The sequence below is a fragment of the Fischerella thermalis PCC 7521 genome (genome assembly GCF_000317225.1).
Lineage (GTDB): Bacteria > Cyanobacteriota > Cyanobacteriia > Cyanobacteriales > Nostocaceae > Fischerella > Fischerella thermalis.
The window spans coordinates 115,343-173,013 of the sequence record NZ_AJLL01000061.1; the positions used below are offsets into that span (position 1 = coordinate 115,343).

The following is a 57,671-nucleotide window of genomic DNA, read 5'->3' on the forward strand; positions in this document are numbered from 1 at the left end:
GTTTTGTGGAAAGATGCGATGCGATCGCTTGTGTGAGTTGGTCTAATTAATATTGTTACAGGTGTTTTATACAATCAACTAACCTAGAAATATCGCTCTCAAGTGGTGGGTAAACTCATGGTTGAGCAACTTTTAATCAGTAATGATGATTACTACGTGCCAGATGCTAGCCAGCTAGTTACTGAAGATGATACGCCTGTGGATAATTTTGCTTCCGAAAAACAACAACGCTTGTTAGTTAGTACCCTTTATAGTTCACTACAAAACCAAACTTTCTTAGCCGCAGCCAATGTCGGCATCTATCATACTGACGGACAGCCGCCAATTGTACCTGATGTTTTCCTCAGCCTTGATGTGCAAGTGCCACAAAACTGGTGGGAAAAGCAAAACCGTTGCTACATGCTTTGGAAGTTTGGCAAACCCCCGGAAGTAGTGATTGAAATAGTCTCCAATAAAGAAGGTGATGAACTAGGCAGTAAACTCAAAACTTACGAACACATGCGGGTGAGTTACTATGTAGTATACGACCCCACCCAGCAATTATCAGAACAGGCGTTGCGTATTTATGAAATTCGCGGTAGACGCTATTTTGAAACTACAGAAACTTGGTTAGAACAAGTCGGTTTGGGTTTAACTCTCTGGCAAGGTGAATTTGAAGGTAGACAAGATGTGTGGTTACGCTGGTGCTACCAAGATGGTACGCTGCTAGCAACTGGAGATGAACGTGCAAAAGTTGCTGAACAACGCGCCTCTGTTGCCGAACAACGCGCTGCACAATTAGCAGAAAGACTGCGATCGCTCGGCATAGATCCAGATACTCTGTAGATCATCGAATAAATAAAATTTCATTCAACTATCTTGCCAAATGTTTCTTGTCGCTTTAATATATAACTAACGTTCGATATAAAATAATGTAAATGCCGAAGATAGTTGATCATGAACAATACCGCAAAGAGTTGTTGATGAAATCATTTGATTTATTTGCCCAAAAAGGTTACGCCGCAATTACCATGCGCGATATAGCCAAAGAATTAGGAGTTTCTACAGGAACTTTATATCATTACTTTTCTAATAAAAAAGCATTATTTTTACAGTTAGTAGAAGAGCAAACACGACAAGACATTCTAAACTTTTTGGCTGAGGCAGGAGATGCCAAAAATTTAGCAGAACGCATCAAATCTTTGATGAATTTTGTTGCAAAGAACGAAGATTATTTCTCGAAACAAGCCCTTTTAGGGTTTGATTTCTATCAGCAGCAAGGGCGAGATGAAATTTTAAATAACCCAACTATAAAAAAAGCTTGGGAAGATACTAAACAAGCACTTGCAGATTATCTAGAAATCAAAGACCAAGCAATAATCAACTTTATTTATTGCTTCTTGAACGGCTTAATTTCGTCACGAATGTTTGAGGGTGATACATTTGATTACACCGAACAAAGCGAACTACTCGCAAACATGTTGACTGCTTATTTGCAAGCCCAACCAACTCATTAAAACTCCGCGTTCCTTTGCGTTAAAAAAAGAAAACATGACTCAACAATTTCTCTCAAAACCTTCAACTCAAAAACTTATGGTATCTCCCAAGCTGGCTTACTCAGCAAATCCGAACCTCCACCCGTAGAAACCCCTCCTGCTGTCAAAAAAGTCACCGCCCTCGGACGCCTGCAACCAGAAGGAGAAGTAATTAGCTTATCTGCACCTTTAGCACTGGATGGCGATCGCCTTCTTTGACAAGCCATTTATCTAAGCGATCGCGTCACAACAGGACAAATTCTGGCAATTTTAGATTCTCAAAAACCCTTGCAAGATGCTGTCACACAAGCAAAAGAACAAGTGAAAATCGCTCAAGCTAAACTAGCACAGGTGAAAGCAGGGGCAAAAACTGGAGAAATTCAAGCACAGCAAGCAAACATCAGCCGACTTCAAGCAGAACAAGCTACAGAAATTCAGGCACAAACAGCAACCATAGCCCGTTTGAGGGCAGAACAACAGACAGAAACCCAAGCCCAGAAAGCCAATATCGGGCGTTTAACAGCAGAATTAGCGAATGCCCAAGCTGATGCTGGGATTGCAGAACTTGGACAAACTAACCAAATGCTGGTAAGCAATCACAAAAAGCGATCGCTCGGGCATTAGTCAGTCATCCTAGAATAGTTTTAGCAGACGAACCCACCCTTGATAAAAAATCCGGTCGAGATGTAGTAGAATTAATGCACAAATTAGCCAAAGAACAGGGTTGCACGATTTTACTTGTTACCCACGATAACCGGATTTTAGATATAGGCGATCGCATCATTTATATGGAAGATGGTTATCTCAAAAATGATGGTGCAGATACACTTGTTTTAAGTTAAGTCAAAAATGAGTAAATTTTTCTTGACTCTGGAGTTAAAGATATGTTTTAATCACTGATTTATAAACTAGATATGCTTCTCCATTCAAATGTAAACCATTTTTTGTATATCTACTATCCAATTGATTTTCTGAATCTAATAAATGAGAGAACAAATCTATAATATTGATAATGCGTTTTCAGCGGTTCAGAAAAAACATCATATTTACATTCAATTGCTTATTCAGAAGTACGTATAAAACTGTCGACTCGCCGCCAGACTTTTTCCAGCAAATCTGGACATTCAGCATCAAACCACTCAATTTGAGGAGAAGCACGAAACCAAGTGCGTTGACGTTTGGCGAATTGTCGAGTATGTAGAATAGTTAATTCTTTTGCCTTGTCTAAAGAAATATCCCCAGCCAAATATTGCTTGATTTCTTGATACCCCAGAGTATTTAATAAAGGCAAGTCCACACCGTATTTTTGACAAAGATACTCCACTTCTGCAACCAAACCATCCGCAATCATTTTCTCAGTACGTCGTGCAATCCGATCGCCCAAATGAGCAGCATCACAATCTAAACCGATTTGCAAAATTGGATAACTTGGGGGATTTTCTCCCTGTTGCTCAGAAATCGGACGACCAGTAACGTAAAATACCTCTAATCCTCTTAAAGTCCTTACAGAATCATTGGGATGAATCTTGGCTGCCGCAACTGGATCAACTTGTTGTAGCATAGCGTAGAGTTGCATTTGACCAAGAGATGCCAACTGCGATCGCAACTCCTGTTGTGGTGCTACCCTGGGAATCTTCATTCCTTGGGTAATCGAACGAATGTACAACCCAGTACCACCCACGAGGAGGGGATGGGGGGATCGGGTGATGGGGAGAAAAATTGCTTCCTTGTCTTCCTTGTCCCCCGTGTCCTCCGTGTCTCCTGCCAAGATTAAGGCTTGCGCTTGCACCTGGTAATCTGCTACATTCATTGTTTCTGTGGGATCACATATATCTATCAAATAGTGCGGTACTAATTTCTGTTCATCCACAGTTGGTTTTGCTGTACCAATATTAAATTCCCGGTATACTTGACGGGAGTCTGCACTCAGAATTACAGTATCTAATCGCATAGCTAAAGCTAATGCTAAACCTGACTTACCTGTTGCCGTCGCGCCACAAATCACAATTAATCTAGTCATTGGTCAATTGTCAATGGTCACTTGTCAAAAGTTAGTGGTTAGTGGTTAGTGGTTATTAGTTTACTACTCCCCCTTGTCTGGTTTGTCTCCCCTGTCCCCTTCCCCCACTCCCCCACTCCTCATACTCTCCTTCCCAGCATGGGGTTGGAACCCCTGCTTGAATTTCTCAGCAAATAGCTCTACAGTCGCCTATAAGGCTTTTGTGTTAGAATTTTGGAGTGTTTTTTAATTTTTCGCCTTTTGGCGATTTCACCCCCACATATCAGGAGAACTTTCATGACGAGCAGTTACAGTGCCGAACAGATTCAAGTTCTGGAAGGTCTGGAAGCCGTCCGCAAGCGACCGGGGATGTACATCGGTTCCACTGGTCCGCGAGGACTTCACCATTTAGTTTACGAGGTGGTGGACAACTCGATTGATGAGGCTTTAGCAGGCTACTGCACCCATGTGGAGGTGGATCTCAATGCCGATGGTTCCGTTACTGTCACAGATGATGGTCGCGGTATTCCTACTGGAATTGTTGCCAAAACAGGAAAATCGGGTTTGGAAACTGTGTTGACGGTACTGCACGCCGGGGGAAAATTTGGCGGCGGCGGTTACAAGGTTTCCGGAGGATTACACGGAGTAGGTATTTCTGTTGTTAATGCCTTATCTGAATGGGTAGAAGTGACGGTTTGGCGAGATAAAAAGGTTCATACCCAGCGTTATGAACGGGGTATTCCCGTCACTGAACTAATTGTCAAGCCTTACAAAGATCATCGCACCGGAACCTCCGTCAGCTTTTTGCCAGATTCGCAAATCTTCACTACAGGTACAGAGTTTGACTTCACCACTTTAGCAAGCCGCCTACGGGAGTTAGCGTATCTCAATGCGGGTGTCAAAATTACTTTTACCGACCACCGTCTGCAATTACTTAAAAGTGATCAGCCAAAGGTAGAAACTTATGAGTACAAGGGCGGTATTCGTGAATATATTACCTACATCAATGCTGATAAGCAGCCGCTACATGAAGAGGTGATCTACGTTCAGGGAGAACGAAATAATGTTCAAGTAGAGGTAGCCTTGCAATGGTGTACTGATGCTTATACGGATAATATCTTGGGCTTTGCCAACAATATTCGTACTGTTGACGGCGGTACACATTTAGAAGGCTTAAAGGCAGTTCTCACCAGGACACTAAATGCGATCGCCCGCAAGCGTAATAAACTCAAAGACAGTGAACCCAACCTCAGCGGCGAACATGTCCGTGAAGGTTTGACAGGCGTAATTTCTGTCAAAGTCCCAGATCCAGAATTTGAAGGACAAACAAAAACCAAACTTGGAAACACAGAAGTCCGGGGAATCGTTGATTCCTTGGTGGGTGAAACTCTCACCGAATACCTAGAATTCCATCCCAGCGTCGCTGATGCCATTTTAGATAAAGCCATCCAAGCTTTTAAAGCGGCTGAAGCAGCCCGTCACGCACGCGAGTTAGTACGCCGCAAGTCGGTGTTGGAATCTTCGCCTTTACCTGGTAAACTAGCAGACTGTTCTTCTCGTGATCCTAGAGAATCGGAAATCTACCTGGTAGAAGGAGACTCCGCAGGTGGTTCCGCTAAACAAGGACGCGATCGCCGCTTCCAAGCGATCCTACCGTTGCGTGGTAAAATCCTCAACATTGAAAAAACCGACGACGCTAAAATCTATAAAAATAATGAAATTCAATCGTTAATTACAGCCCTCGGTTTGGGTGTCAAAGGTGAAGAATTCGACGCTTCCCAGTTGCGGTATCATCGCATTGTGATTATGACCGACGCTGATGTCGATGGCGCACACATCCGGACACTGCTATTAACTTTCTTCTATCGTTATCAACGGGCATTAATTGAACAGGGTTATGTCTATATTGCTTGTCCTCCACTCTATAAAATAGAGCGGGGAAAAAATTACAAGTATTGCTACAGCGATCGCGAAAAAGACCAATACATCAGTCAACTTCCAGAAAACGCCAACTATACCATCCAACGCTTCAAAGGTTTGGGTGAAATGATGCCTGAACAACTCTGGTCAACCACCATGAACCCAGAAACTCGCACCCTCAAACAAGTGGAAATAGAAGATGCAGCTGAAGCCGATCGCATTTTCACAATTTTAATGGGCGATCGCGTCGCACCTCGTCGTGAATTTATTGAAACCTATGGTTCTAAGCTTAACCTCAAGGATTTAGATATCTGAACAAGCATGACAAAACCTCACCTCAGCCCCTCTCCGTGGGTTCGAAGAGGGGTGTCCGACAGGACGGGGTGAGGTTACTTTCAAGCCAGTCATTCACACCAGATTTTGGCACAAACCTTGCCATGAAAATTTAAGTCCCCGCGTCAATTGCGTCTATTTTCAAGTCAGAGGGCTTTTTCCCTTCTGCCCTCTGCCTACCCTATTTCCTTCAAAATTGCTATATATTAGGAAAATTCAACATTTTTTAACAATTGTGTCCAAAAAAAATAAACATTGTTTTTTGAAAAGTGGTTATAGTATCAAATTTTTAAATAATCCATGTCGTTATCTTGTTACAAATTTTTAGCTTGCTCACTAGTTGATTTACATTCACCCAGATTGTGAATACAAAAGTTATACAAGCTTTTAGTTCACCCCAGCTACGTAACTGTATGACAAATCATCAAGGCGATCGCACAAAATATGAAAAAGTTTTAAAATTTGCCAAAATTTGGATGGTCAAAAGTGACCTTCTAAGCCACAACTTTGGGTAGAGTAACAACGTAGGCGCTTATCAGAACGTGTCCTAGTAACTTAACACTGTTCAAGCTTTTGCAGTTTTGCGTAAGCTCAAGGATATAGAGTCCTAAGTGATTTCGATACCAGAACTCAAACAATTACGATTTTTGCTTTGAGCAACTAACTGAACTTTATTTTTCTGAAAGGTGATGTAACATCATGCTAACAGACAGTTAGTCCCTTAATACTCATAACCAGACAGTCTATAAGTGTATAATACGCATTCATACTATGCAATTTTGTTCTCAGTAAGCAAAAATCGATTGTCTTGGCTGTCAAATCTTTTCTGAATTGATTAAAATATCGGTGTGTACAATAAGAAGAGTTTGTCAAGTTGCAAAGGGTTGAATTTTTACTAATGCGCTAACCTGTGATTAAGATTGAATTAGTCATATCTAAAAATTTTCGGTCTTTTGGCTGATTCTGCCAAAGCCTCAACTCCTCAGTTAGGGTGATTGGCTCTTTTGTAGGTCGAGTGCTTTCATCAAAGAGTAACGACCCTAAATTGGGGAACTAAGTCTGTAGCCTCACACTGACTCTAACAAATATGAGAGTGGCTGTTACCAAAAGACAAATGTAAATCCTAAATCAGTAACTTATTAAGGAAGTGTAAAAATGAATGCGCTTTAGCGTTTCAATAGAGTTAAACTCAAAGCTACTGTTCCTGTTAATGTTGTCAATCACACATGGGATCTGCTACAAGTAGGTTTACCTAATTTTTAAGGTAATGATGATGCTACAAAAATTCCAAAAAGTTTTGGAGAAAATTCAAGTATATGGGTGTCATTTTCAACGTCTTTTTGGTAAAACAGGCTTTACATTACCTCCCTTTACCTTACTTAATTAGTTCATGGATGCCACACAAAGAGAGTGCAATTTCTGTGAAACAGGCTACAATCGGAACAGTCTTTACAAAAAAAATCTTCCAAGAGTCATAATTATTTTGTATGGAGTGGTAAATTTTTTTAGCAACATGAGTCTTTTTTAGACTAGTCAGTAAACACTTGTGTTGCCCGGCGACACATATCTAAAGTTTACTAAGAACAAGGAAATTTACCTTTGGGAGTACTGCTGTGGTAGAAACAAATACAGAGTTTAGAACTTCCAACTTGAGCTGGAGGTCTATAATAGTGTCCTCTCGACAGAAGGTAAAACTTCCGAAATTATCTTTCAGCCAAATTAGCTAACAACCCTCTTAATCACAAGGCAATATAGCTGATCAAATTTAAGAGTGGTAAAAAGATCTTGAGTAATTGATTCTGCAAGGAGCATGAGGAACGCGGCATGAACCAGGCTAACAACGTACTCGATACCATTGATTATCAGCCTGACCTAGAAATTGAGATCAATCAGCCTGAGCTGGAGTTAGAAGAACTCTTGTTGGAAGACGAAGAGGACTTGCTGATCGGTGAAGAAGGCGAACTCGATGAAGAATTTTTAGAACCTCAGTCTGATGAGGACGACGCAAAGTCTGGGAAAGCCGCAAAATCGCGTCGTCGGTCACAAAACAAGAAAAAGCACTACACCGAGGATTCAATTCGCCTTTACTTGCAAGAAATAGGTCGAATTCGTTTGCTTCGGGCTGACGAAGAAATTGAACTAGCACGTAAGATTGCAGATTTGCTGGAATTAGAGCGAGTGCGTGATAGACTGCAACAGCAGTTAGAACGCGAACCTCAATACAGTGAATGGGCAGAAGCAGTACAATTGCCCTTGCCACAATTTCGTCATCGCCTGCATGTTGGTCGTCGGGCGAAAGACAAAATGGTGCAATCTAACCTACGTCTTGTAGTTTCAATTGCCAAGAAGTACATGAATCGTGGTTTGTCTTTCCAAGATTTGATTCAAGAAGGCAGTCTTGGTTTGATTCGTGCTGCTGAAAAGTTTGACCACGAAAAAGGTTACAAGTTTTCTACTTACGCTACATGGTGGATTCGTCAGGCGATCACCAGAGCGATCGCTGATCAATCCCGGACAATTCGTTTACCTGTCCATCTCTACGAAACTATCTCTCGCATCAAGAAGACTACTAAGTTGCTTTCTCAAGAAATGGGCCGTAAACCTACAGAGGAAGAAATTGCCACAAGAATGGAGATGACTATTGAAAAGCTGAGGTTTATTGCCAAGTCTGCCCAGTTGCCAATCTCTTTAGAAACCCCCATCGGTAAAGAAGAAGATTCCCGACTAGGTGATTTTATTGAATCTGATGGCGAAACTCCAGAAGATCAAGTTTCTAAGAACCTCCTGCGTGAAGACTTAGAAAAAGTCCTCGATAGTCTCAGTCCTCGTGAACGCGATGTTCTGCGACTGCGCTATGGTTTAGACGACGGTCGGATGAAGACTTTGGAAGAAATTGGCCAAATTTTCAATGTCACTCGCGAACGTATTCGGCAAATAGAGGCGAAAGCACTTCGGAAGTTACGTCACCCCAACCGTAACAGCGTTCTCAAAGAATATATTCGGTAGTTGTCATATGCCTTAATTATTAGTCATTTGTGCAAAACCAATAACAAATGACAAAAAACCTGGGAGTGTTAATTCAGCCCAGGTTTTAATTTATCTATCTAGTGATGTCCGATAAAAGCTTCTGGTTTTAAATGTTACAGAATCCCCCAGAAGTGTAAAAAGCCTTGACCAGAAAATAATTCAATCAGAGCAGCAGCTAAAAATCCGATCATCGCCAAGCGACCGTTCCAAATTTCTGCTTGGGGAGTAAAGCCCCAACGCCAGGAGTTGCGGTCTTCCATTACAGGAGCAGTGATTTTTGTTGTATCTTGCATGATTGGCACTCCAAACTGAATTTGTTAATGTTTACTAGCCTTTGTTAACTAATATAACAACTATTTTAAGAAATGCAACGTTTATAAATGTTTCTCCTATTACATTGACTTATGGTAAACATAGTTGTAATAACTTATCTCAAACTTTTAATCTCTAGTAAGGCATTGTGGCAATATATGCCGACAGAAGATTAGTAATTTGATTTTTCGATTTTTCGGCATTTACCAACGGCAGATAGTAACTGACACAAAACCGTGTAGAACAAATCAAAGTTGGAAGGCCTATTACCAAAGGCTGCGATTTCAGCAAGCTTAAGAGATGTATTGTTGTAAAGCTAAATATGCTTCGGTTCCATTATATCTTGTTTTTGAGAATCATTAGCAATTACTTGAAGGAAGACAAGAGAAATATTTGTATCAAGAATTTTGTGAAATGATATTAGACAGTGCGATCGCTGATTTGATTTTTACAATAGCAACTACTAGACCCAAAAAATCTGAGTAAATCGAGGCGTAGTCGGACTAGCGCCTCTCAATCATATAGCGTAGCTAATCTGAAGTTTCAACATCAGCTGATTTCTGTTGCGACTTCGGCAACTGCGGTAATTTTTTCATCTCGGCTAAGTTGAACGATGCTCTCACCAGTAGTATCTTTAGCTGAATTTGTTACAGTATCTACTTGGAGACGCACCACTCGTTGATGATTAGTCACTAAAGCTACTTCAGATCCTGGCTTAGCCAATACCATTCCTGCTAAGTAATCAGTTTTACTAGCAAATTTGAAAGTTTGAGTACCAATATCACCCCGATTAGCCAGTCGCACAACACTAGTTGGCAGACGTTTGGCATATCCTAGTTGGGTTACTAGCAAAATGTTTTCTTCAGTATCAAAGGTTGCGCCACCAATCATAGTTTCTTGTTGACGCAGGCGCATAGCCTGTAGACCCATCGCAGTACGACCCATAATAGGAAGTTGTTCGTCGTTTACTTTAAACCGTAACAATCGCCCACCAGAACTAGCGAGAATGATTTGTTGATTGGTAGTGACGAACTGAGTTAATAATAATTCGTCATCGTCTTTGAGTTTCAAAATAGTAATGCCGCGACGCGTCAAATTAGTAAATTCTGTTAAAGATAGACGCTTGATCCTTCCCTGTTTAGTCAACAGAATCATCTCGCCATTTTCTGGCTTTTCTGGGAGCAAAAAGCGACTGACAACAGCTTCAGAAGTTTCTTGAGCAGTATTAGTCAACAAGGTGATTAATGGTGTCCCCCGTGGCGATCGCCCAGTAGTCGGAGGAATGTCGCCCACCTTCACCGGATAAACCTTACCACCGCTAGTCAGTACCAGCAAATCTTTATCTGTATCAGTCAAGGTTGTTTGCATGACAAAATCATTATCAGCCAAACCGTTATCAACCTTCGGCTTTTTGCCATTCACCTGAAGGCGACGCACATATCCCCGTTGTGTCAATTCTAAAGTAACTTCTTCTGGAGGGGACTTTGGTTTAAAACTTGTAGATAAAGATTTGGAATTGTCCTCTGTACCTCTTCGTGTCAGAGACTCTTTGCGCTGTTTTTCCTCACTCACAGTCACTATTTTGGTACGACGTTCATCACCATATTTGCGCTTAAGGGTACGTAGGTCTTTTTTCAGGCTTTTGAGTAATTCCCGGCGATCGCCCAGTAATTTTCGTAACGTTGTAATTTCCTCTTGTAACTGCTCGTATTCTTTCTGTAAATTCTGTTGTTCCAAACTTGTCAGGCGTCTGAGTGGCATTGCTAAAATTGCATCTGCCTGTACATCACTCAATTGCAAGCGACTTTGCAGGTTGATTTTTGCAGTACTACCATCAGCAGCCCGTCGCAAAATCTCAATCACCTCATCCAGATGAGACAGGGCTTTCAACAAGCCTGCTAGCAAATGCAAACGATTTTCCGCTTTACTTAACTCGTAGGCGTAGCGGCTGGAAAGGGTCTGTTCCCGGAAATGTAAAAACTCCTGCAATAATTGGCGTAAAGATAGCTGACGTGGTTGTCCATCTACCAAAGCTAATAAAATCGCCCCAAAATTAGTTTGCAAAGCGGTTTGGTGGTAGAGTTGCTGGAGAATATCTTGGGGGTTGGTATCGCGTTTGAGTTCTATGACTACACGCATTCCCTGGCGATCGCTTTCATCTCGGATATCAGCAATTCCCTGCAAGCGACCTTGATTTACTAGGTCTGCAACTTTTTCAATCCAACCTGCCTTATTGACCTGAAAAGGTAATTCTGTCACCACAATTGCTGTCCGCCGTTTGCTTGTGCGCCCACCGACCACTTCCTCGATCTGTGCAACACCCCGCAGCACAATACCACCTTTACCTGTGGTGTAAGCTTCCCGAATTCCTGCATCACCAACAATTTCCCCACCTGTAGGAAAATCCGGCCCAGGAATTAACTCAAATAACTTGTCATCCGGTAAATCAGGGTTATCAATTAAAGCAATTAACCCATCTACTACTTCCCCTAAATTGTGCGGTGGAATATTTGTTGCCATACCTACAGCAATGCCAGCACAACCATTGAGCAACAAAAATGGTAACTGTGCTGGTAATACAGTAGGCTCTTGCTGAGAATTATCGAAGTTACCGATAAATTCTACTGTTTCTTCGCCAATTTCAGCCAGCATTCCCTCGTGGCTAATCGGTGCGAGGCGCGTTTCTGTGTAGCGCATCGCTGCTGCTGGGTCATTATCTACACTGCCGAAGTTACCATGTCCTGCCAATAAGGGATAGCGGCTAGTAAATTCCTGTACTAACCTCACCAAAGCATCGTAAACAGCTTGGTCTCCGTGGGGGTGGTATTTACCCAATACGTCCCCAACAACACGGGCACACTTTCGATAAGGGCGGTCAGGTGTCAAACCAAGTTCATGCATCGCATATAAAATCCGTCGATGCACTGGCTTTAAACCATCACGCACATCTGGTAATGCCCGTCCGACTATCACACTCATGGCATATTCAAGGTAAGACCGTTGCATTTCGGTATGCAAGGCTGTGGTGATGACCTGTCCCGTAGAGAGAAGGTTTAACTGTTTTGCCATGAGTTTGTCCCTAAGTTTTCACTACACAAAATATGCCGTTACTGAACATTACAGCAACCACAGCATAGCGGATGTAATGCTCATCATTACAAAATCTTGATAGTTATACGATAAAAAGCAGTAGTATTATCCTTGATGTCGGGGATACACATTGATTACTCAGAAGGAGATACATACAATTTTGGATTACTGTTATCCCCTCACTCCTAAAAGTCAAATTCTCATGAAAACCGTTTTGATTGTCGAAGACGATCTGATTAATGCTCGCGTTTTTTCTAAAATTTTGACCAAACGCGGCGGACTGCAAGTAAAACATACTGAAAATGTAGAAGAGGTAATGAAAATTGCCCAAGCGGGAGAGGCAGACATTATTTTAATGGATGTTTCTCTCTCAAGAAGTGTTTACCAAGGTAAGTCCGTTGATGGTATCAAGATTACACAACTGCTCAAATCCGATCCGCAAACTGCTGCTTTACCAATTATTCTCGTGACAGCACATGCAATGGAAGGCGATCGCGAGAATTTTCTCAAGCAAAGTGGTGCTGATGGCTACATCTCTAAGCCTGTTGTTGATCATCAACTTTTCGTTGACCAGATCATGGCACTGCTGCCTAAAGATGATTAGTGATGATACACCCCCTCAACTAAGACGGTTGCCCATTCAGTCTATCGGGCTACCATTTTTTTGGCTGATTAATATATATGTACTATTAAATAGCACTGATAGTACTTTTGAGCAAGTAGTAACAGAAGTAGTTGGTTGTTGGTTGTTGGTTGGTGCTTGGTTTTTCCCAACAACAAACAACCATCAACTACCAACATTCATTTACTGCGTCGGCTGTGGTGTGGGAGCAGCTGTATTCTCCCCTCTCTGCTGTAAAGCTGCTTGAATGCGGGGCAATTCTAAGAATTTTTTGGTGTCCGCCAGTAAGCGATCGCCCCAGAGATTTTCTTTGAGAAAATCTATATCAGCATAACGGTCATCAATGCGGAGTGCTGTTTCACCCATCGCTAGACCTTTTTGCCGTTCGCCTTTATTGTATAGTGCCACAGCTAAAGCCAATAAAGGTTCTGCGGCTTGCTTTTCAATTGTGACAGCAGATTGCCATTGTTGGATAGCTCCTGCAACATCACCTTGTTCGTACTTAATTAAACCAATGTTGTTAATTGCGGGCCAGAATTTTTTATCTTGGGAGACTGCTTGATTGTACTGAGCGATCGCATCTGAGTATCGACGCTGCATATAGTAGGCATTGCCCAGATCAAATAACCCTTCTGGGTCATTGGGTTTTAACTTTAGACCTTGTTGGAAATAGTTAACAGCAACATCATACTTTTGTTGCTGAAAGCTGGCTGAACCCAAAGCGAAAAGAACATCACCATTTTTGGGATTCAGAGACTGGGCTTTTTTTAAAGCAGCGATCGCAGAATCTAATTCTTTGGTTTGCAAATACAAACCGCCTAAGAGAAACCAAACTTTATCACTTTTCGGAGCTAATTGAGATGCTAGCCTTGCTCTGGGCATAGCCATTTCATACTGTTGAAACTGTGCTAATTGTGCTGCTTCTTGTGCCAGACTCAACCCCTGCTGCTCTAACTTGGCAGCATCAAGTTGTAATGTATGGGGTATTAATGCCTGTGCATAAGCAGCTTTAGGCAGACTCCACAAACTACAGACAACAATCAGAGAAATTAAACCAATTCGTTTAGGCACACTACCGCCTCTCTGCCACTAATGAAGGAATCTTTCAGATAGCTTAAACGATCTCCGCTCCTGTGTGAAAGAAAAAACAGTAGTTAAGGGTTGGTTGTTGTTTGTTAGTGGTTGTTTAATACTTACTCCTCACACACCCCATCACCCCATCTCCCATCTCCCCCAATCAGCATCCATGACTTTAGTCATGTACTAGTTTGTGACCCATTACCAATTACCCCGACTTTAATTGACTGTGCAAATATTTACCCCATTCTGTTGCTAAAGGAACTTCTGTAAAGGGAACTCGCACAGATTTAGCAGCAGGAAATACAAATTCTAATTCTATTGTCCGACCTTTTTCTGGAGGCTTATTTGTATCTACTGCTTTTTCATCCACCAAAAGGCGTATTTCTTGAACATCATCCAAAGAAAATGTTTCTAGTTTAATCGGGCCTTGAGGTGTTGGTTTACCCCAAGTAATAGAGTTACCTTTTTTCCCTAGTACCGCATAAATATCATACTTCGCCTTATCAAATTGCTCTGCCCAAGTACGATAGGCTTCAATTTTTTGATATTCTTGAGAGCCTTGCCAAGCTAACCAGAAAAACGCTGCTAACAGAGGTAGCCACAATAGACCGTGTTCCATACAATTTTAAATTTTTGAACTAATTTGAAAATAATAGTTGAAAGAGAGTATGAGGAGTATGAGAAGTCTGGGAAAAAATATTTTTTTATTTTCCTCCACTTTTTATATTTCCCTATTTTCTAATGTGTAGCTATGATGCGAAATACAACCACTTGGGAACTATATAAGTTATGGTAATGAGCATACTGGCAAAAAGCGGTGATGACTTGATATGAGAAGGGTTTTATTTTTGTGCCTGTTTGTCATCGGGCTTAGTGCTGCGATATTTGGTTTCCTGAATTTTCAGGGACTAGCAGCAAAAGGCGAATTTGAGACGATTGTGCTGGATTTTCGAGAAAATATTCCCAAAGAAGAATTGCAAAGAGAATTGCAAGCGATCGCTCAACAGTACAATGTTACACCCCGATTAGATAATAAATTCTCCGCCAAGGATAATGTCTATATTATCGAAGGTGATAAAAAGCGACTCAAAGAACTGCGAAAGTCTAAAATCGCCTTAATGACGGAATTTATTGAGCCTAACTATATTTATAGAATTCCCGTATTGGATAAAGACACAGTTGCAGATGAGCGCTTCATACCCAGTGCTAACGATCCTAATGACCCGATGTATAGCAAGCAATGGCATTTGCACAACATTGGTGTTGTCGGTGCGTGGAAGGAAACTAAAGGTAGTGGAATTACAGTAGCAGTTATAGACACTGGTGTTACCCAGGTGCGTGACTTAGCAGAGACGAAGTTTGTCAAAGGCTACGACTTTGTCAATGACACAGAAGAAGTCAAAGACGATAACGGACACGGTACTCACGTTGCTGGTACGATCGCTCAAGCTACTAATAACAATTATGGTGTAGCGGGAGTAGCCTACGAGGCTAATATTATGCCTTTAAAAGTACTTAGTAGCTATGGCGGTGGTACAGTTGCTGACATTGCCGAAGCAATTAAGTTTGCTGCTGATAACGGTGCAAAGGTTATAAATATGAGCTTGGGTGGTGGTGGTGAAAGCCATCTGATGAAAGATGCAATCGAATACGCCCATAACAAAGGTGTAGTAATAGTGGCGGCGGCGGGGAACGAAAACCAAAATTCTGCCGCCTATCCAGCCCGTTATCCCCGCGTCATCGGCGTGTCAGCCCTAGGACCAGACGGTGAAAAAGCCCCCTATTCTAACTTTGGCGCTGGGGTGGATATTTCTGCTCCTGGTGGTAGTGATGCAGGTAAAGTTTTGCAACAAACTATTGACCCCGAAACTGGTGAAGGCGTGTTTCTCGGTTTACAGGGTACAAGTATGGCTTCTCCCCACGTTGCGGGTGTAGCTGCGCTCATCGAAGCTGCTGGTGTTCAAGAACCAGATGAAGTTTTGCAAGTCCTCAAAGAATCAGCCAGAGCTATAGAGGAAGATAGCTTAAACTACTACGGTGCTGGACAACTAAATGCCGAAGCAGCAGTACAACGTGCCGTACGCGGACAAATCAGTTTCCAAGACTTTTTCCGTTGGTTGCGGGATAATGGCTATCTCAACCCCGGTTTTTGGATTGATGGCGGTGCGGTAGCATTATTACCCAAAATTTTGATGGTACTGGGTTCTTATCTGTTAGCTTGGTTTTTACGGGTTTATTTCCCATTTTCCTGGAGTTGGAATTTACTGAGTGGTTTAGTGGCTGGTAGTTCTGGATTGTTTTTCCTCAAAACAATCTACATTTTTGACTTACCCCAGTGGCCTTTCCGCTTATTGGGTAGTTCCATACCAGAACTCGGTAATACACTGCAAGGAAGCAGCGCCTTAAACCCCTTATTTGCTAGCGTACTCATTCCCCTTGTATTAGTAGTACTACTGCTAGGACATCCACAATGGAAATGGTTTGCGATCGGTTCATCCTTGGGTGTCGCCGCCTGCTTAGGAGTCAGTGCAGTATTAGATCCTGCCGTTTGGGGTTTGGGAAGTGGAATGTTAGCTCGTAGCTTCCTAATAGTTAATGCCCTACTTTGTTTTGCTTTAGCTCGTTTAGCCGTGAAAAACGAGGAACAATCAGCATAGAATAGAAGGCTGGGGATTGGGAATTGGGTAATGGAAATTAGGGATTGGGGAAGAATTTTTCCCATTACCAATTACCAATTACCCATAACTTGCATAATTAGCCCCGCAGGACTTGTACTAAATTTTAGATATGCAAACTAGATGTTGAACAACTTAATAATATTCATATTATTCTCTCTAAATACCAAAACTGAAAGGAGACTTTTACCTAGGGAAAAAAATACCATTCGAAAGTCCACTATCTGGCATTAATATTTGTGGACCAGGAATATAATCACGTTCTCTACCTTGACCATGACTCCAGGAAGTACCACCATTTCCAACAACATTTAGAACAGAACTTTGACATGTATTAACACGAAATCCACCAAAACTTCCATTGATATATCTAAAACTTAGATTATAAATACACTGATTAGGATTTACTTTTATAGATGTGGATTCACCTGGCATAAGCATTGTTGCTATATCATCAAAAGCATATTCCCATTTATCAGAATTTTCTGATTTGATATACGCATCAACTATTATTTGTTTATTTTTATTTATAATTGTTAATTTACGTGAATTATTTGCTTTTGCTACACTGTTATTGATAAATGCTGATGCTACTACTAAAATAATTAATAATAATTTAATTTTTTTCATGACAAATCTTCAGAGTATATCAGGATGCTTCCAAAAGTTAATTGACTGGAAAGATTGGCACAGTATATAGATATAGATATAAAAATCTTTTGCCTGTAGAAATAACGTTTTATTGGTTTTGTAATAATCTCCGCAGTGCTGATACAAAATTTTAAGCGGATATTTAAAATTTAGTTACCCCTAAAACATTCTTTGATGGGATAGAGGACTTTACCATTTTAACCTCTGGCTGCAATTAATTGAGTACTGACTTACAACCTCAGCTTGTGACCAATGGATTTTTACAGATAGTATAAATTTTCAAGCGGAAATGATATAAGGAGTTTTACCAATGAGCATCACAGTCACAGGAACCGTAGAACACCGTGATATTGGCACTGGTGCTTGGGCATTAGTAAGTAATGATGGTACTACTTACGAAATTCTCAGAGGTGCTGATAAAAGCTTACTCAAAGCCGGACAAAAAGCTAAAGTCATAGGCGAAGTGCGAGAAGATGTCATGACGATCGCTATGATTGGTCCTGTCTTGGAAGTCAAATCTTTTGATTTGCTGAAGTAGAACCTAAAACTGCTTGCAAACGACTTCTAAATTCACCTTTGGGATGACCACCTTTTACCTCACCCACAATTTGAAATTCTCCTTCTGGAGAATCACAGATAATATAGGTAGGCCATCCCATCTGTGACTTATCTGGATACTGCGTCAATAAAATCTGACGATATTTACGGTAAGTAGCCGTATCCTGCATTTTGACATCAATAAATTCTAAACCTAGTTCCTCTGCCACTTTTTTGTCATAAAATGACATCTTGTGGCAAATACCGCAGTCTTCACTAGAAAATTTGATTACAGCTAGAGGCATGTGGCTGTGTAATTACTTGACTCAGATTAAAAATTATCACATCAATACAACAATTTACAGAAAAAGTAATAAATTGTGGCCAAAATAGTTGTTTTTAGAAATCGACCACCGATAAACACAGATGCACACCGATGGACACAGATAGATTATCCCTTGGCAACTGAGTAGTGGTTGTAGAAGAGGTGATTGATTAATTGCGATTTACCTCAGACCTTGTACCAGCTTTTTCGTTCTCTAGTCAATAAATTCTGATTATTATTATGCTTAGTAATTTAGACCGAAAGCACACAGATAACCCATCCGTGTTTATCTGTGTGCATCGGTGTTCGTTCTCACAATCAAATAAACGGCGTTACTGAATCAAAATATGAATTTACAAATTACAGGTGTGACTAGACGTTGCAATGCCACTACAAAATGTACACAAACACAATTTATGACCCAATTCAGCAACGCCAAATAAACTCTGGTAATAAAGTTTAGCATTGGTGTACAGTCACAAATTAAATATACCTTTCCACAAGTAGATTGTTGTTCGCAAAGCTGTATGTATTAAGTCGATGTGGAGCGTTAGTGGTTAATAGTTTAGTAGATAGTTGTTTCAAGCAACTAATGCTGATGACCAATAACTCTTGACTATGAAATTTGTATCGGAACCAGCGATCGCTGATAAAATTCGTAAGATGAACCAACGGGTAAAGTGGCAAGACCCATTGGTGGTGCAACGTGGCATAGATCAAACTCGGCTAATGCTAGATGATGGTCGAGACGAAGAATCGGAATTTTCATTTTTAGTGGTGGGTGACAGTGGGACGGGGTCACATTATACGTTACTGAAGCAACAAAATGGAATCAGGGACAAACTCTGGCTGTGCGCGATCGCCTGCGTGATGTCCTCGATGCAGTAGCAGCAGAGGTAGGTTCTCTGGCTGAGGGTCGTCCTTTGGTAGATTTGGTTTTGAATGGTCACGCTCACTGTTTAGAATACCTACAAACAATGGATACAGGTCACGCTGATAGTAATATTAACTGGATTGTTTGCGGTGGTAGTGGCTACAGTTTGCGGCGTCAACGGGCTGAGGGAACAGATTTATTAGAAGACCAAAAATTAGTAGCGCGATCGCATTTATTTGTAGGTCGCACAGGACAAGGTTCTCAAAAACGCCGACCCTATTCGTGTTTGCGTATCGATGTTAAAGACGGTTGTCCCCCCAAATTTATTATTCGTCCTTTGGTAGTCGAACGTTACCAGCGTCAGTGGCGCGATCGCGAAGTTCAAGCTTTTACTATTTGAATACAACAAAAAGCGATGATTGAGAAAATTCCCAGTCATCGCAACGTACCTTCTGAAAAATTGGCATTGCTGAATCAAAATATGAATTTACAATTTACGGGCGTGACCAGACGTAGTAGAGACGTAGCAATGCTACGTCTCTACTAAACCACACCAGGGCCTCTACCGCGTTCGTCGCCCTCCATTGTTAATTCGCCTTGCGATGTGCTGTATCTTCTTCTGCTTGTTGACGCGCATCTCCTGGTACTTCATAGTACATTTCTGGTTCAACGGCGTAGTTGTTTAACAAACCTTCTTTGTCTACAGTGTAGCCATCTGTAGTGCGTATGCTGTCACCAGGATGAGTTTGGTCATCAGTGGTAGCATTGGCTTCTCTCTCTTCTGTAGGTAGTGTTTTAAATAAATCTCCTTCTCTTTCTTTACGTGCTGCGGTTTCAGCAGGGACAATATGTGGATCGTATTTATTTTCACGAACGCGATCAGATGTATCTGCTCCTTTTTTATAAGCTTCATTATTAGCCATAATTTATGTTCCCCTTAAATTTATGTGTTTTAATCATTCAATCCAAGGACTATATTAGTTTTTTAGTAAAGCCAGCCTAACTATCTAAAGAAGTGTTTGAAATATACAAATTAAGTTTTTTATCTGTCTAAGGATATATATATTTAATTGGTTGCAATTTTTAGGAATTGGTAATTGGTAATTGGGATATTGCTTGATAGTTATAATCGCATTCGAGGTTCCAACAGCTATAGTAGAAGCGCGTCCGGTTTTGGGAGGAGTGAGGGAGTACGGAGACAGAATTAAATCTTCCCGTTGTGTATGGGGGATTTAGGGGGTTTTAGGATTCATACAATAAGTCTATTATTTAACTTAAAACATAAGCCAGGAAATAAATTCCCTGGCTTATCTTCACACAATGGAACATATTTTTTGGTAAGTATGCAGGCATAAATAAAACTTGTTTATAAACAAAATGAAGAATTTATTTATTGCCCACTATTAGCCATGATGCAAATTGAAATTAATTTGCATTGAACTCGTTAATTAACCCAAAATTTGCTTTCTAACAGAGTCAATTTCTGCTACTAATTCTTGCCGAGTGGAATCTTTAAGAAGATAGCGAAAAATGAACCAAGTAGTGTAACTAATTCCCACTAACTCCAATACTGGCTGTGCTAGTGGAATATCATTGATTGCATCTAGCACTGCTAGGATTACCCTAACTGCCACAACCGCTACAAACAGCCAAGCCAGGTTTATCAACAGTGGCTTGTACGCTTGAAAAAATTTATTGAAGTTTTGGGAAAATTCCTGCCAAAAGTTTGTTAGTTCTCTAGTAATGAGCTGCCATTGACTTTCAGGTTCTTGGGTTGGAGGTAACTTTGGTAAGTTTTCAGAATCTGAACCTTCAATTGCTGCCACAGCTTCTGCTGAGGAAAAATCATTATATTGTTCTTGTTGCACTTCGGTTTCCATAGTTTGGTGTAATGGTTTTGCCCAGGTGGATAATTATGAACGCAGTATTTCCTAATTTAATTTGTGCAGTTTCATCTTATTTTTTCATCAAACTTTTGACATAATTGTTTTTTCTTCCATGAGGAGTAAAAATTATACCATGTTCGCTTGAATACTAATACTATCCCTTGGGGTCGGTAATGGGTAATTGGTAATGGGAAAACCAATACCCAATGCCCAACTGCGTCAGAATCAGATTGTAAGCAATTAGCCCGACTTGATATCATTAATTACTAGTTAAGTGTCCAGAGTTTTTTGACCATTGACCACATTAAAAATCTACTCCCCGCTTCAGTTCCACGCCTTGATTAGCATAGTGTTTATGGCAGTAAACTTCAGAGTGAATACTAGCTAAGTCGAAATATGCTGGTTGGTTTTGGCAGCGTCCAGTGATGATAATTTCAGTATGACGAGGTTTGCGGAGTAAAGCTTGCACAATTGGTTCTACAGGCAGCAATTCTAAGTCAACAGTGGGGTTAAGCTCATCAAGAATGATGGTTTTATAAAGTCCAGAAGCGATCGCAGTCTTGGCAATTTCCCAACCTCGTTCTGCTTCCACATAGTCTAATTCCTGCCGAGAATTACGCCAAACGATCGCATCTCGCCCACAGCGTTGATGATCTATCACATGTGGATATGACTGTTGTAAAGCTGCCAATGCTGCGTCTTCAGTGTAGCCAGTACCACCTTTAAGCCACTGCATAATTAATACACGTGTAGATCCTGGATGATTAATACCTCGACCTATAGCTTGCAGTGCTTTGCCCAAAGCACTGGTGGATTTACCTTTGCCAGCACCTGTATAAATTTCAATACCTTCAATTAAGAGTGCAGTTGCGGTTGGGTGGTGATGAGGTTTCATTTCCGAGTGCAAATCCGCAATATCTAGCAACTTTTGGGGTGCAGCACGACCAGTCGCAATAATTTCTAACTCTTCCGGTTTAGATGTGAGTGTGCGTACCACTTCATCCACCGACAATAAACCCAAATCCAAGACAGGGTTAATTTCATCCAAGACAACAACCGAATACAAACCAGAAGCGATCGCGCCTTTTGCCACATCCCAACCCCGTGCAGCTTCAGACCTGTCAAAGGCTGTAATTTCATCTGGCCCAAAAAATTCTGCTCTACCAGTGCGAACTTGATCAATTAAATGAGGAAATCCTCGTTGCAAAGCTGCGATCGCGCCATCTTCATCATAGTCTCGTTCTGGCCCTTTTAAAAACCGCAGCAGCAAGACGCGGTTAGAATTACTTGGTGTATTGATCCCCAAGCCAATTGAGCGCAAAACGACTCCTAAAGCTGCTTGGGATTTACCTTTACCTGCACCATCATAAACGTGAATTTGCCCTATCACCCTTTGTTGACGCACTTGTGCTGTGCGAATTCCAATGCCGTTCCTTGTCATCTCACTCAAAGCTATAAGTGGCAGTCTTTTATCTTACCCAAGGTCTTGCGTAAGAAGGTAGGGGAAAATTTACTAGCTTGACTGTGATTGAGGATTCCTATTTAATTTTTGAAAAAACTCCGTACACTCCCCCCACCTCCCCACTTCCCAAAGTGTTACGCTAGACCGCAACTTACTATCATCATTTGACTAGGTTGCGGCTATACTTTCTTAAGTCATTCAACAAAGGGTATAAGAGAATGAGCAAATAAAGGAAAGAGGGAGAAAATGGGATGTCTAAAATTCTTCTTTTGCTTTTAATAAAAAATAAAGATATGAATCAACTACCAGCGGCGATTGCCACTAGCAACAGATGAAAGAAATACAATTTTTCTCCTACAACCTTACACTCCTATAGCCCCATACCTCTAAACCATAGTTAAATTTAGTAACGAACTGGTCTTATGCTTGATTTTCCTCTGCTTCCTAAAGTCTTACCTCTTGGTGCAATTTTGTTTAATTTTTTATTTTTATTGATATCTATTCCCTTAGAGGCCTATATTTTAAATTCAATTATCAAATTTGATAAAAAAACCTCTAGTTTTTATGCCATTTGTATGAATTTATTTTCCAGCGTTATTGGTTGGGCAATATTTTTTTTGATAGAACCATTGCTTCCTATTAGATTAAGATCTGGTTTGATAAATTTAATATTTTTTAATCAAATATCACCTACTTTATTCAACTTGATGATTCTAATTGCTTTTATTGTTTTTTTTGGAACTTTTTTAGTTAAATCTTTAGTCTTAAGAGTTGCATTAATTTCCTTGACTGATTTTTGGCAAAAACAACCTGATTCCGCTCCTCAAAAATTTTATTCTCGTCGTGATTTTAAGAGGAAATTACAAACAAAAAATATTTTTACTAGTGTACTAATAGCTAACGCACTCAGCTATACTGCTGTTGTAATAGTCCTATTTTTGATTCTCAGAATTGTATGAAGTTAGTAATTATTCTGTTAAATTTTGTACTGAAATAATGACCAAAACTAATAAAAAACTTACTAGGAATTTCAAGGTTGCAATATGGAGCTAATAAGAGATTTATTTGGTTTATTTGGGTTTATTGGAGAGATTTACGACAATATCAAGGATTTTTTTATTCCCAAAAGGGCTTTTGCGTGGCAAACATTAGTATATTTAAGTATTTTTTCTTGGTTAATGTCCTCTCTATCCACAGGAGTTGTGAAATCTGCGATCGCCTTTTGTGGCTGGGCATTCTTGATAGCAGGAACTGCCTGGTATACAACTGAAAATCCTGTACTTATTCCTGGTACAAATATGCCTGTTGGGGCACTAGTAACAGGATTTTTAGTGAGTGCTTTTGCTTTTAGGGAACCAGGGCAAGAAATTACCGCTAGAACAATTGTTTTCTGGCCAACAATTTCAGCACTCATCACAGCAATTCCAGAATTTTTTGAGGGAACAGGAACGGAGTTTAGCACTCAGGTTCCTAAGATAGAAGACCGCCAAAAAATTATTATTTTGGTTGGCAGTTCTATGGTGGTTAGTTGTTGGTTACAATTGGGATTTGTAGCAAATAAATGGCTACAAGAATTTCCTAGTTTACAGACAGACAACTTTAGGCGGACTTTTGTGGTGAGAACAGAACCACAAATTAGTCAAACTCCCAGAAATGGAGTTTTAATTTTGAATAAACTTGAGCCAATTGTGAAAGAGCAAATAGCTAACAGACCTTGGTCAGAAGTAGAACAGTGGTTAAAAACAGCCAATAGCAGAGTCAATAGTTTAGGTAGGGAAGTAATAGACACAAGCTTACGTGAGTTTGACGAAAAGTCTTTATGGCGAACAGAAGCGCGTGTATCTAGCCTTGATCAAAAAAATCCTGACATATATAAATTAGATTTACTGAGTATCTGGAGTGGGCCTAGTTCTACTGGAAGTGAGTATTACTTGAGAAAATCTTGTCGAGTAGAACCAATTAACGGTTCTAGGAGATCAGGGGAAGTATTGAGAGTTGCAGAGATTGAATGCGGTCGCAGTAGTAAGCGGATTATGGGTTCACCACCTGCACTCTGACAAGAGATGTAAGGGGTGATGGGGTGATGGGGAGTTTAGGGGTGTGGGGAGTGTGTAGACGCGCTTTGCGCGGCTTTCCGTAGGGTGGAGTAGTAAGCCATTAACCACTAACCATTGACTATTGACCATTAATCAATAACTAATTACAAATGACTAATGACGGGACTAATGACTAAACAAAAATGAATTTTGGCAGACTTTACGTAATAGCAACAAATGTGTTTCGAGAAGTGGTGCGCGATCGCATTTTATTCATGCTCGGCTTTTATATCATTATCCTTGCCACTGCTATCTACTTTCTCCCTGAATTTGCTGCTGCTACAGAAGACAAGATGTTTCTAGATTTTGCTCTGGCGGCGATGAATCTTCTTGGTTTGGTTGTAGCAGTATTTGTTGGTACAGGATTAATTAATAAAGAAATTGAGAAACGTACTGTTTTAGTATTAATTGCTAAACCTATCAGTCGGGCTGAGTTGCTAGTTGGAAAATATTTGGGCTTACTGTCACTTCTAGCAGTTCTGACTACTGCTATGACAGCGATTACTCTTGTATTTTTGCAAATAGGTCAAGTTCCTTATTCAATAGCTAGTATTTTAATTTCTGCATTTTTTTTATTTTTGCAGTTGTCTTTAATGACGGCTGTAGCTATTGCTTTAGGTGTGTTTACTAGTTCACTGTTAGCAACTGTTTTGACCTTTGCTGTGTATTTAATGGGTAATATAACTCAAGATATACTGCAACTTGGTCGTCTTGGTCGCAAACATGGGATTGAAACTTTGACTCAAGCTTTGTATCTTGTATTGCCCGATTTATCTAGATTAGATGTAAAAAATGATGCTATTTATGGCCTGGCTGCATTACCTAACCCTACTACACTCATTAGTAATGTTGGTTACGGCTTATTGTATACCTTGATGCTGTTAGCGATCGCCATTCTCATTTTTTCACAACGGGAGTTTTAGGTGGGGGACACAAAGGAGAAGGAAGCTCTTTTTCTCCTCCCTTTCCCTTGTCTCCCGATCCCTTATTCCCTATCTCTTAAGATCTACTCGAATTGTACCGTCAGGCATAATTGTTTCATAAAATTTTGCATTCTTAAAATTGGCATTTTCTAGATTAGCTTCACTGAAGTTTGCTGCCATGAGATTAGTCCATTTTAGGTCTGCATTTGTTAAGTTAGCTTGATTAAAATTAGCTTCTATTAAAACAGATCCACATAGCTTTGCTTTAGTGAGATTTGCTCTGACTAAATTAGCTTCTACTAGTGATGCTTCAATTAATTGGGCTGCACTTAAGTCCGCTTCCCTTAAATCAGCATTACATAGAGAAGCACCCCACAATTGACTATCACTTAATTGTACTCGCCACAAACAAGCTCCACACAAATTTGCTTGGGTTAAATCAGCTTGACTTAAATCAGCATCACAGAAATTGACTTGTTGTAAATTTGCTTCCCTGAGATTTGCACCAGTGAGTATCGCCCCACTCAAATTCGCACTACGTAAATCTGCTCCTTTGAAGTTTATTCTGCTTAAATCAATTCCTCTGAGATCAATTCCGCTTAAGTCACATCCACTAAAGTCTCTACCTTCTATATTTTTCTCTGTAATTTGGCTTAAAACTTTCTCTTGCTTGTCAGCATGGTTTTGCATCTGATTTACCTCTAAATGTGCCTAGATGTAGTAGTAGGGGCAAAGCATTTATTGATAAATTTTTTATAAAAAATTGTCATTTCAATGCTTCGCTCGCAAATTAGCTCTGAGTTTTTACTAGTAATTAATGGTCAAAGTAACTCCGTATTCCGAACTATGAATTCCCAATTCAGGTGGTTTCATACTCGTATTCGGAACAAGTGTTAAGTTTTGCCCTGATGATATATATGTATCTTGAGATTACACCCCAAAAGCTTACAAGCTGGGTAGCAAATCGAGAAAAAATAGAAAAAAATCTTTTAGCGATTGTGAAAGCCATAATAGTACGTTCTCAATGTAATTCTTTTGTCAAAATACCCTGATAAGCATCAGGAAACTTTTATAAAAGAGAACTTCTGCTACCAAGGCGATCGCTACTATTGCTACAGCCTTATGGGGTTCGCATTGGTAATGGCTGCCAGTTAGAATAGTCTGCTAGATGATTCCAGTATGGAAGATAACCAACAAAAGCAAAAACTAGAGCAGCAATTACTAGTAATATTGCACCAAATAACTGCCATTTACGATTTGTTTTCAGATACAGCGTTGGTGCAGCACAAACTCCACCTAACCCCGTTAAAATAAATCCAATGCCTGAGAGAAGTAGATTTCGCGTTAAGTTGAGATTAATGATACGTACCCCAATCACAATAGCAGCCAGTCCAGCAAAAAAGCATAAACTGCTACTGTGAGTAAATCCCATCCCAAAGCCAAAGCTAAGGAAGCAGACAAAAATAAAATACCGAATAATACTGTCATTTCAGCATAGGCAATCTTGAAAATTCCTCGTACTGGCCAGGTAAAAGTCATGTGTAAACCAGTAACTAGGGCGATCGCCCCTGTCAGTCCAAATCCGGGAATCCAACGTTTTTGATAAGCGTGATCTAAACCAAAATACACATAGCCAGCTAGAATCTGGAATCAGAGTGTTCTACCATCAACTTGTAATTGATCATAACCGCTGTTGCCACCAACAGAAAATCTATCTGTGTCCATCGGTGTCCATCGGTGTTCGATCTACAAAAAATGATTTTTGTTCTCTGTTAAGAATTCTCTCTTCACAATTAAGCTTATAAATCAAACCGGATTCCTATAGACACATTTGCTATTAAAATAACTTGGCACAGCAATAAAGCTAGAGGCTAAAAATAATGACAGAAGCTCGGATTGGAATTATTGGTGGCAGCGGTTTATACAAAATGGATGCCCTTAAAGACGTAGAAGAAGTGAAAGTTGATACTCCTTTTGGTTCACCTTCTGATGCTGTCATCTTAGGAACTTTAGATGGAACACAAGTAGCATTTTTAGCTCGTCATGGTCGTAATCACACGCTTTTACCTTCAGAGTTGCCATTCCGCGCCAACATCTATGCGATGAAGCAATTGGGTGTGGAGTATTTAATTTCAGCAAGTGCTGTGGGTTCTTTGAAGGAAGAAGCGAAGCCATTAGATATGGTAGTTCCTGATCAATTTATTGATAGAACTAAAAATCGGGTTTCTACGTTTTTCGGAGAAGGAATAGTTGCTCACATTGCCTTTGGTGATCCAGTTTGTCATAATTTAGCTGGAGTATTAGCAGATGCGATCGCTTGTTTGAATCTACCAGATGTTACCCTGCATCGTGGCGGTACTTATGTATGTATGGAAGGACCAGCATTTTCTACTAAAGCAGAATCAAATCTTTACCGCAGTTGGGGTGCAACAGTAATTGGAATGACAAATTTACCAGAGGCGAAATTAGCAAGGGAGGCGGAAATTGCCTATGCAACTTTAGCACTCGTAACTGATTATGACTGTTGGCATCCAGACCATGATAGTGTGACAGTAGAAATGGTAGTAAATAATTTACAACGCAATGCTGTCAACGCCCAAAAAGTAATTCAAGAAACAGTGCGGCGCTTGAGTGATAATCCACCACCTAGTGTTGCTCATTCAGCATTAAAATATGCAATTTTGACACCATTGGATAAAGTGTCAACAGCAACAAAAGAAAAATTAGGATTGTTGTTGAAAAAGTATATTTAATTGGGCGTTGCTGAATCAAAATATGAATTTACAATTTACGGGTGTGTAGAGTAGAGACGTAGCATTGCTACGTCTCTGATAATATTAATCAAATTCAAGCTACGTCTCTGATAATATTAATCAAATTCAAGTTAGTTTAAAAGCCTAAATGTTACCAACAGATTTACTCCATCATCACCAAAATGGAGAAGAAATTATTCCCAAAAGATTAAAACTGGATTCTAAAAATATAGAGTTAGCCAACGAATTAATTAGTTCTTTTCAAGAAGCAGTTGGAAAGACTCAAGGTACGCTAGAACGTCAATTATTAGAATTAGAAGGTGATACCACTGACTATAAAGTGAAACGGGGTTTAGCTTATCTACTTAAAAGTGGTTTTTGTACGTTTGAAGTCATCAGTCCCCTAGAACCCCAAATGTTAAGAGAAAGGGTGTTTGCTTTAGCAGCTAAATCTGTTCCCAGTCCAGAATTAACACAAGTGACATTAAAAAATATAGCTGATAATTTAACTCAAGAACTCGGACGAGAAATCTTACCACAGCAAGTCCGTGATGGATTGTATGCTGACTTATCAGAAAATAGGATTCTCACGAATTTTGAGCCACCAAAACCAGAAGAATTGTTACACAGGTATAATTTATCACAAGTGCAAGGTGTATTTTATAGAGCCAGTCAATTAGTATTAAATGCTCATCGGAATGTTCCTGGGGAATACAAGCTTTTATTTCGCTATTTAAAATTATTTCAATTGATGGCATATATAGAAGGTGATGCCGACCACGGATTTACAATCACGATTGATGGACCGACAAGTTTATTTAATCCTAGTACAAGATATGGTTTAGCGATCGCGAAACTTATTCCAGCTTTATTGCATGTCACCAAATGGAGTCTTTCTGCAACACTCCAAGTCCGCGATTTTTATACAGAAACCTGGAAGACTGGACGTTTCACCCTCAATTCTGAGTGTGGCTTAGTGACTCATTACCCACCGGGTAAACCTTATGATAGTATGATTGAAGCATCATTTGCTGATAAATGGAATGCACTTAAAAGTTGTTGGGCATTAGAGCGAGAAGTCGATTTAATTCCTATTCCTGGTAGTGTGATGATTCCCGATTTTCGGTTAGTGCATCCCGATGGACGCAGTTTTCTCTTAGAAATTATCGGTTATTGGCGACCGGAATATTTACAAAAAAAGTTTGCCCAAGTCCGGCGCGCTCAATGTGATAATTTAATTTTGGCAATTTCTGAACGTTTGAATTTGGATAAAGTCGGCGTCAAATTAAACGATGTTCCGGCTAGAATAGTTTGGTTTAAAGATAAATTGTTGCCAAAATCCATATTAGCTGTTATTGAGTAAAATCCACAGTTCGTAGTAAGCACTTTGGTGCTTAAGAAAACATTAGCTGATGTAAATTGAAGCCATGTCCAAAATCGTTTTTGTTATCGAACACCGATGGACACCGATGAACACTGATAGATTATTGGTGTGTATTTTATAGTTTTACATCTGATGTCAATTAATCATTACTTATAGAGAAGCGATACAAATAATCCATCTGTGTGCATCGCCTTGCACTGTGTTCGTTTTCCAAATATCTAGCGCTTTGCGATTAACTCCAGTAGAAGAGGTAACGACGTTGGTATTAGTGCAGGCGCGGAGGTATTAGGCAATATCCAACTTTCTTAAAAATAAAGAATTCATAATATTAGAGATCGTACTGAGCTAAAAAATGTCACTATAAATGAGACACTCAAATGTAGCAGTCAATTGATTTACAATCAGGGAAACTGACCTATGGATTGCAAAACTGCAACTTTAGTCTACCAAAGTGAAAATCATCTGGAAAAAATCCAGGAAATTTTTCCAGAAGCTTGGAAATTCTTAGAAGAAGTATCTTTTGCTTACGTTCAGAAAAAGCCAGATAAATTTGATGCTGCTGTCAAAGAAATAGTTGGTGAAACACCTTTCCAGTTTAGAATGGTTCACCGTGACGACAGAGACCAACTCACAAAAGACCTTTCTGATTTATTAGGAGATATTACCTCAAGATTACTGCTAGAAAAACATTTTTCAGAAGTAGTTGGGCAGCCAGTATTTTTTAGTACTATTTGTTGTAACAGTCATCTTACTTCTGACCATGAATTAACTTTGGAAGAAGTTTTACCTCTACAGCGGGCAGCGGTGAAGTTACAATAAGGGTTTAGTTGTTGGTTGTTGGTTGATAGTTGTTTGGAACAACGAACCATCAACCAGCAACAAAGAACGAAATTTAGCGAATTTTCCTACCAGTTAGTACTTCCCGTACATCCAGCATGGCTGTGTAGGTAGGTAAGATGTGCAAGGTTTCATGATCTGGGGTATGTTCCAAAGCTGTGTTGATAGCTTGTTGCAAATTTTCTTGGACAATCAACTTACAAGTATTTTGAGGTGCGGGATCGCTGTAGCGGAGACGGAGAGCCATATCATAAGCGCGATCGCCACTCACTATAAGAGTTCCTCCCCGTTGGACTAGTTTCTCTGTATCTACATCCCAAATCCAGGATACATCCTCGCCATCTTGAATGCGATCGTTTAATACTAATAGTGTTGTTTTATGATGACTTTGAGTCACAACTCGAATAGTTTCATTCGTTCCTACAGGATTTTTTGATAATAAAATTCGTACTTGTTTGCCATTAATATTTAATTCTTCCGCACGACCAAAAGCAGGTTGAAAGTTAGGTATAGCATCACGAATAGTCGCTTCCTCAATCCCCAATTCCATGGCAGCAGTAGCAGCTGCTAAAGTATTATATTTATTGTATAAACCAATGAGAATTTGCGGCCATCGGCTACTATCAATTGTTGGTTGGTTTCTAGTAAAACCACAACTGGGACAAGTATATTCGCCCATATGAGACAAATAAACGCCTTTATAGTCTAAGGCGTGTCCGCAACTGGGACAATAGATAGAATCAACAGCATGGGGAATCGATTCTAGATAATTTTCTGGTTCGTTCAAACCAAAAAATGTAACTCGTTGCTGAGATAACTGCTGACCAAGATAGCAAATCGTTGGGTCGTCAGCATTAGCAACAATAATAGTTTCAGGAGGTAAAGTGGCGATCGCACTCCCCCAGCGTTTACTAATTGTGTCTACTTCTCCATATCTATCCAGTTGATCACGAAACAAGTTTAAACAGACAATCAGTTTTGGTTGAATCGGGGCTAAAACCCTGGGTAGGATATTTTCATCCACTTCTAAAATGGCGTAATCTACATCTAGCGAACCTACCAAATTCGCACTTTCCATTAACGCTGTCATCAAGCCATTTTCTAAATTTGCACCCGTGGAATTATGAGCAACACGAAAACCTTGACGTTCTAAAATATCCCGTAAAAACAACGATGTGGTAGTTTTACCATTCGTACCAGCAACTAGAATCACCCCATTTTTCACCTGCTGACTCAACAATGGTAACAAACGGGGTTCAATGCGACGTGCGATCGCACCAGGTAGAACAGACGCCGCACCCAAATTTAGCGATCGCACCATTAAAGTCACGCTTTTAGCTATGGAGACAGCCAAACCCAGCCGCAGTTTATCTTTGAATTGAATTTTGTTTCCCACAACCATATCCTAATCGGCAATTTAATATGCGTGAGTTTAGCGAATCCTGGGTAAAAATACCAGACAATTCATATCATGTCTGCTTGAGGACTCAACATTATCCGTTAGGGTCGATAATTGGTAATTGGTGATAGTTAGTTATTTGCTTTGCGCCCTTATAGTAGATGGTGGTCAGTTATACCCAAAATCTAAAATCCTCTTAGCAAATGAGTAATGCTTTTTTTCACGAACAATTGCAGCGCACGCCAGCACTAATGTATAAACTGCGGGACTTTTCCATTACCATTTGTGGTGCTGGGGCTTTGGGTGCAAATATCACTGAAAATTTAGCCCGTTCCGGTTTTGGCAAGTTACGGGTAATAGACAGAGACAGAGTTGAGGAACGTAACCTTTCTACTCAACCTTACTACCGTTCTGATGTTGGCGCATACAAAGCTAAAATCCTCACCAATAATCTTTACCGTGCTTTGGGTGTCACAGTCGATGGACGTCCGAAAGAATTAACATCAGCCAATGTAGGACAATTGTTAGCAGATAGTGCTTTGATTATTGACACCTTTGATAACAGCAGCAGCCGACAAGCTGTGTTTGATTACTCTACTAATTCTCAAATACCTTGTCTACATGTAGGTTTGGCTTCAGATTATGCAGAAATTATCTGGAACCAAATTTATCGTGTACCTTCACCTGCTAATGATGATATCTGCGACTACCCCCTAGCACGCAACTTGGTTATCCTCGCAGTTGCAGTTGCTTGTGAAGTTATCGTTAACTTTGTAGCTACAGGAAAGCAGGAGAGTTTTACTGTTACCTTAGCTGATTTTGCCGTTCAGCCTTTTAACGTATAAAGTTAGTACAGATTGGGAATTAAATTATGGAGCAAAATCAGCATGAACAGCGCCGCGCCGCTGATCAGGAGTTTCAAAAATCCCTAGACCAACTGCAACAAATTTTACAAAATGATTCTACACAAACAGAAGAGACACCCCAATCCCCTAGTGATCATGAAGGCGATCGCCAAATAGCCGAAACTTCCTCAATCATTGATTTAGATGTGTGGGAAGACGCAGTTGCTGATATCGACCAATATTTGCAGCAAAAAGGAAAAAGTTGATTGTCAATTGTCATTGGTTAGTAGTTAGTGGTTAGTAGTTAATTGTTGGTTGCTTACTACTCCACCCTAGGGGAAGCCGCGCAAAGCGCACCGCAGGTGCTTCATCCCGGGAAACCCGTCCACCGCACTGTCTTGTCTACACAACCTTCACACCCCACCCTTACCTTAAGCCGCGCAGAGCGCATCTACACACCCCTCATACCGCTCATACCCTCTTCCTAAATTTTGAATTTTGAATTGTTTTCTCCCCATCTCCCCATCTCCTACCCCCTTCTCTGTCTTCGCGCCTCGTACAACATCAATGCAGCTGCGATCGCTACATTCAGTGACTCTACCCCAGGATTGAGAGGAATGTTTACGCTTGTATCTGCCATTGCTGCTAATTCTGGCGACAAACCAGCACCTTCGTTACCCAATAAAATCAAACTTGGTTGATGCCAGTCTACCTCCCAGTAAGTTAAATGTGCACTCGGCAGGGTTGCGATCACTTGCATTCCCGCCTGTTTAGCTTGCATGACTGTCGCTTTTAAATCTGGACTCACTGTCATAGGCAGACGAAACCATTGTCCGGCGGTGGCTCGTAATACCTTAGGATTATCTAAATCTACACTATCTCCACTCAGCCACAATCCACTCGCCCCAGCTGCTGCCGCAGTGCGAATAATTGTACCCAAATTACCAGGATCTTGCACTGTTTCTAAGGCTAGTACCACACCAGTAAATGGTATGGGAGTTGGAGCAACATCCCGTTTCGCCAGCGCCACAACTCCATCTGGTTGTACCGTGGTAGCGATCGCCGCCATCACTTCTTCACTGACAATTTCTGCGCGATCGCTCTTTTGACAAGCCTCTTCCCATAACATCGGATGGGATATTTGCCACTGTTGGGTACAACACACCACTGCAAGCGGATAGTTTACTGCACAAGCTTCCTCCAACAAGTGTGTTCCCTCCAGTAGAAACAATTGCTGCTTATGCCGTTCTTTGGCAGCATGGAGTTTTCTAATTTGCTTAACTAGAGAATTTTGTAAACTTGTCAACACAATTTTAGATTTTGGGTTTTAGATTTTAGATTAATCGAAAATCGCAAATCTAAAATCTCAGATGCGGAACCCGGGACTTGAACCCGGAAGCCTTGTGGGCACTAGAACCTGAATCTAGCGCGTCTGCCAATTCCGCCAGTTCCGCTTGCGAAGTTATCTAATGACCGTTTTCTATTATTACTACATTTTTCATAGGTGTCAACTAAGAATTTGAGTGGTTGGTGGTTAATGGTTGTACCAGAGGTGCCATGGCACGTCTGGTACATTGGTTAGTAGTTAGTTGTTCACCACTCCCTCCACTCCTCACACTCCCCACCTCCCCGACTTTTGCGAGAAATCTACTTGCAGATGTAATGCAAGAATGTGGACAAATTCAATCTTTCCTGTAGAATCAAAACCGACTTAAAATTTGTAAAATTTATAGTTTTTTGGAGGGTAGGCTTATTAATCCTTCTAGCAGCTTACCAGATGCTAAATTGTCATCTGTTGCAGACTCCTCAGTCTTGCAGATCTGTGGTGGGTATCCGTTGCAAGGCCATGTCAAAATCAGTGGGGCGAAAAATTCAGCACTAGTAATTATGGCTGGAGCCTTGTTGTGTTCGGGAGACTGTCACATCCGTAATGTACCTTTGTTAGCGGATGTAGAGCGGATGGGTCAAGTATTGTCGGCTTTGGGTGTTCGCTTGCAGCGAAATGGTGATCTTTTAGACATCAACGCTAGTGAAATTACTTCATCTAAAGCTCCTTATGAACTAGTTACCCAGTTGCGAGCCAGTTTTTTTGCAATCGGTCCTATCCTAGCGCGCTTAGGAGTAGCGCAGATGCCATTACCAGGGGGTTGTGCCATTGGGGCCAGACCAGTGGATCTCCATGTGCGCGGACTACAAGCAATGGGAGCCGAGGTACAAATTGAGCATGGTATTTGTAATGCCTATGTCCCTGGCAAAAGCCGCCGCCTGAAGGGAGCAAAAATCTACCTAGATATTCCCAGTGTGGGAGCCACAGAAACGCTGATGATGGCAGCGACTCTGGCAGAAGGTGAAACAATCATCGAAAACGCTGCCCGTGAACCAGAAGTTGTGGATTTGGCAAATTTCTGTATTGCCATGGGGGCAAAAATTCAAGGTGCAGGAACGAGTACGATTACAATTGACGGTGTTCCCAAATTACATTCTACGGAGTACAGTATTATACCAGATCGCATTGAAGCAGGAACTTTTCTAGTGGCGGGGGCAATTACCCGTTCCGAACTGCTCCTCTCACCAGTAGCCCCAGATCATCTAGTGCCAGTGATTTCCAAATTGCGGGAAATTGGTGTGAGTGTGGTTCAAGAAACACCAAACTGCTTACGTGTCCTCAAATCCGAAAGACTGATAGCGGCAGACATTGAAACCATGCCCCATCCTGGCTTTCCTACGGACATGCAAGCGCCGTTCATGGCTTTATTAGCGATCGCAGAAGGCGATAGCCTAATTAATGAAACCGTATTTGAAAACCGTCTGCGTCATGCCTCAGAGTTAAACCGCTTAGGGGCAGACATTCGTGTTAAGGGTAACACTGCCTTTGTACGGGGAGTACCGTTGTTATCTGGCGCACCTGTAATTGGTACTGATTTACGAGCCGCAGCAGCTTTAGTTGTTGCTGGTTTGGCAGCAGATGGTAAAACTACTATTCAAGGACTGCGCTACCTTGATCGCGGCTACGATCGCCTTGATCTCAAATTACAGGAGCTAGGAGCAAAAATCCAACGTTTACCTGGTTCAGAGGTAAAAACAGAAATTGCCCCTAGCAGTATCAATCCTTTGGTTAGTAGTTAGTAGTTGGTAGTTGGTAGTTGGTTGCTAAATTGTTAACCATTCCCCACTAACCACTGACTACTAACTAATGTACAGACGTGCTATGGCACGTCTGGTACAACCACTAACTACTAAATACTAATCACTAACCACTAACAAACAACTAATAATTCTTCTCGCTATACTAGGCTTTGTAGGGCTGGTATCAAACCAGCTCCATTACAAACCTCACAACTTCCAACTGGCTTTGCTATGTTATCCTCCAAAACTCAGCTAATTGGTCTGAAAGCAGACTCATTTCGTCACCCGCTAGATCTAGAAGCAACCAAAGCGCTGAAGCAGATTCCCGGTATAGATATGATGGTGCGGAATTTCTTGGGGCCAGTGGCTGAGCAGTTATTTTATGTGGAAAACATAGCATCTAGTATTTTGGTAGGTGAAAACCAATTACCACATTTACACAAACTACTATTAGAAGCTTGTCATATTTTAGATATGGAGCCACCACAGTTGTATATCAGACAACATCCGGCTCCGAACGCTTATACTTTTGCGATGCGGGGGAAGCAGCCTTTTGTAGTGCTGCACACTTCCTTAATTGACATGCTTACACCAGAGGAGACGCAAGCAGTCATTGCCCATGAACTGGGACATCTCAAGTGTGACCATAGTGTTTACCTGACACCAGTAAATATATTAATTTTGGCGGCAGCGACTTTACCTAATATTGGTGCGGTTATTGCCCAGGCAATCCAGGCACAACTTTTAGAATGGGTACGCTGTGCTGAATTTACATGCGATCGCGCTGCATTATTAGCAACCCAAAACCCTAAAGCTGTGATGTCTGTGTTGATGAAATTAAGCGGTGGTTCACCGACTCTCGCACCACAGCTGAACCTAGATGCTTTTATTGACCAAGCCCGCGCCTACGATGATATCAGTAAAACTGAACTGGGCGAAATGGTCAAAGCCACTCGGACAGCACAACTAACCCACCCAGTACCAGTACTGCGGGCGCGAGAAATAGATCGTTGGGCAAGCAGCAAAGAATATGAAAGTTTGTTGCAAAATCCGAAACTAGAGTATGGTAGCGAGTCCAAAACAGTCGGCAGATGGCGTAACTGGTAGATACTGATTCAGACCTCGCGGATCTGAAGCGAGTTGGGTGTGTAAAGCTATGACGTACTACTTTTGGGTGGCGCGTCTAGCTTGGGCCATAACGCATCCTACAGAAGATTTGCTAAATGTGCGATCGCCACTCATGTCATAGTTGGAATTTCAGAGATAGGATTGTACAATCCTAATCTTGAGAGAAAAGCAATTAAAGGCAATGAAAAAACTTTTGTTCTCTGGATTATTACTAATCTTACTCCCATTAGCAGCTTGTTCTGATGCTTCCCAAACCAGTGCTGTAAAAAAAGTCCAGCCCTTAGTCACAGGTGCAATACCAGACCAAGATCCAGAGAAGTTACAGCGCCAGTATACCAAGCTAGCAGCGTATTTGCAGAAGGAATTAGGCGTACCTGTCGAATACAAACCTGTGACTGATTATACTGCAACTGTGACAGCCTTTAAGGTGGGAGACTTAGATTTAGTATGGTTTGGCGGATTGACTGGTGTACAAGCAAGATTGCAAGTACCAGGTGCAGAAGCGATCGCCCAAAGGGATGTAGATGAAAAATTCCATAGTGTTTTCATCGCCAACAAAAAAACAGGTTTACAACCATTCAAAAATACTAATGACCTCCAAAAACTCAAAGGCAAAACCTTTACCTTTGGCAGCGAATCTTCTACCTCTGGGAGATTAATGCCTCAATATTTTCTGGAAAAAGCAGGCGTCAAACTTACAGATTTTAAAGGTCAACCAGGCTTTTCTGGGGATCATGATAAAACTATCAAATTAGTAGAAGCAGGAACCTATGAAGTCGGTGCTGTAAATGAAAAAGTGTGGTCAAAACGTGTCGATTCCAAAGAAGTAGATTTAAATAAAGTAGAAGTTATTTGGCGTACTCCTGCTTATTATGACTACCATTGGGTAATTAACCCCCAGGTCAAACAACGCTACGGCGAAGATTTTGTCAATAAAGTTCAAGCTGCTTTCTTGAAACTAGACCCCAAAGTGCCAGAACACAAAGAAATTCTCGACCTATTACAAGCAAGTAAGTTTATTCCTACCAAGAATGAAAACTACAAACAAATTGAAGAAATTGGTCGGCAAATTGGGAAAATAAAATAAGATTAATGTCAATAGCGAACAAATATTTCTGGAAACAAGAGTTTAACAATTGAATTTACTTATTAGTAGTGAAACCCAATTGTACAAAATTGGGGGAATTGATCATATGGAAAAAGGTTTGAAGAAATTGCTGCAAGATATAAATTTGAAACAATTTGCTTTTACAAAAAGGTTATACCTGCTATTACTACTGTTAACAAGTGTACTGGTACAAAGCTGTGAATCCAAACCAACAGCCAAGTTAAGCGTCAATTTAAATGTGAATGGATGTTCAACTCAATACCAAACAAACCTCTGGACTGGTAGCCCAGTTACAGACTTACCAACCCTTGACCGCGTAAGTAGTGAAACCACAGAAATTACTGGATGCGGAATAGATGAGTTAGAGTACTCATTTAATGTTTCACCCATAGTCGCAAAGATAGAGTTTGAAATCGATGGAGAGGAAGTAACAGCTTTTGTACCAATGCAAAAAGGTGTCACTACTCCTCAACCCTTTATCGATGGCGATATATCTCTAGAAAGTATTAACGTCAAGGTAGATTTTCCTAACGGAAACCCGCCTGCTGTTGAGGGTTTCTATCGCGTTTCCAAGTAACAAGATTCAAGTTTTTACCCATGAACCCACCTGCACCAATTTTTGCACTCAAAAACGTCAGCAAAAAATTTGGTCAAATTCCATCTCTGGTTGACATCAACTTGGAAATTTATCCTGGTGAAAGAGTTGCTTTTGTTGGTTCTAGTGGTGCAGGTAAAAGTACGCTGCTTAGCTTACTTAATGGTTCCTCCCAACCTAGCCAAGGCGAAGTTTGGATACTCGATCGCAACATAGCACGTCTGCGTCCGAAATCGCTGCGACAAGTGCAACGGCAAATTGGTACAATCTACCAGCAATTACATTTGGTGGATAACTTACGAGTAATTCATAATGTCAACGCTGGACATTTGGGAAGATGGTCATTTTGGCAAGCAGCTGTTTCTTTGATTTACCCACAGGAAGTAGAAACAGCAACCAAAGCTTTAATCCAGGTGGGAATCCCAGAAAAATTGTACGATCGCACTGATCGCCTTTCGGGAGGACAGCAACAACGAGTAGCGATCGCCCGTGTGTTAGTGCAAGATCCTGTGGCGATTCTGGCTGATGAACCAATTTCTAGTCTTGACCCAGAACGCAGTCGTGAGATTATGAATTTGTTGCGGGATTTGAGTGAGGAAACAGGAAAAACATTGATTTGTAGTTTACATGCGATTGAGTATGCCCGCAGTCATTTTCAACGAGTGATTGGGTTACGTCAAGGTAGGATTTTGTTTGATGCGCCTGCTGGGGAGGTGTCGGCGGCGATGGTGGAGGAGTTGTATAGAATTGAACCGCCAAGACGCCAAGGACGCCAAGGGTGATGAGATTAGGATATAAGAGGCTATCTCTATCTCCCTATTTTTTTGGGGTTTGGTGTGGTTGGTGGCGGTAATTTGGTCGCTACGTGTTGCTGGGGTGTTTCAAGGGGATTTGGTGAATGAGGGTGGGTGGAGTCTGGTTGTTGCTTTTGTGGTTGCTGTGGTTTCACCGGATTTGAGTCCGGAGTTTTTGTTGCTAACTTTCGATGCAATGTTGAAGACTCTGGCTTATGCGGTGTGTGGGACGTTTTTTTGTGTGGTGATTGGGTCGGTGGGTGGTGTTTTATCTAGTCAGGTGTGGTGGCAATCTCTAGGTAAGGGTTACAATTCTGCTTGGTTGGTGGTACGAGCAATTCTAGCAATCCCAAGAGCGATTCATGAATTGATTTGGGGATTGTTTTTCGTGAATATTTTTGGACTTGATCCATTGGTGGCGGTGTTGGCGATCGCTATTCCTTTTGGGGCAATTACTGCTAAGGTATTTTCGGAAATTTTAGATGAGACACCTCGTGAAGCGTTGTTTGCATTACTCAATAGTGGCGTACCTCCTGGAAGTGCATTTTTTTACACTCTTATTCCTCAAGCTTTTCCCAATCTACTTTCTTATAGTTTTTATCGCTTTGAGTGTTCAATTCGTTCAGCAACGGTATTAGGTATTATCGGTGCTGGCGGATTGGGTTATCAAATTTATCTGAGTCTCCAGTCTTTACGTTATCAGCAAGTATGGACTTTGATATTTGCATTGCTGTTATTGAGTGGTTGTACAGATTTTTTGAGTGGATGGTTACGTCAACAATTGCAATTACCTAGTCGTTTGGATTTAAATGTTCTGAAACTCAAACAACATTCTCACAATCACCCCATTACCTCATCCCCCAATCTATTCTTACTAGGTGCATTTGTTTTATTAATTTTTTCCTTTTGGTACGTTAAAGCTGATTTTGCCAAGCTGTGGGAACCACGTAGTGCGGAACGTTTAGCGGGAATTATTCAAGATGTTTTTCCCCCACAATGGATTGATCTAAATCAGTTATTTTTTCTTTCTACTCAAACTCTGGCTATGTCGATTTTAGCCATGACTAGTGCGGGTTTAGCCGGGATATTCCTTTCTTTTTTAGCAGCAAGGAGGGACACAGAGATGGGGAGAAATTTGTTCATTCCTCTATTAACACGATTTTTATTACTTTTTGCCCGGGCTGTACCGGAACCAATTTGGGCGTTAATCTTTCTATTTGTCTTATTTCCAGGAATTTTACCAGGTGCGATCGCTCTTGCTATCCACAATTTTGGTATTTTAGGACGATTGATGGCAGAAGTGATCGAAAATTTAGATCAACGTCCTTTACATTCTTTAACAGCTTTGGGTGCTAGTAACTCCCAAGTCTTTATCTACGGCGTTTTACCTGCCACTATTCCTCGCTTTCTTGCTTACATTCTCTACCGTTGGGAAGTCTGCATTCGCGCCACCGTGATTGTCGCTTTGGTGGGTGCTGGTGGCTTGGGGCGTCTGTTGACTGAACAACTGAGCAACTTTGACTACCAAGGTCTACTGACAACTTTAATTATTTTTATTGGTTTAACTTTTGTAGTAGATGTGATTAGTACTTCAGTGAGAAGGTTGTTGAGATAAGCCGTGAATTTTTCTTAGTGTCTTGGCGTCTTTGTGGTGAAGAAGATGATCTTTGAAACACAAAGACACTAAGACACTAAGAATTGAATCTTGTTTTTTTGCCCTTGATGTAGGTTCGTCCTGCACTCACTTTTATCTTGTAGCACTCAAATAAGCTGCCAAAGCTTCAGAACCACCAATGTGTTGACCATCGATAAATACTTGGGGAACGGTTGTTGCACCTGTGATCGCTTTTAAGGAGTGGGTTGTTGCATCTTGACCCAAGACAATTTCTTCGTAATCTAGGTTATTTTGCTTGAGCATGTCTTTAGCACGCGCACAGAAAGGACAACCAGGTTTTGTGAACAGGGAAACCAATTTAGGTTTTACTGCCTGTGGGTTAATATATGCCAGCATAGTCTCAGCATCAGATACCTTGAAGGGATCGCCTGGTTCTTCTGGTTCAATGAACATTTTTTCTACTACGCCATCTTTGACTAACATCGAATAGCGCCAAGACCGCTTGCCAAAACCCAAATCGGATTTATCGACTAGCATACCCATACCTTCAGTAAATTCACCGTTGCCATCAGGTATAAAAGTTATGTTGTCAGCTTTCTGAGCCTTTGCCCATTCATTCATCACAAAGGTATCGTTGACAGATATGCAGACAATGTCATCTACGCCATTTTCTTTGAAAGTTTTTGCCAACTGATTGTATCCCGGAACATGAGTCGATGAACAAGTGGGTGTAAAGGCGCCCGGCAGAGAAAAAACTACAACGGTCTTACTTTTAAATAAATCATCGGTTGTTACATTCACCCATTGATCATTCTGACGCAGGCGAAAGGTGACATTGGGAACTTTTCTTCCTTCACGGTATGGCAGCATTTAATTTACTCCTGGGAAACTTGCTAAATAAAGCGTAGTCGTTATGAGTATATTTGTCAAGATATTTCTCTACACCTTGGTGGGAATTTGGAGTGTGAAGGGTGTGAGGAGTGTGTAGACGCGCCCTGCGCGGCTTCCCGTAAGGGTGGAGTGTGGGGAGAATATTTATAGTAATATTCCCATCCACACCCCGATCTAACCACTGCTTAATTGCAGATTTAATATAGTTGCGGTACTGAATATTGTTTTCATTAAAAGTGGCTAGTCCTGATAATTCACAGTTATGAACTTGCCACTCATCTTCCCAATTTGTAACTTCACCGTAATGGTGATACCAATGGTCTTGATCATCATTAAAGTCAGCAATTTTCACGCCATCATCAGTGTAGAGAAATTCTAAATCAATTTCTGTATCTGATGGTGGTGTTTTGACAATTGCTTCGACTTCTGCGGTTGGGTTTTCTACTGTGTATTGAGTATCTGAAATTTGAGATGGAGGATTCGCTACCATGGTGAAATGATAAATTAGTTAAATTGATGGTAAATTTAGTGTTAAGAAAAGCTGTTTTGCAAAAATAGCTCTCTCATTTTTACGCTTCTTTCATCGCAAGTATCTGTTTATTTATAAAAGAAATACATCTATCTTTAGTTAGTATTTTTTAGGTCTTTAGATAGATTTACTAAATAAGCTTGATTCTATGTAATAGAAGGCTATTTTTCTTGTTTAGTTTATTTCTCACAAATGATATTTGTTTGAATAAAGCTTTATTAACATTGGCCTGTTTGTAATGCTTTAGTTCTCATTAACGTACCCCTAAAGACGGTTTTCTTTATTCAGCAAACAGATGCAGCAAAAAATAGAAAAATGGAATTGTACGATTTAGTTAAACATGATACTCTACCTCGTACATTGTGTTGTCAAGGTAGCAAGTTAGTTTTTGTAAACGAATACACTTAATCTATAGTGTTTCTCTTTACAAGCTCTCAATGCTTAGCTACTATGTCAAAAAAGATTCTATTTTTGCTTAATTTATGCTGATTTTCATAAATTACTCGCTAAATAACTGTGTGAGAGCTGTTTTGTTGATATTTTATTGTTAAAACTAAAAATCAACTTTACAGTCAGACATATTTATAGAACTATATTTATCTAACTACAGACAGTTTTTCATCTTGGGTAAGATAGACAAAATTAGCTAACGTTTAGTTAATATATTATGCTATCAAAATAATCATATATAAATCAAATTTTAAATACTATAGGACTCATATTTAATTTTTGAAAAAATCAGTACACCTCTAACTTCCTTCTTGCCTATTGCCTGTTGCCTCCTTACACAAGTATTTTCAGTAATCAAAATGGATCCTAGATATCATATTCCTTGTATAAGGAAACAGTAAAATAGTTGAGCGATTATTTGGATCGTAGAAATATTGAAATATTAAGAGGGTAAAAATTTGCTATTACAAAGTCCAATTATTGCATTCACAATTCTGCTATTAGTCATTTTTACTGTACCACCTATTTTTGAAAAAATACGACTACCCGGCTTGGTTGGCTTATTGATAGCAGGTGTAGTACTGGGTGAAAATGGACTCAATCTACTTAACTCTGAATCTGAAACAATTAAATTGCTATCGGAGATTGGTAAAGTTTATTTAATGTTCGTAGCAGGTTTAGAAATTGACCTTGGGCAGTTTCGTAAAACTAAAAATCGCTCAATTGGTTTTGGTAGCTTAACATTTTTAGTACCCTTAATTGCTGGAGTGATTGTTGGTAGATTATTTAATTTTAGTTGGAATACTTCTGTATTAATTGGTTCTTTACTTGCTTCGCACACTCTGTTGGCATATCCAATTGTTAGCCGCTTGGGAGTTGTGACAAATGAGGCTGTAACAGTCACAATTGGAGCTACAATTTTTACGGATACAGGTGCTTTGTTAGTGTTAGCAGTTTGTGTGGGCATTCACGGCGGAGAATTTACAGCCCTGAGTTTAATAACACTTTTAATTGGATTAGCAATTTACTCTGCTGTTGTTTTATTTGGTTTTGATTGGGCAGGAAAAGAATTCTTTCGACGTTCTGGTGATGAGCAAGGTAATCAGTTTTTATTTATCTTGCTGGCATTATTTGTAGCATCTGTAGGAGCGCAGGTAATTGGAGTTGAAAAAATTGTTGGTGCATTCCTAGCAGGTTTGGCTGTTAATGATGTGTTGGGACGTAGCCCTGTTAGAGAAAAAGTTGAGTTTATTGGTAGTGTTTTGTTTATCCCTTGTTTTTTTGTGGACATGGGATTATTAATTGATATTCCTGCCTTTATCAAAACCCTTAGTTCTATTTGGTTAGCTGCAGCAATTGTAGTAGCGTTGATTGGCAGCAAATTCATAGCAGCATTTCTAGCCAAACTATTGTACCGCTATAACACCGCAGAATTACTGACAATGTGGTCGCTATCACTACCTCAAGTAGCAGCCACACTCGCAGCAGCTTTAGTTGCCTATAAAACAGTTAACCCTGCGGGTGAACGATTAATCAATGAGGGTGTGTTGAATAGTGTCATTGTGTTGATGCTGGTAACTTCAATAATAGGTCCAGTAATCACAGCACGGTTTGCCAGCGCACTTATAGTTCCGCAGACAGACTGGGCAAAAGATAAATTATCTACGTGGTGGCAAGGAGATAGTTGTAATGTGGATGGACAAACGTACCATCCATTCACTGTTGTTGTTCCCTTATATAATCCTCAAACTCAGCGCTATTTGATCGAAATGGCTGCATTACTGGCGCGTCACGAATCAGGGAAGATTGTACCATTGGCGATCGCCAGAGGTCATGTGCAGATGGATGATCCGCGCTTAACAACAGCACTTGAGCAAAGTCAGCAACGCTTGCAGGGTGTTTTAGAAATTAGTCAAGAATTTGGTGTGGAAGTATCACCAGCTGTTCGGATTGATGATGATGTCGCTTTAGGAATTTGCCGTACTAGTCGCGAACAAAACGCCAATTTGGTTGTCATGGGTTGGTCGCGTAACACAGGTATTCGCGCCCGCTTATTTGGTACTGTGATTGATAGCGTGTTTTGGTCTTCTCATTGTCCAGTAGCAGTGACAAGATTATTGAGTAGTCCGACAACTATCCAGCGCATTCTTGTACCAGTGGGAGATTTAACCCGGCAAACAGTTGGTGCTTTGCGATTTGCCCAAATTTTAGCAGATGGGAATCAAGCAGAAGTAGTACTATTGCATGTGGGCGATCGCAGAACACCCCCAACTCAGCTTGATCAGTTCAAATCCCAACTGTCTGATATCGCTGCTCAAAGTAAGTTACAAGTAAATACTGCGATCCAAACAGTTATCGGTGATGACGTGGCTAGAGTCATCATTCATGAAGCCAAAAACTTTGACTTAGTGGTGTTGCGATCAACTCGTTATCGTACCGCCGGTGGATTAGCTGTGAGTGAAGTGACAACCCAGGTGATTAAAGAGTTAACTTGTTCAATTGTATTGCTGGGGGAACCTCATTCTTGATGAGTTTACTCCTTTAAAAAGACATCATTCCTGCGCCTCTCTAAGGAGCTGATTCCAGGCTGCAACTACAACCTGTAAATTTTGTGGTAAGCGATTCTGAGAAATATCGTTGTATTGAACAGTACCATTACTACTAGTGAGAGTATAGCTGATGTAATCAACCGCACCAGAAGGCGCAGGATAACTGAGATTCTGAAATTCCTTTGCTCCTTTTGCTGCGAGCAATTGCTGAAACTGTCGTAACTTCTGTAAAGAAACGTGGTGAACGCTACGTTCAGAATCATTAGCATCACCTATGCGAGTCCGCATCAAAAGTCCATCAGCTAATAAAACAGTTTCGTAGGTTCTACCCGCAAAACCACCACTAGAAATTTGCCGGAAAACTACACTACTATCTAAAAGCGGTGGTAAATTGCTAGTAGGAATTGGCAGAGGTTTAAGGCTATTATTAACAGTTATTTTACTAGCCTGTTTATCCAGCTTAATTGTATCTGGCTCACCAACTCGGTAAACTAAACGCTGTTGTCCATCACTGACAGTTACCCGCCAACCAAATACAACACTCGGCGCACATAAAATCAGGGGTTCGCTAATACCCAAACAGCGATCTGGCCATTCTCGCCTTTCTACACCAACTATCCGTAGCCGGGAAGCGGGTAATCCTAACTCTTCTTCTGCATCTGCCAAAATCGCATCAGCGATGGATTTTGGTAAAATGCTTTTACTTGCAGTTTGATTGAGTCTGACTTGAGAACCATCACGATTGGCGCGATAAACTAAACGTTGTTTTCCTGCTTGTACGTTTACTTCCCAAGCCTGTTGGGCAATCTGAATACAAGCCTCCCCAGGACGTGGCAAACCTAAACAGCCATCTGTGGTAATTTGTTTAAAGTTGACAATGCGTACACCAGAAGTGGGTAATCCTGTAAGTTGGGATGCAGCAGCTAAAACAGCATTTTTCACAGAAGTAGGTAATTTTTTTGATGGGTTATTTACAGGAGTTGCAGAATTAGCTAAGCGTAAAGAACGACCGTTACTATTAGTGTGATAAATCCAGTTCTGACTGCCATTAGATACAATTACCCGCCAACCCGGAACTAAAGCTTGGGTGCAGAATTCATCTGGTTTAGGTAATCCCAAACAACCATCGCGCCAAGTTTGTTGATTGTATGCAACTATTTTCAATTTGCTGGGCAAAACTCCTTGGGTGCGCGATACATCTCGTAGTACAGCCCTTGCCACTGGTAAAGGTAAGCCGTTATTTTTATTAGTTATTTCTAAAATTTCGTTTGCTGTGTCTGGCAAAATATTTCTGGGAGCAGCACTGGCATTTTTGATGAATGCAAGGTCGTTACCAACAGACAAAATACCAGTTAATATCAAAGCAGTGAAAATTTTTACTTGTTTAGTGGTAGGATAATTTTTTGAGGTGGTTTTCATGAGAATATTGCCAAATAAAAAAATAATAATTAGCTATAGTCATTAGTTGAATTTTAACTAACGACATAAGCACAGAAGTATCCAAAGATAAATCTATATTTCGTCTCATTCCTAAATCAATCAGGATGTTTCTTGGTGTTTTTGAACACAGATATACAACTGGACGTAAATGGATTTACCTTTTGTTCCTAAGGCACAGGTATTGCTTGTAATTGTAATTAGGATTACAGTTACTCAACGAAAACACCCTGGCAAATGAGCGAAATTCGATTCATGACAACTACAAATTTAGAGCGGAATAATTCGCTGTGTGATGCTATCCCTTTTCGGCAGATTTTCTGTGGGGGTTCAGCTTTTTAGACTAAAATATGATCGGGCAAATCAATTCTAATCGTCGTAGCCGCCCAGTCTTTGAGATCTGGCGCTAACAAGAGGAGTTTGCGTAGGATTTCATCGTTTACCCACAATACCAAGGGAAACTGAAACTGTTTACGAAACTCATCGCGCATTAAATTTGTGGAAATGATGAGTTGATTAATTGCGACTACGGACTCTAAACCATCTACTATTAGTGCTTCGGGATGATTAGAGCCAATGGCACTGCTAATAGTGGTATAAAGGGTTTGTGCAGAAGCAGGCAGAGATAATTGTGCGATCGCTATCGGTAAAAATTCATTTAACAAACTCATTAACTGCTGTTTATTGCTAGAGTTACAGCAGACCAAAAGTAGGGAAAATTGACCTTGGGAAAGAGTTATCGCCCTCGCCAACCTCGCAATAGCAGCTGTAGTGCTTGTATTATCATCTTGTGTCTTAATTAAGTTGATCATTAATTTGACCTAAGTATATTTTTTATAGTTTTCTAAATAACCAGCAATACTATGCATCTACTGAGAAACAAGGCGATAACTAGGTAAAACTAAGGACATCATTGAGTTTTGACCTGATAATTATACCCATAGTAATTTTAACAAAGAGTGTGGTGTATCACCCCAAAATTACGCATAAATTTACGTAATTTTGCTCAAGATGAACTTTTGGACAAAAATTAGGTTGATGTTGCACGTAATATCATGTTCGTTTGAAGACTTATCATATCTGTGAAGATCGGTAATTGGTAATTGGTAATGGGTAATGGGAAAAATCTCTTGCCCAATGCCCAACTGCATCAGAATAATATCGTAAGTAATTAGCCGGACTTGATATAAGTGGGAATAACCGCTAACTACTAACTATTGACAAATGACTATTGACCATTGACAAACTTGCGCAACTTCTTGGAGATCTGCGCAGTCATAGGTGATGATTTGTTGAAGGCTATGTGAAATTTTGTACCCAATCAATGATGAAAAAGTTTGTTAAATCTTGTCGGCAGTTGTTTGTGTGGAACATTCGTCAAAGTAGTCACCGCAACCTAGCGTTTTTTGCTGTGGTGGTTACTTTGTCAATGATTGCTACAGTGATGCTATCTTTTCCCCTATCGGCTCAAATACCTACGCGCCCGCAAATAGCAGAGTTACGGGGGGTGTGGTTAACTAATATTGATAGCAATGTGCTGTTTGAACGCGATCGCCTCAAGAGTGCATTACAAAATCTCAAACAGCTGAATTTTAACGTTGTCTATCCGACCGTGTGGAATTGGGGTTGGACGCTGTATCCTAGCAAAGTTGCCCAAAAGGTGATTGGGCGATCGCTTGATCCAGAACCAGGTCTACAAGGGCGAGATATGCTTAAAGAAGTGGTCAACGTTGGGCATCAACAAGGCTTAACAGTCATTCCCTGGTTTGAATTTGGCTTTATGGCCCCTGCCGACTCCCAACTAGCAAAACGTCGCCCACAATGGTTAACTAGTCGTAGAGATGGTAGTAAAATTTGGAAAGAAGGTACTCATGATCGAGTGTGGCTAAATCCCTTCCGACCGGAAGTGCAACAATTCATCCAAGATTTAATAGTAGAAATAGTTAGGAACTATGACATTGATGGCATCCAATTTGATGATCATTTTGGCTTACCATCAGAGTTAGGATACGACGCTTATACAGTTGCACTATACAAAAAAGAACACGGTGGTAAAGCGCCTCCTGCCAACTCTAAAGATCCAGAATGGGTACAGTGGCGCGCCAACAAAATTACCAACTATATGAAGCGGGTATTTACAGCGATCAAAGCCGCAAATAAGAACTGTATTGTCTCCGTAGCACCTAATCCGCAACGCTTCTCCTACGAATTCTTTTTAGCAGACTGGCAAAAATGGGAAAGAATGGGACTTGTGGAAGACTTAGTTATACAAGTTTATCGAGACGACCTGAATGTTTTCACGAGTGAATTAGAATACCCAGAAGTCAAAGCTGCTAAAAGTCACATACCCGTAAGTATCGGTATTATCACAGGGTTAAAACGCAAATTTGTACCGATGACACAGATTAACCAACAAGTGCAACAAGTACGCGATCGCAACTTTGCTGGCGTCTCCTTCTTTTTCTACGAAAGTTTGTGGAACATGACTAAAGAAGCACCACAACAACGTCAAACAGGTTTTAAAAATCTTTTCCCCACAGGAACATCCTACCCAAATCTACTAGCCGGGTGGAAGCCGTGAATTAGTTGGTGGTTGGCAGGTAGTTGATGGTTGTTCGGAAATTATATCATGTCCGTTTAAAGACTTATCATATCTGTGAAGACCGGTAATTGGTAATTGGTAATGGGTAATGGGAAAAATCTCTTGCCCAATGCCCAACTGCATCAAAATAATATCGTAAGTAATTAGCCGGACTTGATATTACTAACTACTAACCACTAACTACTAACAACCAACAACCAACAACCAACTATTCATTATCCAATTCCCAATCGCCCAGCTAAACCGGGAGTCAGGGGTAAAAGAGTTGCAACCATTAAGAATAAAGCCAACAAACCTAAAGCGGCGCGTGCATCGTCTGGTTCGCTGATTTCATTCAAGCTGGGGCGTTCTAAGTCGCGTTGTAAAAACAGAATGACGATCGCCCAGTACATCGCTAAAGGATTACCTAAAGCTACTAATCCCAGCAAAATTAAAGTTGCAAAGGTCGTTCTACCAGCAATTTTGCGCCCGTAGATGGCTTGGACAATCCGCCCACCATCAAGTTGTCCAGCAGGCATCAAGTTTAAAGCTGTGATTACCAATCCCAGCCAACCAATAACTACCAAGGGATGCACATCTACCAATGGTGACTGCAAAGCCGAACCCAGCACAACCCGTGCTAAACTGCCTACCAAAATTGAACCTTGGAAAAACTGATTGGGTAATTGAAACATACTCCCTGGATGGGAAAGCAGCAATCCAGCAATCAGCATCAACACAGATACAATTCCTCCAGCAGCTGGGCCAGCCAAGGCTATATCAAATAATACTTTACGGTTAGGTAACAAAGACTCAAAGCGAGTAATTGCTCCAAAAGAGCCGATTTGTACTGCCGGTAAAAAGTAGGGCCAGCTGAGGCGGATGTTGTGACGGCGGGCAAGTAACCAATGACCGATTTCATGGGCCAGTAAAATTACTAAAATCCCCAAACCAATAGGTAAAGTTTCTGGTAAACGTGCAACATTGGCAAACAAATCAAAACCTTGCAGGATGCCCGACGCTTCTAAACTTGTGGCAACTGTTGATACCAGCAGAATTATGGCAAATACTTTTTGCGATACGCTCATCGGACGCGGATCATTGCGGCTGGGTAGGACAATCACCACCGGTTTACCCTCAGTATTTTCAACTAAATAAAGGCGATATTTATCACCTAGAGCCTCCTGCAACTTCGCAGTTAGACGGTTGTGAACCATCTCTGCTTCTCCTCGCAGATTACCTTTAAAGATGGCTCCTTCTTGATAAGCAATAGTTTCTGTGGCAAAAAACGTATCCAGACCGAAAATACTTTTGATAGCATTCAAATCTGCTTCTGGGATTGGCAGAACCTCCAATTTTACCTGTGTAGGTTCCACCGTCGGTGTTGTTTCTGGTGTCGGAGCGGATTCTTGCTCAGCTAGCTTTTGTGTGGCTCGCTGTCTGAGAATTACATCTTGTCCAGCTGCCCTTAACTGTCTACCCAAATAGATGTAAATTGCCGTAGAAACTACCAGTAACAAGAGAATGGCGACAATATTGATGTAAATCCCGGCTGCAAATAAGCCAAAAAACACTAGCCAGGGAGCCATTAAAACCACTGACTGTAACCAGGCAAAGATTCCCAGCTTGCCATAGGGTCTGGCACGATAAAAGCCCCAACCCAAGATTCCGAAAGCGACTAATAAAATTGTCGCAATAATAGGAGTCTCTGATGCAGTAAACATTTCCAAACCCTTCGCTTTGCAAAATCAAGCCTGAATTTAGTCAGGTGTTCACATACATTAATAATTTATCAATAATATGTGATGGGATTGCGATCGCTTTTCATCTTCGATTCTGACTTTGCACAGAAAGCGAAATACATAAAGAAATTAATGTAACGTGAGTTCGATGGAACTAAAAAACGGCAGGAGGTAGTGCAGGCAAATCTTTTGGGTAAATATCAATACAGGTAAAGCAGAACCCATTAGGCGACGACCTCAACCTGATAGGTCTCCACAGTCAGCGGCATCCCACGCTCTGCCCGAACCTGTAAACAAGCCGCGATCGCATCTTTGATATTTTCAAGAGCTTCCTGTTTCGTCTGACCTTGACTCACACACCCAGGAATACTGGGACACTCCACTACCCAAATTCCATCCTCGTCACGATCAAGCGTTACGCTAAATCTCATAACTCGTTTCCTCGACAAAAAGTATCGCTTTTACTATTTTACCTTGTTGTCACTAAACGCTTTTTCAAGAAGCTACTTTAGCTAGAGTGAGATGATAATTCATGGCTTTAGCAAAGGTTTGAGGTTCGATTTTATTGAATGAACAAAAACTGAATTAGGACATTTGACATCGTAACCTCAAAGCAGATTTCTAACTTGTGTCACTGTTTATAACGCTTTATCTTTTTTCTCTAATTCTAGGCTGAAACGCTTTGATACTGTCTCTAATAATAGCGTTCAAATTGATACCTACACCTGCAATGTTGGGCTTGAGTTCCAACCACTCTGATTTATCAGCAATGTCTTCTGCAAGCGCCTTTCGAGCTTTGGGTGAAATAATTCCGTAATCAGTTGGTGTAATTCTATAACTGGTTGACCGTTACGGCTGGACGAAATGGGGACACTAGCTTCAAAGCACTAGTCAATTTCTGTCGTCGTCCTGGGATGTGGCGTTGGCTACTCATTTTAGTTCTGTACCCACTAGGTGACAGCATGGCAAATTCTATGTTTAAACCTCCACTAGTCGATATTGGACTGTCATTGGAGGAAATTGGCTGGTTATTGGGAGTTGTAAGTGCGGGTATAGGAATCTTGGGGGCATTGGCTGCCGGATTTTTGATTAATCCTTTGGGACGCAAGCGATCGCTAATTGTCTTTGGTGTGATGCAGACGATCGCCGTAACGGCTTATATTTTACCTACTGTCGGTGTAACCAATCTAGTTTAGTTTGTCGCCGCTCAGCTAAGTCGTTAAAATAAGTTTGCTATTTCATAAAGACAGTAAATAAGCCTTGAATTGTTATGCGATCGCTCCCGCATTCCGACTGCTAACTCGACAGGTGAGAGAATAACCCCAACAGATGTAACATTCTAACTACCTCACTAGCGGGGCGACTTTGTTCAAAAATCGAATCAACTCATACATCGAGTTTTGTTCCGACACAGCACCGTTGTACCTCACCTGCCAAAAAACTTTTTCACTTGTAGATATCACCTCTATACAAAGCTGGGAATTGCTATCTGATACCACAACAAATCCAGCTCGTTGCAAACCACGCTTTGTCCACATTACTTTCATACCCTCACCTAAAAGACTAACTTTGCCACGAATCGGTGTATGGAGATGAAACTCACCAGTGTATACGTCAAATTCCACACCTTCGCTCTGAAAAGCTTCAGTAAATACACCAGTTAAAACTAAATCTTCCGGTGCGCCGATATGTAGAAAACCACCTTCTGTTAGAAGCCAAACTTTATCAGCAAGGCGCAAAGCTAAATCCAAATCGTGAGTTGAAAGCAAAATCGCCTGATTTGTTTCTCTCACCAAACACCGCAATAATTGCATAATCTCCACACGGCGGGGTAAATCCAAAAAAGCTGTTGGTTCATCTAATAGCATTAAAACAGGTTCTTGTGCTAAAGCCCGCGCAATCATGATTTTTTGGCGTTCACCATCGCTGAGTTCACTAACATTGCGCTTTGCTAAATCTGTAGCTCCTACACTTTCAATTGCCCATTTAACTATTTTTTCATCTTTAGAAGTTAACTTTCCCCACCAATCAGTGTAAGGATAGCGCCCCATTGCTACCAAAGCGTAAGCTGACAATATTCCGACCTCAACTTTCTCAGTGAGTATTAAACTTAGACGCTTTGCTAATTCCTGCGGTGCTAACTTGTAAATGTCCTTTCCTTGAAGTTGCACTTTACCTTTGATGGGGGGTTGTATTCCCGCCAAGGTTCGCAGCAAAGTAGATTTCCCCACCCCATTTGCACCCAGCAAGCAGACGAGTTCACCTGTGTTTAGAGATGCAGAAATATCAGATGCAACAATGCGAGTAGCACGCCGTGATCTTTTGTAACCAATAGTTAGGTTACTCGTATGGAGAATCACATCATTCATTTGGGAAAAGATGTGCGAGAATTACGACGCAAAATTACCCAAGTCACAACCGGAGTACCTATCAAAGCAGTCACAGAATTTAGAGGTAATATCGTTTGACGAACTGCAAGCTGTGACAGTAAATCTGCAATTAACGCGCTTATTGCTCCCATAAAGATAACAGCAGGGATCAAGACTCGATGTTCTGAAGTGTTGAACAAACTGCGACAAAGGTGAGGAATTGCTACACCTAAAAAAGCGATCGGACCACAAAAAGCGGTAATCGCACCTGCTAAAATAGAGGCACTGGTAATAATCCAGAATCTTGCTTGTTGCACGCCTAAACCGAGACTACGAGCATAAGCTTCACCAAGAAGTAAGGCATTTAAAGGTTTAGATAGCATTACCGAAATCAACAATGCTAAGAGTACAACAGGCGCTAAGACTAACATTTGTCGCCACGTTACACCAGCAAAACTACCGAAAGTCCATTGTAAGTATGATTGGATTTGCTGAGTTTCACTAAAATGCAGCAAAATACTAACAACAGCACTGGTTGCATAACCAAATAATAATCCCAAAATCAGCAGTGTCATTGTATCTTGGACACGGCGAGCAACTAGTAATACTAATCCTAAAACTAATGCTGCACCTAGACTGGCTGCCACCACTAAACTAAAATCACCTATTATTCCTAAGTCTTTAAATAACACACCCACACCAGTAATATTTGCTGTTAGTACCACTAGCGCTACTCCTAAAGCAGCACCAGAACTAATTCCTAACACAAATGGCCCTGCTAATGGATTTCTAAATAGGGTTTGCATTTGTAATCCACTTACTCCTAAAGCAGCACCGGCGAAAGTTGCAGTTAAGGCTTTGGGTAAGCGAAATTTGAAAATAATAGTAGTCCAAGTTGCTTTTTCTGCTTGTCCTCCTAATAGTATGGTGACAACTTGTTGAATGGGAATTTGGACTGAGCCTAATGCTAAGTCTAGTAAAAAGGCTAAAATTAAACCTGTGAGTAGGGTAAAAAAAATTAGAGGGTTTATTTCTAAGACTTTTGGGATTTTTGTTGATGAAAAGTTTTTGAATTTATGCTTGATTGGGAACATGATCAACACTAATTAGGAATCTTTCTAAATTCACACTAGATATAAGTCATGTTAAATTACTATTATTTTTCAAGTTTCCGGTAGTAAACTAGCTGATGATTGGGTAATATTTCTGGATGTAAAATTTTAATTAAGTCAGATAAGACGATATCAGGGTTGCTGGTTCCGCTTTCCCAGTAGTCGTTACCACCACTATTATTGACACGAGCGTTGTTATTATAAACATTACCTGTTTTTACGGCTGCAAAATTAGCATAGCGATTATCTTCAGATATTACATCTTTTAAACTTTGCCAAGATTGACTAAGATTAAGCCAGTAATCTGCACTTGCAGCACGTTGAAAAACATTTTCAAATGATAAAGGCTTACTACCAGAAGAATTATCTGCACAAAGATAGTTAGAACCTGCATCAGCTAAATATTTCGCTACATAACTTTGACATCCTGGTATATACCAGACACCTTTAAAATTGAATCCTGTAAAGACAGTTGGACGATTTTTAACAGATTTTGTTTTGGAAGCGATATTTTCGTATTTGGTAGAGATTTGATTAAAGGTTTTTTGAGCAATATTTTCTTGATTAAAAAACAAAGCAGTAAATTTCAACCATTCTGCATGTCCAAGTGGAGATGTTTCCATATACTCGGCGTTAATTGCTACTTTTAAACCGGCTTCTATTAACTTATGATGACTATCTATTTGTGGATTTCCTACTCCATAAGTCATGATTAAATCTGGATTTAATTCTAAGATTTTTTCGATGTTTATACTCTCACTATTACCAACCTCTGCTACTTTACCAGCTTTTATCTTCTGGATAACTTCTGGTGTGTTTACTCTTTTTGTATCGCTGACACCGATAAGCTTATCGACTAATCCTAACTTTGCAAAATGTGGTAAATGAGTTGTAGAAAGTGAAACGACTGTATTTATAGGTACTGTAATTATTTGGCTTGATTGAAAATTCTTTGGTGCGGGTGTTCCACATTGTACTAAAATATATTGAAAACCTGTCTTTGCATTTTGCCAAGGATTTTTGACTGTTACTAGTTTATAGTTTTTGTGATATTCCACATCAAAGCCTGTGGCATAATTTATAGTAACTTTGTCAGGAAAGTAGTCGATGTTATGATTATAATTGTGGACGCATCCTTTAGTGTCTTTTGATGTAGTAATAGTTGTACGATGACAAGCGATCGCCAAAATAGCAATCAATAAAAATTGACACAAATATATCAAAACTTTGGCTTGGCGAAATATTATTATTTTCATCTGAAAATTTTGCAGAAATAACTACATTATTGATTTGTAGTTATTTAAACCGATTCTGGTGGATAGGAATTAGTAACTACTTTTTTACCTTGAACCAAATGTTCTTTGACAATTGTTTCGGCGACATTTGGCTGAACGCGAGTGTACCAAGTTCTATCCTCTGAATAAAATACTACAGGGCCAAGTTTACAAACTTCCAAACAGCCAGATGTTCTCACTTCTATATCTAAACCTGCTTTTTCAACTGCTGCTTTGATTGCGTCAAAAGTAGGCTTCCAGTTTTGAGAAGGAAGACAACGGCTAGAAGTACAAACAGATATATATGGATGCTTTAAGGGATTTTTAGAAAACGGAATTGGCTTTTTACCTAACACATAAATATCTCGCAGTTCTTCATAAAGAACTAATTTCGATAAGTTTGGTTTTCCTTCTGGTAATAAATTTTCTTCTTCAACATACGGATTAGGTAAGAAGATTGTCATCAAATTTTCGCCTGCACCATTCCAAAAATCAATTCCCCAACTTCTCGGATTTCCTTCTGCATTAAAACGTCGATAAAAAGCAGCACGATTAACTTGACGCTGTTGCCTTAATTCTAGTGGTGTTTTACAATGAGGACCACCCAAATTTGCTTCAATACATAAGTGAAGATGCCAACCTTCCGTTACTACAGTCAGATATCCATCATAAAGAATGCAAATTTTAGGTGCAGCAGTAAATTCTAATTCCAACACACCACCTTGGACAATGTGTCCTACTCCTACTTGGTGCCAATTATCCTGAAATAATGTGTAAAGTAGTGGCGATAAAACATCGCAACTGCAATCAAAATCCTCATATTCTATATAACCGCCTGTTGGTGAAGGTTCGGTTACGGTATGATGTAATGGTGTTACCCAAAGATTAAATTCACTCATGGCAATTTTGATTTTGAGTTATTTATATCTAAAATGAAGTCATCTGTGTGCATCGCCTTGCACAGTGGTCAATTTCCAAAACATAAACTTTGTCATAGTTTTAATTCACCTCAGCTATCATCTAAAAACTTGAACTTAAACCAATTTGAAAAACTCTACCTGCATCAGGATAACCAGGAAATAATTGATATCGCTGATTAAAAATATTATCTACACTACCAGTAAATACTAAATTATTATTTAGTGGCACTCGAATTTTCAAATCAAAAGTAGTATATCCAGGTAAGGATTCTGTATTAGTATTGTTGGTTGGATATGCGCCGAGGGAATGCATGAGTATTCCCATATATAATCCTGCTGGTGTTTCATAAGAAATTCCTAAATTCAAACTATCTGCACCAGCAAACCTTAATTCATTTCCTTCTTCCGCAGAGTTAGCACTTGATAATATGCGTGGGTTATTAAGTGTATAATTGACAAAACCATAGATATTTTTTGCAAATTGTACATTCAAAACAGCTTCAATTCCTGTGGTACGAACTAAGCCGATATTTTCATAAGTACCTACAGGAACTACAAAGTTATAAGCAATTAAATCTGAGATAGTATTGCTGAAGTAGGTTAAGCGTAATAAACCAAAGTTCCAAAGTTTCTGGTCAATCCCAATATCATAGCTATCACCTTTTTCAGGTTTCAAATCTGGATTTCCAACAAAGCTAGAACCTCTAGCATATAAATTAAAAAGAGTTGGAGCGCGGAAATTCCGAATATAATTAGCTCTGAGGGTAGTAGAGTCAGTCAGTACTAGTTTTGCACCTACACTTGGTGATGTAAATGAGCCATTTGTTAAACTACTAAAATCTTGGCGTAAGCCAAAGTTCATCGTGAAATCAGGAGTAAAATTAATTTCATATCTCGCAAACAGCGC

At 40.4% G+C, this 57,671-nt stretch carries 52 protein-coding genes, 1 tRNA gene and 6 pseudogenes (1 of these 59 cut by a window edge); 32 read left to right on the forward strand and 27 right to left on the reverse strand.

The genetic code is table 11. The features are described from left to right. The first annotated feature begins 117 nt into the window (after positions 1-117). Together UYK_RS0113305 and UYK_RS0113310 are read left to right on the forward strand one after the other, a co-directional pair. On the forward strand, positions 118-825 hold the full coding sequence (locus tag UYK_RS0113305) for a Uma2 family endonuclease (RefSeq protein ID WP_016871551.1): 708 nt from the start codon (positions 118-120) through the stop codon (positions 823-825). Positions 826-917: 92 nt separating this feature from the next. Further along, the gene (locus UYK_RS0113310; protein WP_009457273.1) at positions 918-1,496 is read left to right on the forward strand and encodes a TetR/AcrR family transcriptional regulator; all 579 of its coding nucleotides are present in this window, start codon (positions 918-920) and stop codon (positions 1,494-1,496) included. Positions 1,497-1,570: 74 nt separating this feature from the next. Here UYK_RS0113310 and UYK_RS26135 read toward each other — a convergent pair whose 3' ends face one another. Next, entirely contained in the window at positions 1,571-1,741 is a 171-nt protein-coding gene (locus tag UYK_RS26135) for a hypothetical protein (RefSeq protein ID WP_157221822.1), read from the reverse strand. 61 nt (positions 1,742-1,802) lie between these two features. On the opposite strand from UYK_RS26135, the gene UYK_RS0113315 reads away from it, so the two are divergent. After that, positions 1,803-2,138 carry an HlyD family secretion protein gene (locus UYK_RS0113315; protein WP_009457272.1) on the forward strand — a complete coding sequence of 112 codons (336 nt, stop codon included), beginning with the start codon at positions 1,803-1,805 and terminating at the stop codon, positions 2,136-2,138. Continuing rightward, positions 2,117-2,356: pseudogene (locus UYK_RS25070) on the forward strand (ABC transporter ATP-binding protein); the annotation flags it as partial. The gene UYK_RS0113315 and the pseudogene UYK_RS25070, both read left to right, overlap by 22 nt. A gap of 218 nt (positions 2,357-2,574) precedes the next feature. Here UYK_RS25070 and miaA read toward each other — a convergent pair. After that, a complete protein-coding gene (gene miaA / locus UYK_RS0113325) occupies positions 2,575-3,534 on the reverse strand; it encodes a tRNA (adenosine(37)-N6)-dimethylallyltransferase MiaA (protein WP_016871552.1) in 960 nt (319 codons plus the stop codon). Between the two features lie 276 nt (positions 3,535-3,810). Between miaA and gyrB the strand changes: the two genes are divergently transcribed. From gyrB to rpoD, 3 genes are all read left to right on the forward strand, one after another. After that, positions 3,811-5,748 carry a DNA topoisomerase (ATP-hydrolyzing) subunit B gene (gyrB, locus tag UYK_RS0113330; protein WP_009457269.1) on the forward strand — a complete coding sequence of 646 codons (1,938 nt, stop codon included), beginning with the start codon at positions 3,811-3,813 and terminating at the stop codon, positions 5,746-5,748. Between the two features lie 380 nt (positions 5,749-6,128). Next, entirely contained in the window at positions 6,129-6,281 is a 153-nt protein-coding gene (locus UYK_RS26140) for a hypothetical protein (protein ID WP_157221823.1), read from the forward strand. Between the two features lie 1,309 nt (positions 6,282-7,590). Continuing rightward, a complete protein-coding gene (rpoD, locus tag UYK_RS0113335; RefSeq protein ID WP_009457267.1) occupies positions 7,591-8,772 on the forward strand; it encodes an RNA polymerase sigma factor RpoD in 1,182 nt (393 codons plus the stop codon). A gap of 134 nt (positions 8,773-8,906) precedes the next feature. Here rpoD and UYK_RS0113340 read toward each other — a convergent pair whose 3' ends face one another. Continuing rightward, positions 8,907-9,086, reverse strand: a complete 180-nt coding sequence (locus UYK_RS0113340) for a chlorophyll a/b-binding protein (RefSeq protein WP_009457266.1) — start codon at positions 9,084-9,086, stop codon at positions 8,907-8,909. A gap of 568 nt (positions 9,087-9,654) precedes the next feature. Beyond that, positions 9,655-12,174: a DNA gyrase subunit A gene (gyrA, locus tag UYK_RS0113345; protein ID WP_009457265.1), complete on the reverse strand. Its 2,520-nt coding sequence runs from the start codon at positions 12,172-12,174 to the stop codon at positions 9,655-9,657. A 223-nt stretch (positions 12,175-12,397) separates the two neighbouring features. On the opposite strand from gyrA, the gene UYK_RS0113350 reads away from it, so the two are divergent. Then, complete coding sequence (locus UYK_RS0113350) at positions 12,398-12,799, forward strand: response regulator (RefSeq protein WP_016871553.1); 402 nt, start codon at positions 12,398-12,400, stop codon at positions 12,797-12,799. A 201-nt stretch (positions 12,800-13,000) separates the two neighbouring features. On the opposite strand, the gene UYK_RS0113355 is transcribed toward UYK_RS0113350, so the two are convergent. Together UYK_RS0113355 and UYK_RS0113360 are read right to left on the reverse strand one after the other, a co-directional pair. Beyond that, positions 13,001-13,888 (reverse strand): tetratricopeptide repeat protein, encoded by an 888-nt coding sequence (locus tag UYK_RS0113355; protein WP_009457262.1) that lies wholly within the window; start codon positions 13,886-13,888, stop codon positions 13,001-13,003. Between the two features lie 214 nt (positions 13,889-14,102). Continuing rightward, on the reverse strand, positions 14,103-14,516 hold the full coding sequence (locus UYK_RS0113360) for a hypothetical protein (protein WP_009457261.1): 414 nt from the start codon (positions 14,514-14,516) through the stop codon (positions 14,103-14,105). Positions 14,517-14,727: 211 nt separating this feature from the next. Between UYK_RS0113360 and UYK_RS0113365 the strand changes: the two genes are divergently transcribed. Continuing rightward, a complete protein-coding gene (locus UYK_RS0113365) occupies positions 14,728-16,554 on the forward strand; it encodes a DUF5942 domain-containing protein (protein ID WP_009457260.1) in 1,827 nt (608 codons plus the stop codon). Between the two features lie 204 nt (positions 16,555-16,758). On the opposite strand, the gene UYK_RS0113370 is transcribed toward UYK_RS0113365, so the two are convergent. Beyond that, positions 16,759-17,202, reverse strand: coding sequence for a hypothetical protein (locus tag UYK_RS0113370; RefSeq protein WP_009457259.1), 444 nt, complete (start codon positions 17,200-17,202; stop codon positions 16,759-16,761). Between the two features lie 41 nt (positions 17,203-17,243). On the opposite strand from UYK_RS0113370, the pseudogene UYK_RS27290 reads away from it, so the two are divergent. After that, positions 17,244-17,443, forward strand: a pseudogene (locus UYK_RS27290) (IS4 family transposase); the annotation flags it as partial. Positions 17,444-17,533: 90 nt separating this feature from the next. Further along, positions 17,534-17,761 (forward strand): hypothetical protein, encoded by a 228-nt coding sequence (locus UYK_RS0113375; protein WP_009457258.1) that lies wholly within the window; start codon positions 17,534-17,536, stop codon positions 17,759-17,761. Here UYK_RS0113375 and UYK_RS0113380 read toward each other — a convergent pair. Then, positions 17,736-18,065 (reverse strand): thioredoxin domain-containing protein, encoded by a 330-nt coding sequence (locus tag UYK_RS0113380; protein ID WP_009457257.1) that lies wholly within the window; start codon positions 18,063-18,065, stop codon positions 17,736-17,738. The genes UYK_RS0113375 and UYK_RS0113380 overlap by 26 nt on opposite strands. A gap of 638 nt (positions 18,066-18,703) precedes the next feature. Here UYK_RS0113380 and UYK_RS0113385 point away from each other — a divergent pair. From UYK_RS0113385 to UYK_RS27570, 3 genes and pseudogenes are all read left to right on the forward strand, one after another. Beyond that, the gene (locus UYK_RS0113385) at positions 18,704-18,973 is read left to right on the forward strand and encodes a hypothetical protein (RefSeq protein ID WP_016871554.1); all 270 of its coding nucleotides are present in this window, start codon (positions 18,704-18,706) and stop codon (positions 18,971-18,973) included. Continuing rightward, positions 18,892-19,359, forward strand: a pseudogene (locus UYK_RS0113390) (metallophosphoesterase); the annotation flags it as partial. The gene UYK_RS0113385 and the pseudogene UYK_RS0113390, both read left to right, overlap by 82 nt. Before the next feature lie 15 nt (positions 19,360-19,374). Beyond that, positions 19,375-19,506 carry a hypothetical protein gene (locus UYK_RS27570; RefSeq protein WP_009457254.1) on the forward strand — a complete coding sequence of 44 codons (132 nt, stop codon included), beginning with the start codon at positions 19,375-19,377 and terminating at the stop codon, positions 19,504-19,506. Here the strand turns inward: UYK_RS27570 and UYK_RS24230 are convergent. From UYK_RS24230 to UYK_RS0113405, 3 genes and pseudogenes are all read right to left on the reverse strand, one after another. Beyond that, positions 19,503-19,882: pseudogene (locus UYK_RS24230) on the reverse strand (hypothetical protein). The gene UYK_RS27570 and the pseudogene UYK_RS24230 overlap by 4 nt on opposite strands. Before the next feature lie 525 nt (positions 19,883-20,407). After that, the gene (locus tag UYK_RS0113400) at positions 20,408-20,839 is read right to left on the reverse strand and encodes a CAAD domain-containing protein (protein ID WP_009457252.1); all 432 of its coding nucleotides are present in this window, start codon (positions 20,837-20,839) and stop codon (positions 20,408-20,410) included. A 310-nt stretch (positions 20,840-21,149) separates the two neighbouring features. Then, positions 21,150-22,286 carry a cob(I)yrinic acid a,c-diamide adenosyltransferase gene (locus UYK_RS0113405; protein ID WP_009457251.1) on the reverse strand — a complete coding sequence of 379 codons (1,137 nt, stop codon included), beginning with the start codon at positions 22,284-22,286 and terminating at the stop codon, positions 21,150-21,152. 443 nt (positions 22,287-22,729) lie between these two features. On the opposite strand from UYK_RS0113405, the gene fraC reads away from it, so the two are divergent. The 3 genes from fraC to UYK_RS0113420 all read left to right on the forward strand — a co-directional run bounded on the left by fraC (position 22,730) and on the right by UYK_RS0113420 (position 25,326). Next, entirely contained in the window at positions 22,730-23,266 is a 537-nt protein-coding gene (fraC, locus tag UYK_RS0113410; RefSeq protein ID WP_009457250.1) for a filament integrity protein FraC, read from the forward strand. Between the two features lie 84 nt (positions 23,267-23,350). Further along, positions 23,351-24,364, forward strand: a complete 1,014-nt coding sequence (gene fraD, locus UYK_RS0113415; RefSeq protein WP_009457249.1) for a septal junction protein FraD — start codon at positions 23,351-23,353, stop codon at positions 24,362-24,364. Positions 24,365-24,546: 182 nt separating this feature from the next. Beyond that, positions 24,547-25,326, forward strand: coding sequence for an ABC transporter permease (locus tag UYK_RS0113420; RefSeq protein WP_009457248.1), 780 nt, complete (start codon positions 24,547-24,549; stop codon positions 25,324-25,326). Positions 25,327-25,395: 69 nt separating this feature from the next. Here the strand turns inward: UYK_RS0113420 and UYK_RS0113425 are convergent, their stop codons facing one another. Then, positions 25,396-26,016 (reverse strand): pentapeptide repeat-containing protein, encoded by a 621-nt coding sequence (locus tag UYK_RS0113425; protein ID WP_009457247.1) that lies wholly within the window; start codon positions 26,014-26,016, stop codon positions 25,396-25,398. Positions 26,017-26,446: 430 nt separating this feature from the next. Continuing rightward, a pseudogene (locus UYK_RS26780) lies at positions 26,447-26,970 on the reverse strand (DUF981 family protein). Positions 26,971-27,206: 236 nt separating this feature from the next. On the opposite strand from UYK_RS26780, the gene UYK_RS0113440 reads away from it, so the two are divergent. From UYK_RS0113440 to UYK_RS0113450, 3 genes are all read left to right on the forward strand, one after another. Beyond that, positions 27,207-28,079 carry an S-methyl-5'-thioadenosine phosphorylase gene (locus UYK_RS0113440; protein ID WP_009457244.1) on the forward strand — a complete coding sequence of 291 codons (873 nt, stop codon included), beginning with the start codon at positions 27,207-27,209 and terminating at the stop codon, positions 28,077-28,079. Positions 28,080-28,227: 148 nt separating this feature from the next. After that, complete coding sequence (locus UYK_RS0113445) at positions 28,228-29,442, forward strand: DUF790 family protein (protein ID WP_009457243.1); 1,215 nt, start codon at positions 28,228-28,230, stop codon at positions 29,440-29,442. A 438-nt stretch (positions 29,443-29,880) separates the two neighbouring features. Further along, positions 29,881-30,282: a hypothetical protein gene (locus tag UYK_RS0113450; RefSeq protein WP_009457242.1), complete on the forward strand. Its 402-nt coding sequence runs from the start codon at positions 29,881-29,883 to the stop codon at positions 30,280-30,282. Positions 30,283-30,355: 73 nt separating this feature from the next. Here the strand turns inward: UYK_RS0113450 and UYK_RS0113455 are convergent, their stop codons facing one another. After that, positions 30,356-31,702, reverse strand: coding sequence for a Mur ligase family protein (locus UYK_RS0113455; RefSeq protein ID WP_009457241.1), 1,347 nt, complete (start codon positions 31,700-31,702; stop codon positions 30,356-30,358). Between the two features lie 200 nt (positions 31,703-31,902). On the opposite strand from UYK_RS0113455, the gene UYK_RS0113460 reads away from it, so the two are divergent. Together UYK_RS0113460 and UYK_RS0113465 are read left to right on the forward strand one after the other, a co-directional pair. Continuing rightward, on the forward strand, positions 31,903-32,544 hold the full coding sequence (locus UYK_RS0113460) for a ThiF family adenylyltransferase (RefSeq protein ID WP_009457240.1): 642 nt from the start codon (positions 31,903-31,905) through the stop codon (positions 32,542-32,544). Between the two features lie 26 nt (positions 32,545-32,570). After that, entirely contained in the window at positions 32,571-32,810 is a 240-nt protein-coding gene (locus UYK_RS0113465; RefSeq protein WP_016871556.1) for a hypothetical protein, read from the forward strand. 263 nt (positions 32,811-33,073) lie between these two features. Here the strand turns inward: UYK_RS0113465 and UYK_RS0113470 are convergent, their stop codons facing one another. Next, complete coding sequence (locus tag UYK_RS0113470; RefSeq protein WP_016871557.1) at positions 33,074-33,853, reverse strand: TrmH family RNA methyltransferase; 780 nt, start codon at positions 33,851-33,853, stop codon at positions 33,074-33,076. Positions 33,854-33,915: 62 nt separating this feature from the next. Continuing rightward, positions 33,916-33,998, reverse strand: a tRNA-Leu gene (locus UYK_RS0113475). 103 nt (positions 33,999-34,101) lie between these two features. On the opposite strand from UYK_RS0113475, the gene UYK_RS26145 reads away from it, so the two are divergent. The 7 genes from UYK_RS26145 (at position 34,102) to UYK_RS0113505 (ending at position 40,910) form a co-directional block, all read left to right on the forward strand. Further along, complete coding sequence (locus tag UYK_RS26145; RefSeq protein ID WP_157221824.1) at positions 34,102-34,242, forward strand: hypothetical protein; 141 nt, start codon at positions 34,102-34,104, stop codon at positions 34,240-34,242. 39 nt (positions 34,243-34,281) lie between these two features. Beyond that, entirely contained in the window at positions 34,282-35,670 is a 1,389-nt protein-coding gene (murA, locus tag UYK_RS0113480) for a UDP-N-acetylglucosamine 1-carboxyvinyltransferase (RefSeq protein ID WP_016871558.1), read from the forward strand. Positions 35,671-35,901: 231 nt separating this feature from the next. Further along, positions 35,902-36,777 (forward strand): M48 family metallopeptidase, encoded by an 876-nt coding sequence (locus UYK_RS0113485; protein WP_009457236.1) that lies wholly within the window; start codon positions 35,902-35,904, stop codon positions 36,775-36,777. Positions 36,778-36,979: 202 nt separating this feature from the next. Continuing rightward, positions 36,980-37,885, forward strand: coding sequence for a putative selenate ABC transporter substrate-binding protein (locus tag UYK_RS0113490; RefSeq protein ID WP_009457235.1), 906 nt, complete (start codon positions 36,980-36,982; stop codon positions 37,883-37,885). A 106-nt stretch (positions 37,886-37,991) separates the two neighbouring features. After that, positions 37,992-38,483: a hypothetical protein gene (locus UYK_RS0113495; protein ID WP_009457234.1), complete on the forward strand. Its 492-nt coding sequence runs from the start codon at positions 37,992-37,994 to the stop codon at positions 38,481-38,483. Between the two features lie 20 nt (positions 38,484-38,503). Next, on the forward strand, positions 38,504-39,283 hold the full coding sequence (locus UYK_RS0113500) for a phosphonate ABC transporter ATP-binding protein (RefSeq protein WP_009457233.1): 780 nt from the start codon (positions 38,504-38,506) through the stop codon (positions 39,281-39,283). Between the two features lie 52 nt (positions 39,284-39,335). Further along, positions 39,336-40,910 carry a PhnE/PtxC family ABC transporter permease gene (locus UYK_RS0113505; RefSeq protein WP_016871560.1) on the forward strand — a complete coding sequence of 525 codons (1,575 nt, stop codon included), beginning with the start codon at positions 39,336-39,338 and terminating at the stop codon, positions 40,908-40,910. Positions 40,911-41,042: 132 nt separating this feature from the next. On the opposite strand, the gene UYK_RS0113510 is transcribed toward UYK_RS0113505, so the two are convergent. Both UYK_RS0113510 and UYK_RS27295 read right to left on the reverse strand, forming a co-directional pair. Beyond that, positions 41,043-41,780 carry a glutathione peroxidase gene (locus tag UYK_RS0113510; RefSeq protein WP_009457231.1) on the reverse strand — a complete coding sequence of 246 codons (738 nt, stop codon included), beginning with the start codon at positions 41,778-41,780 and terminating at the stop codon, positions 41,043-41,045. Positions 41,781-41,961: 181 nt separating this feature from the next. After that, a pseudogene (locus UYK_RS27295) lies at positions 41,962-42,291 on the reverse strand (alpha amylase); the annotation flags it as partial. Between the two features lie 947 nt (positions 42,292-43,238). On the opposite strand from UYK_RS27295, the gene UYK_RS0113520 reads away from it, so the two are divergent. Beyond that, positions 43,239-45,308, forward strand: coding sequence for a cation:proton antiporter domain-containing protein (locus UYK_RS0113520; RefSeq protein ID WP_009457229.1), 2,070 nt, complete (start codon positions 43,239-43,241; stop codon positions 45,306-45,308). 24 nt (positions 45,309-45,332) lie between these two features. On the opposite strand, the gene UYK_RS0113525 is transcribed toward UYK_RS0113520, so the two are convergent. Both UYK_RS0113525 and UYK_RS0113530 read right to left on the reverse strand, forming a co-directional pair. Then, the gene (locus tag UYK_RS0113525) at positions 45,333-46,748 is read right to left on the reverse strand and encodes a hypothetical protein (protein ID WP_009457228.1); all 1,416 of its coding nucleotides are present in this window, start codon (positions 46,746-46,748) and stop codon (positions 45,333-45,335) included. Between the two features lie 356 nt (positions 46,749-47,104). Next, positions 47,105-47,578 (reverse strand): hypothetical protein, encoded by a 474-nt coding sequence (locus tag UYK_RS0113530; RefSeq protein WP_009457227.1) that lies wholly within the window; start codon positions 47,576-47,578, stop codon positions 47,105-47,107. Between the two features lie 515 nt (positions 47,579-48,093). Here UYK_RS0113530 and UYK_RS0113535 point away from each other — a divergent pair. Beyond that, entirely contained in the window at positions 48,094-49,347 is a 1,254-nt protein-coding gene (locus UYK_RS0113535) for a glycoside hydrolase family 10-like protein (protein WP_016871561.1), read from the forward strand. Between the two features lie 236 nt (positions 49,348-49,583). Here the strand turns inward: UYK_RS0113535 and UYK_RS0113540 are convergent, their stop codons facing one another. Together UYK_RS0113540 and UYK_RS0113545 are read right to left on the reverse strand one after the other, a co-directional pair. Further along, positions 49,584-51,071, reverse strand: a complete 1,488-nt coding sequence (locus tag UYK_RS0113540) for a site-2 protease family protein (RefSeq protein WP_009457225.1) — start codon at positions 51,069-51,071, stop codon at positions 49,584-49,586. A gap of 242 nt (positions 51,072-51,313) precedes the next feature. Continuing rightward, positions 51,314-51,520: a type II toxin-antitoxin system HicB family antitoxin gene (locus UYK_RS0113545; protein ID WP_009457224.1), complete on the reverse strand. Its 207-nt coding sequence runs from the start codon at positions 51,518-51,520 to the stop codon at positions 51,314-51,316. Between the two features lie 411 nt (positions 51,521-51,931). On the opposite strand from UYK_RS0113545, the gene UYK_RS0113550 reads away from it, so the two are divergent. Further along, positions 51,932-52,285, forward strand: a complete 354-nt coding sequence (locus UYK_RS0113550; protein WP_235182330.1) for an MFS transporter — start codon at positions 51,932-51,934, stop codon at positions 52,283-52,285. 147 nt (positions 52,286-52,432) lie between these two features. Here UYK_RS0113550 and UYK_RS0113555 read toward each other — a convergent pair whose 3' ends face one another. The 5 genes from UYK_RS0113555 to UYK_RS0113575 form a co-directional block, all read right to left on the reverse strand. Further along, positions 52,433-53,458: an ABC transporter ATP-binding protein gene (locus UYK_RS0113555; RefSeq protein WP_009457222.1), complete on the reverse strand. Its 1,026-nt coding sequence runs from the start codon at positions 53,456-53,458 to the stop codon at positions 52,433-52,435. Further along, the gene (locus tag UYK_RS0113560; protein ID WP_009457221.1) at positions 53,455-54,552 is read right to left on the reverse strand and encodes an iron ABC transporter permease; all 1,098 of its coding nucleotides are present in this window, start codon (positions 54,550-54,552) and stop codon (positions 53,455-53,457) included. Before UYK_RS0113560 ends, UYK_RS0113555 begins: the two co-directional genes overlap by 4 nt. A 62-nt stretch (positions 54,553-54,614) precedes the next feature. Beyond that, positions 54,615-55,826, reverse strand: coding sequence for an ABC transporter substrate-binding protein (locus tag UYK_RS0113565; protein WP_016871562.1), 1,212 nt, complete (start codon positions 55,824-55,826; stop codon positions 54,615-54,617). A 44-nt stretch (positions 55,827-55,870) separates the two neighbouring features. Then, positions 55,871-56,743, reverse strand: coding sequence for a (2Fe-2S) ferredoxin domain-containing protein (locus UYK_RS0113570; RefSeq protein ID WP_009457219.1), 873 nt, complete (start codon positions 56,741-56,743; stop codon positions 55,871-55,873). Positions 56,744-56,864: 121 nt separating this feature from the next. Further along, on the reverse strand, positions 56,865-57,671 hold the final stretch of the coding sequence (locus UYK_RS0113575) for a TonB-dependent receptor plug domain-containing protein (protein ID WP_026086462.1). 1,251 nt of this gene lie beyond the right edge of the window; the window shows 807 of its 2,058 coding nt (coding positions 1,252-2,058); its start codon lies beyond the right edge, outside the window — the gene reads right to left on this strand; the stop codon is at positions 56,865-56,867.

Excerpts from the sequence above, each read along its gene's own strand:
- UYK_RS0113305 (WP_016871551.1), top strand. The coding sequence starts at position 118 with ATGGTTGAGCAACTTTTAATCAGTAATGATGATTACTACGTGCCAGAT.
- UYK_RS0113310 (WP_009457273.1), top strand. The coding sequence starts at position 918 with ATGCCGAAGATAGTTGATCATGAACAATACCGCAAAGAGTTGTTGATG.
- UYK_RS26135 (WP_157221822.1), bottom strand. The coding sequence starts at position 1,741 with ATGGCTTGTCAAAGAAGGCGATCGCCATCCAGTGCTAAAGGTGCAGAT.
- miaA (WP_016871552.1), bottom strand. The coding sequence starts at position 3,534 with ATGACTAGATTAATTGTGATTTGTGGCGCGACGGCAACAGGTAAGTCA.
- gyrB (WP_009457269.1), top strand. The coding sequence starts at position 3,811 with ATGACGAGCAGTTACAGTGCCGAACAGATTCAAGTTCTGGAAGGTCTG.
- rpoD (WP_009457267.1), top strand. The coding sequence starts at position 7,591 with ATGAACCAGGCTAACAACGTACTCGATACCATTGATTATCAGCCTGAC.
- UYK_RS0113340 (WP_009457266.1), bottom strand. The coding sequence starts at position 9,086 with ATGCAAGATACAACAAAAATCACTGCTCCTGTAATGGAAGACCGCAAC.
- gyrA (WP_009457265.1), bottom strand. The coding sequence starts at position 12,174 with ATGGCAAAACAGTTAAACCTTCTCTCTACGGGACAGGTCATCACCACA.
- UYK_RS0113350 (WP_016871553.1), top strand. The coding sequence starts at position 12,398 with ATGAAAACCGTTTTGATTGTCGAAGACGATCTGATTAATGCTCGCGTT.
- UYK_RS0113360 (WP_009457261.1), bottom strand. The coding sequence starts at position 14,516 with ATGGAACACGGTCTATTGTGGCTACCTCTGTTAGCAGCGTTTTTCTGG.
- UYK_RS0113365 (WP_009457260.1), top strand. The coding sequence starts at position 14,728 with ATGAGAAGGGTTTTATTTTTGTGCCTGTTTGTCATCGGGCTTAGTGCT.
- UYK_RS0113370 (WP_009457259.1), bottom strand. The coding sequence starts at position 17,202 with ATGAAAAAAATTAAATTATTATTAATTATTTTAGTAGTAGCATCAGCA.
- UYK_RS0113375 (WP_009457258.1), top strand. The coding sequence starts at position 17,534 with ATGAGCATCACAGTCACAGGAACCGTAGAACACCGTGATATTGGCACT.
- UYK_RS0113380 (WP_009457257.1), bottom strand. The coding sequence starts at position 18,065 with ATGCCTCTAGCTGTAATCAAATTTTCTAGTGAAGACTGCGGTATTTGC.
- UYK_RS0113385 (WP_016871554.1), top strand. The coding sequence starts at position 18,704 with ATGAAATTTGTATCGGAACCAGCGATCGCTGATAAAATTCGTAAGATG.
- UYK_RS27570 (WP_009457254.1), top strand. The coding sequence starts at position 19,375 with ATGATTGAGAAAATTCCCAGTCATCGCAACGTACCTTCTGAAAAATTG.
- UYK_RS0113400 (WP_009457252.1), bottom strand. The coding sequence starts at position 20,839 with ATGGAAACCGAAGTGCAACAAGAACAATATAATGATTTTTCCTCAGCA.
- UYK_RS0113405 (WP_009457251.1), bottom strand. The coding sequence starts at position 22,286 with ATGACAAGGAACGGCATTGGAATTCGCACAGCACAAGTGCGTCAACAA.
- fraC (WP_009457250.1), top strand. The coding sequence starts at position 22,730 with ATGCTTGATTTTCCTCTGCTTCCTAAAGTCTTACCTCTTGGTGCAATT.
- fraD (WP_009457249.1), top strand. The coding sequence starts at position 23,351 with ATGGAGCTAATAAGAGATTTATTTGGTTTATTTGGGTTTATTGGAGAG.
- UYK_RS0113420 (WP_009457248.1), top strand. The coding sequence starts at position 24,547 with ATGAATTTTGGCAGACTTTACGTAATAGCAACAAATGTGTTTCGAGAA.
- UYK_RS0113425 (WP_009457247.1), bottom strand. The coding sequence starts at position 26,016 with ATGCAAAACCATGCTGACAAGCAAGAGAAAGTTTTAAGCCAAATTACA.
- UYK_RS0113440 (WP_009457244.1), top strand. The coding sequence starts at position 27,207 with ATGACAGAAGCTCGGATTGGAATTATTGGTGGCAGCGGTTTATACAAA.
- UYK_RS0113445 (WP_009457243.1), top strand. The coding sequence starts at position 28,228 with ATGTTACCAACAGATTTACTCCATCATCACCAAAATGGAGAAGAAATT.
- UYK_RS0113450 (WP_009457242.1), top strand. The coding sequence starts at position 29,881 with ATGGATTGCAAAACTGCAACTTTAGTCTACCAAAGTGAAAATCATCTG.
- UYK_RS0113455 (WP_009457241.1), bottom strand. The coding sequence starts at position 31,702 with ATGGTTGTGGGAAACAAAATTCAATTCAAAGATAAACTGCGGCTGGGT.
- UYK_RS0113460 (WP_009457240.1), top strand. The coding sequence starts at position 31,903 with ATGAGTAATGCTTTTTTTCACGAACAATTGCAGCGCACGCCAGCACTA.
- UYK_RS0113465 (WP_016871556.1), top strand. The coding sequence starts at position 32,571 with ATGGAGCAAAATCAGCATGAACAGCGCCGCGCCGCTGATCAGGAGTTT.
- UYK_RS26145 (WP_157221824.1), top strand. The coding sequence starts at position 34,102 with ATGGCACGTCTGGTACATTGGTTAGTAGTTAGTTGTTCACCACTCCCT.
- UYK_RS0113485 (WP_009457236.1), top strand. The coding sequence starts at position 35,902 with ATGTTATCCTCCAAAACTCAGCTAATTGGTCTGAAAGCAGACTCATTT.
- UYK_RS0113490 (WP_009457235.1), top strand. The coding sequence starts at position 36,980 with ATGAAAAAACTTTTGTTCTCTGGATTATTACTAATCTTACTCCCATTA.
- UYK_RS0113495 (WP_009457234.1), top strand. The coding sequence starts at position 37,992 with ATGGAAAAAGGTTTGAAGAAATTGCTGCAAGATATAAATTTGAAACAA.
- UYK_RS0113500 (WP_009457233.1), top strand. The coding sequence starts at position 38,504 with ATGAACCCACCTGCACCAATTTTTGCACTCAAAAACGTCAGCAAAAAA.
- UYK_RS0113510 (WP_009457231.1), bottom strand. The coding sequence starts at position 41,780 with ATGCTGCCATACCGTGAAGGAAGAAAAGTTCCCAATGTCACCTTTCGC.
- UYK_RS0113525 (WP_009457228.1), bottom strand. The coding sequence starts at position 46,748 with ATGAAAACCACCTCAAAAAATTATCCTACCACTAAACAAGTAAAAATT.
- UYK_RS0113530 (WP_009457227.1), bottom strand. The coding sequence starts at position 47,578 with ATGATCAACTTAATTAAGACACAAGATGATAATACAAGCACTACAGCT.
- UYK_RS0113535 (WP_016871561.1), top strand. The coding sequence starts at position 48,094 with ATGAAAAAGTTTGTTAAATCTTGTCGGCAGTTGTTTGTGTGGAACATT.
- UYK_RS0113540 (WP_009457225.1), bottom strand. The coding sequence starts at position 51,071 with ATGTTTACTGCATCAGAGACTCCTATTATTGCGACAATTTTATTAGTC.
- UYK_RS0113545 (WP_009457224.1), bottom strand. The coding sequence starts at position 51,520 with ATGAGATTTAGCGTAACGCTTGATCGTGACGAGGATGGAATTTGGGTA.
- UYK_RS0113555 (WP_009457222.1), bottom strand. The coding sequence starts at position 53,458 with ATGAATGATGTGATTCTCCATACGAGTAACCTAACTATTGGTTACAAA.
- UYK_RS0113560 (WP_009457221.1), bottom strand. The coding sequence starts at position 54,552 with ATGTTCCCAATCAAGCATAAATTCAAAAACTTTTCATCAACAAAAATC.
- UYK_RS0113565 (WP_016871562.1), bottom strand. The coding sequence starts at position 55,826 with ATGAAAATAATAATATTTCGCCAAGCCAAAGTTTTGATATATTTGTGT.
- UYK_RS0113570 (WP_009457219.1), bottom strand. The coding sequence starts at position 56,743 with ATGAGTGAATTTAATCTTTGGGTAACACCATTACATCATACCGTAACC.